This window comes from Litoribaculum gwangyangense (assembly GCF_039543505.1).
GTDB lineage: Bacteria > Bacteroidota > Bacteroidia > Flavobacteriales > Flavobacteriaceae > Litoribaculum > Litoribaculum gwangyangense.
This window is the reverse complement of the sequence record NZ_BAABJW010000002.1, coordinates 864,434-909,105: the sequence shown is the minus strand read 5'-3', so window position 1 is coordinate 909,105 and position 44,672 is coordinate 864,434. Positions and strand designations below refer to the sequence as shown.

Annotated in this window: 41 protein-coding genes (1 of these 41 cut by a window edge); 19 read left to right on the top strand and 22 right to left on the bottom strand. The window is 33.4% G+C overall.

Annotated elements, in window-relative coordinates:
* Window positions 1–196: 196 nt before the first annotated feature.
* Window positions 197–697, top strand: a complete 501-nt coding sequence (locus tag ABD963_RS09530) for a hypothetical protein (protein ID WP_345276719.1) — start codon at window positions 197–199, stop codon at window positions 695–697.
* An 8-nt stretch (window positions 698–705) separates the two neighbouring features.
* Here the strand turns inward: ABD963_RS09530 and ABD963_RS09525 are convergent, their stop codons facing one another.
* Complete coding sequence (locus ABD963_RS09525) at window positions 706–939, bottom strand: DUF6095 family protein (protein WP_345276718.1); 234 nt, start codon at window positions 937–939, stop codon at window positions 706–708.
* Window positions 929–1,747 (bottom strand): N-acetylmuramic acid 6-phosphate etherase, encoded by an 819-nt coding sequence (gene murQ / locus ABD963_RS09520; protein ID WP_345276717.1) that lies wholly within the window; start codon window positions 1,745–1,747, stop codon window positions 929–931. The genes ABD963_RS09525 and murQ overlap by 11 nt, the downstream gene beginning before the upstream one ends.
* A 114-nt stretch (window positions 1,748–1,861) precedes the next feature.
* On the opposite strand from murQ, the gene ABD963_RS09515 reads away from it, so the two are divergent.
* The 4 genes from ABD963_RS09515 to ABD963_RS09500 are packed head-to-tail and all read left to right on the top strand — an operon-like array spanning window position 1,862 to window position 5,901.
* Entirely contained in the window at window positions 1,862–2,578 is a 717-nt protein-coding gene (locus ABD963_RS09515; RefSeq protein ID WP_345276716.1) for a DUF547 domain-containing protein, read from the top strand.
* A 16-nt stretch (window positions 2,579–2,594) separates the two neighbouring features.
* Entirely contained in the window at window positions 2,595–3,524 is a 930-nt protein-coding gene (locus tag ABD963_RS09510; protein ID WP_345276715.1) for a hypothetical protein, read from the top strand.
* Window positions 3,525–3,535: 11 nt separating this feature from the next.
* Window positions 3,536–4,798, top strand: a complete 1,263-nt coding sequence (locus ABD963_RS09505; protein ID WP_345276714.1) for a BamA/TamA family outer membrane protein — start codon at window positions 3,536–3,538, stop codon at window positions 4,796–4,798.
* A 2-nt stretch (window positions 4,799–4,800) separates the two neighbouring features.
* The gene (locus ABD963_RS09500; protein ID WP_345276713.1) at window positions 4,801–5,901 is read left to right on the top strand and encodes a serine hydrolase domain-containing protein; all 1,101 of its coding nucleotides are present in this window, start codon (window positions 4,801–4,803) and stop codon (window positions 5,899–5,901) included.
* Here ABD963_RS09500 and ABD963_RS09495 read toward each other — a convergent pair.
* The 6 genes from ABD963_RS09495 to ABD963_RS09470 all read right to left on the bottom strand — a co-directional run bounded on the left by ABD963_RS09495 (window position 5,894) and on the right by ABD963_RS09470 (window position 15,828).
* A complete protein-coding gene (locus tag ABD963_RS09495) occupies window positions 5,894–6,706 on the bottom strand; it encodes a DUF4249 family protein (RefSeq protein ID WP_345276712.1) in 813 nt (270 codons plus the stop codon). The two genes, ABD963_RS09500 and ABD963_RS09495, sit on opposite strands and share 8 nt — an antisense overlap.
* Before the next feature lie 3 nt (window positions 6,707–6,709).
* The gene (locus ABD963_RS09490; protein ID WP_345276711.1) at window positions 6,710–9,082 is read right to left on the bottom strand and encodes a TonB-dependent receptor; all 2,373 of its coding nucleotides are present in this window, start codon (window positions 9,080–9,082) and stop codon (window positions 6,710–6,712) included.
* Between the two features lie 70 nt (window positions 9,083–9,152).
* Window positions 9,153–11,366, bottom strand: a complete 2,214-nt coding sequence (locus ABD963_RS09485) for an NADP-dependent isocitrate dehydrogenase (RefSeq protein ID WP_345276710.1) — start codon at window positions 11,364–11,366, stop codon at window positions 9,153–9,155.
* A gap of 839 nt (window positions 11,367–12,205) precedes the next feature.
* Window positions 12,206–12,556, bottom strand: a complete 351-nt coding sequence (rplS, locus tag ABD963_RS09480) for a 50S ribosomal protein L19 (protein ID WP_345276709.1) — start codon at window positions 12,554–12,556, stop codon at window positions 12,206–12,208.
* A 133-nt stretch (window positions 12,557–12,689) separates the two neighbouring features.
* The gene (trmD, locus tag ABD963_RS09475) at window positions 12,690–13,367 is read right to left on the bottom strand and encodes a tRNA (guanosine(37)-N1)-methyltransferase TrmD (RefSeq protein ID WP_345276708.1); all 678 of its coding nucleotides are present in this window, start codon (window positions 13,365–13,367) and stop codon (window positions 12,690–12,692) included.
* Between the two features lie 64 nt (window positions 13,368–13,431).
* Entirely contained in the window at window positions 13,432–15,828 is a 2,397-nt protein-coding gene (locus tag ABD963_RS09470) for an amylo-alpha-1,6-glucosidase (RefSeq protein ID WP_345276707.1), read from the bottom strand.
* A 158-nt stretch (window positions 15,829–15,986) separates the two neighbouring features.
* Between ABD963_RS09470 and pyrG the strand changes: the two genes are divergently transcribed.
* From pyrG to ABD963_RS09455, 3 genes are all read left to right on the top strand, one after another.
* Window positions 15,987–17,630 carry a CTP synthase gene (gene pyrG, locus ABD963_RS09465; protein ID WP_345276706.1) on the top strand — a complete coding sequence of 548 codons (1,644 nt, stop codon included), beginning with the start codon at window positions 15,987–15,989 and terminating at the stop codon, window positions 17,628–17,630.
* 75 nt (window positions 17,631–17,705) lie between these two features.
* Window positions 17,706–19,598, top strand: a complete 1,893-nt coding sequence (yidC, locus tag ABD963_RS09460) for a membrane protein insertase YidC (RefSeq protein WP_345276705.1) — start codon at window positions 17,706–17,708, stop codon at window positions 19,596–19,598.
* A gap of 132 nt (window positions 19,599–19,730) precedes the next feature.
* Window positions 19,731–20,438, top strand: a complete 708-nt coding sequence (locus ABD963_RS09455) for a toxin-antitoxin system YwqK family antitoxin (protein WP_345276704.1) — start codon at window positions 19,731–19,733, stop codon at window positions 20,436–20,438.
* Window positions 20,439–20,521: 83 nt separating this feature from the next.
* Here the strand turns inward: ABD963_RS09455 and ABD963_RS09450 are convergent, their stop codons facing one another.
* The gene (locus ABD963_RS09450; RefSeq protein ID WP_345276703.1) at window positions 20,522–21,481 is read right to left on the bottom strand and encodes a fasciclin domain-containing protein; all 960 of its coding nucleotides are present in this window, start codon (window positions 21,479–21,481) and stop codon (window positions 20,522–20,524) included.
* 195 nt (window positions 21,482–21,676) lie between these two features.
* Here ABD963_RS09450 and mnmA point away from each other — a divergent pair, with 195 nt between their 5' ends.
* From mnmA to ABD963_RS09420, 6 genes are all read left to right on the top strand, one after another.
* Window positions 21,677–22,864 carry a tRNA 2-thiouridine(34) synthase MnmA gene (mnmA, locus tag ABD963_RS09445; protein ID WP_345276702.1) on the top strand — a complete coding sequence of 396 codons (1,188 nt, stop codon included), beginning with the start codon at window positions 21,677–21,679 and terminating at the stop codon, window positions 22,862–22,864.
* 26 nt (window positions 22,865–22,890) lie between these two features.
* A complete protein-coding gene (locus ABD963_RS09440; protein ID WP_345276701.1) occupies window positions 22,891–24,510 on the top strand; it encodes a S8 family serine peptidase in 1,620 nt (539 codons plus the stop codon).
* Complete coding sequence (locus ABD963_RS09435; RefSeq protein WP_345276700.1) at window positions 24,510–25,451, top strand: NAD(P)H-dependent flavin oxidoreductase; 942 nt, start codon at window positions 24,510–24,512, stop codon at window positions 25,449–25,451. The genes ABD963_RS09440 and ABD963_RS09435 overlap by 1 nt, the downstream gene beginning before the upstream one ends.
* Window positions 25,452–25,732: 281 nt before the next feature.
* Complete coding sequence (locus ABD963_RS09430; protein ID WP_345276699.1) at window positions 25,733–27,109, top strand: MATE family efflux transporter; 1,377 nt, start codon at window positions 25,733–25,735, stop codon at window positions 27,107–27,109.
* Window positions 27,110–27,119: 10 nt separating this feature from the next.
* Entirely contained in the window at window positions 27,120–27,347 is a 228-nt protein-coding gene (locus tag ABD963_RS09425) for a hypothetical protein (RefSeq protein WP_345276698.1), read from the top strand.
* Window positions 27,348–27,359: 12 nt separating this feature from the next.
* The gene (locus tag ABD963_RS09420; protein ID WP_345276697.1) at window positions 27,360–27,941 is read left to right on the top strand and encodes a phosphatase PAP2 family protein; all 582 of its coding nucleotides are present in this window, start codon (window positions 27,360–27,362) and stop codon (window positions 27,939–27,941) included.
* Here ABD963_RS09420 and meaB read toward each other — a convergent pair.
* Window positions 27,909–28,997 carry a methylmalonyl Co-A mutase-associated GTPase MeaB gene (meaB, locus tag ABD963_RS09415; protein WP_345276696.1) on the bottom strand — a complete coding sequence of 363 codons (1,089 nt, stop codon included), beginning with the start codon at window positions 28,995–28,997 and terminating at the stop codon, window positions 27,909–27,911. The genes ABD963_RS09420 and meaB overlap by 33 nt on opposite strands.
* A gap of 73 nt (window positions 28,998–29,070) precedes the next feature.
* A complete protein-coding gene (locus tag ABD963_RS09410) occupies window positions 29,071–29,625 on the bottom strand; it encodes a DUF2911 domain-containing protein (protein ID WP_345276695.1) in 555 nt (184 codons plus the stop codon).
* Window positions 29,626–29,798: 173 nt separating this feature from the next.
* On the opposite strand from ABD963_RS09410, the gene ABD963_RS09405 reads away from it, so the two are divergent.
* Genes ABD963_RS09405 through ABD963_RS09395 form a run of 3 tightly spaced genes read left to right on the top strand, consistent with a single transcriptional unit; the run spans window position 29,799 to window position 32,526 of the window.
* Window positions 29,799–30,350 (top strand): RNA polymerase sigma factor, encoded by a 552-nt coding sequence (locus ABD963_RS09405; protein ID WP_345276694.1) that lies wholly within the window; start codon window positions 29,799–29,801, stop codon window positions 30,348–30,350.
* Complete coding sequence (locus tag ABD963_RS09400) at window positions 30,334–30,909, top strand: hypothetical protein (RefSeq protein ID WP_345276693.1); 576 nt, start codon at window positions 30,334–30,336, stop codon at window positions 30,907–30,909. Before ABD963_RS09405 ends, ABD963_RS09400 begins: the two co-directional genes overlap by 17 nt.
* A gap of 15 nt (window positions 30,910–30,924) precedes the next feature.
* Window positions 30,925–32,526, top strand: a complete 1,602-nt coding sequence (locus tag ABD963_RS09395; RefSeq protein WP_345276692.1) for a hypothetical protein — start codon at window positions 30,925–30,927, stop codon at window positions 32,524–32,526.
* Window positions 32,527–32,532: 6 nt separating this feature from the next.
* Here ABD963_RS09395 and miaA read toward each other — a convergent pair whose 3' ends face one another.
* The 7 genes from miaA to ABD963_RS09360 all read right to left on the bottom strand — a co-directional run bounded on the left by miaA (window position 32,533) and on the right by ABD963_RS09360 (window position 39,684).
* On the bottom strand, window positions 32,533–33,459 hold the full coding sequence (miaA, locus tag ABD963_RS09390) for a tRNA (adenosine(37)-N6)-dimethylallyltransferase MiaA (RefSeq protein WP_345276739.1): 927 nt from the start codon (window positions 33,457–33,459) through the stop codon (window positions 32,533–32,535).
* 29 nt (window positions 33,460–33,488) lie between these two features.
* Window positions 33,489–34,328 (bottom strand): ion transporter, encoded by an 840-nt coding sequence (locus ABD963_RS09385; protein WP_345276691.1) that lies wholly within the window; start codon window positions 34,326–34,328, stop codon window positions 33,489–33,491.
* Window positions 34,329–34,360: 32 nt separating this feature from the next.
* Window positions 34,361–35,731 carry an exonuclease domain-containing protein gene (locus ABD963_RS09380; protein WP_345276738.1) on the bottom strand — a complete coding sequence of 457 codons (1,371 nt, stop codon included), beginning with the start codon at window positions 35,729–35,731 and terminating at the stop codon, window positions 34,361–34,363.
* 11 nt (window positions 35,732–35,742) lie between these two features.
* The gene (locus tag ABD963_RS09375) at window positions 35,743–36,414 is read right to left on the bottom strand and encodes a YggS family pyridoxal phosphate-dependent enzyme (RefSeq protein WP_345276737.1); all 672 of its coding nucleotides are present in this window, start codon (window positions 36,412–36,414) and stop codon (window positions 35,743–35,745) included.
* A gap of 51 nt (window positions 36,415–36,465) precedes the next feature.
* Entirely contained in the window at window positions 36,466–37,704 is a 1,239-nt protein-coding gene (locus ABD963_RS09370) for a DUF1015 domain-containing protein (protein WP_345276690.1), read from the bottom strand.
* Between the two features lie 8 nt (window positions 37,705–37,712).
* Entirely contained in the window at window positions 37,713–38,603 is an 891-nt protein-coding gene (locus tag ABD963_RS09365; protein WP_345276689.1) for a 3-hydroxyacyl-CoA dehydrogenase family protein, read from the bottom strand.
* Window positions 38,604–38,724: 121 nt separating this feature from the next.
* Window positions 38,725–39,684 (bottom strand): Gfo/Idh/MocA family oxidoreductase, encoded by a 960-nt coding sequence (locus tag ABD963_RS09360; RefSeq protein ID WP_345276688.1) that lies wholly within the window; start codon window positions 39,682–39,684, stop codon window positions 38,725–38,727.
* 156 nt (window positions 39,685–39,840) lie between these two features.
* Between ABD963_RS09360 and ABD963_RS09355 the strand changes: the two genes are divergently transcribed.
* Window positions 39,841–40,482, top strand: coding sequence for a protein-L-isoaspartate(D-aspartate) O-methyltransferase (locus tag ABD963_RS09355; RefSeq protein WP_345276687.1), 642 nt, complete (start codon window positions 39,841–39,843; stop codon window positions 40,480–40,482).
* Window positions 40,483–40,496: 14 nt separating this feature from the next.
* Here ABD963_RS09355 and ABD963_RS09350 read toward each other — a convergent pair whose 3' ends face one another.
* The 4 genes from ABD963_RS09350 to smpB all read right to left on the bottom strand — a co-directional run bounded on the left by ABD963_RS09350 (window position 40,497) and on the right by smpB (window position 43,955).
* Window positions 40,497–41,042, bottom strand: coding sequence for a pyridoxamine 5'-phosphate oxidase family protein (locus ABD963_RS09350; protein ID WP_345276686.1), 546 nt, complete (start codon window positions 41,040–41,042; stop codon window positions 40,497–40,499).
* Window positions 41,043–41,054: 12 nt separating this feature from the next.
* Window positions 41,055–42,875 carry a Xaa-Pro dipeptidyl-peptidase gene (locus ABD963_RS09345; protein ID WP_345276685.1) on the bottom strand — a complete coding sequence of 607 codons (1,821 nt, stop codon included), beginning with the start codon at window positions 42,873–42,875 and terminating at the stop codon, window positions 41,055–41,057.
* 11 nt (window positions 42,876–42,886) lie between these two features.
* The gene (locus tag ABD963_RS09340) at window positions 42,887–43,429 is read right to left on the bottom strand and encodes a hypothetical protein (protein WP_345276684.1); all 543 of its coding nucleotides are present in this window, start codon (window positions 43,427–43,429) and stop codon (window positions 42,887–42,889) included.
* A gap of 67 nt (window positions 43,430–43,496) precedes the next feature.
* Entirely contained in the window at window positions 43,497–43,955 is a 459-nt protein-coding gene (gene smpB, locus ABD963_RS09335; protein ID WP_345276683.1) for an SsrA-binding protein SmpB, read from the bottom strand.
* Window positions 43,956–44,066: 111 nt separating this feature from the next.
* Between smpB and ABD963_RS09330 the strand changes: the two genes are divergently transcribed.
* Window positions 44,067–44,672 carry the start of a S41 family peptidase gene (locus ABD963_RS09330; RefSeq protein WP_345276682.1) on the top strand. The gene runs 978 nt beyond the window's last position, so the window shows 606 of its 1,584 coding nt (coding positions 1–606); its start codon is at window positions 44,067–44,069; the stop codon falls past the right edge of the window.

The following is a 44,672-nucleotide window of genomic DNA, read 5'->3' as shown; positions in this document are numbered from 1 at the left end:
ATTAGTGGGAGAGTAGGTCGTTGCCTTTTTTGGAGGCCCTTCATAGAAATATGAGGGGCCTTTTTGTTTGTGTTAAAATCCTTATTTTTTTTGATAATTGTTAAGTAGATTGTGAAGTTGCTTCTTGTTTTGTAAGGATATTGATGATATAAGACTAAGTATGAAAAATTGAATTTATTTAGTTATTTTAGTATCCATGAACGTTATTATAAAATCTACTTTAAAAACACTCAATCAAACAAAATCATTATTAAGCAGTTTAGAGGATGACGTGTTAAGTAATTCATCTGTATCCCCTTATTATTCTAGTATAGGGAGCCATGTTAGGCATATTTTAGATTTTTATGATTGTATTTTTAGTATCAATACTGAAAACAAGATTGATTTAACTGCTAGATCTAGGAATATAGACGTTGAATCCAAATGTACTAGTGCTGAAGATTATTTGGATTCTATTATTAACAAGTTGAAAAATTTTGATTTTGATGACAATAGATTGGTTAATGTCATTGATGATTTAGGCTCTGGTAAGATTCAAATACCTTATACTTTTGGGGCCTTATTTGCGCAAGCCAATAGCCATACCATTCATCATTACGCCATTATTAATTATATAGCTAATAGTTTGAAAATTACACTCAGTAATACCGACTTTGGATATAATCCCACAACACCCAAGCAAGTTTCAGTGGATTAAACAAGAATTTATTTCTTTTTGAACATACTATTTATAATTGTTTTGATTCCTTTAAACAATAAAAAAACAGCAAAGGCAGAGATTAAGCACCCTACTATAAGTATGGGCACGTAAAGAGGCTTTTCTGGATTATTGAAAGCAATACTCATTAAAATTGGCCCCATAAATAAACTCATTAAAGCAAATATTAATGTTTTGATACCTTTTACTAAAATTGTTTTATCGGTTTTATTATTTTCCATTTTTATAGTTTTGAATTGCTAATCTAACGCTTCCGTATTCATCTAATAATTTTTTTGCTTCTATATCTGAAATATTCAATTCCTTATTTATCATTTTTATTCCTCTATCAACAAGTTTGTTATTACTTAGTTGCATGTCAACCATTTTATTTCCTTTTATATGTCCCAATTGAATCATACAACATGTGGTAATCATATTTAAAACCAATTTTTGTGCAGTACCAGCTTTCATTCTTGAGCTTCCAGTTACAAATTCTGGCCCTACAATAACTTCAATAGGAAATTTTGCTGTTTTAGAAAGCGGACTATTATGGTTACAAGTGATACAACCTGTAATAATATTATTTTCATGGCATTTTTCAAGGGCCGCAATTACATAAGGAGTTGTACCTGATGCAGCTATACCAACTACTACATCTTTTGTACCTACATGGTGTTTTTCTAAATCATTCCAACCTAATATTAAAGAATCCTCAGCAAATTCAACAGCTTTTCTTATAGCTGAGTCACCACCAGCAATTAGACCGATAACCAAATCATGTGTAACACCAAAAGTTGGTGGACATTCAGAGGCATCTAAAATACCCAAACGGCCACTGGTTCCTGCTCCAATGTAAAATAACCGGCCACCACTTTTTAATTTAATGACTATTTGTTCAACCAGTTTTTCAATTTGAGGCAATGCTTTTTCAACAGCTAAAGGAACCGTTTTGTCTTCGTTGTTTATATTTTTGAGTAATTCTGACAGGTTCATCTTCTCCAGATTATCATAATAAGAGTCCTGTTCAGTGGTTTTTGTAAAATGCATTCTACTTTATGAATTTATCAATGTAAAGGTCTAAAAATTATTTGCAAAAAAAAATTTAGAAACCATTTATGTAAGAATTGATTTTATCTGGCGACAAATTTGTAAATCAATTTTATGAAAACCTATTTATTAATATTAGCTCTAACATTTTCTTTACTCGCATCTTCACAAAACATAAGTCATTTTTTCAATGAAGCTGCTGATTTTTTTTCATTATATGTAAGAGATGGATTAGTTGATTATCAAACAATTGCCAAAGATCCTAAAAAATTAGACCACTTGATTGTATTATCAAAAAGAACAAAACTGAATGATTTAGATTCGGAAACAAGAAAAGCATTTTGGATTAACCTATATAATATAAATACAATTAAGCAAGTCATTGATAATTATCCAATTAAATCTCCTTTAGATGTCGCTGACTTTTTTGAAAATAAAATATATGAGATTAATGGGGAAAAATTGTCATTAAATGATATGGAAAACAAAAAGATTAGAAATCATTTTAATGATGCTAGGATTCATTTTGTATTGGTCTGTGCTGGCTTGGGTTGCCCGCCAATTATAGATAATGTTTATTTACCTGAAATATTAGATAACCAATTAGAAAGTCAAACTAGATTGGCATTAAACAATCCAAAATTCATTCAATTGAATGTAAAGAAAAAGAAAGTAGCTATATCTGAAATATTTAAATGGTATTTAAACGATTTTGTTTCGAAAGAAACTGACCTCATTGGGTATATAAATCAATATAGAAATGAGAAAATACCAACCGATTTTAATATAACCTACTATTCTTACAATTGGAATCTCAATAAAATTCAATAATAAATCCAAAAAACACATGAAAGTATCATTTAAAATGGCAATAGTATTCTTGCTATTAAATTCTAATATTGTTTTAACTCAAGAAATTGATAAAGAAGAATCCTATAGAGGTTCTGTAATTCAAACTCTCACACCATCGAAGTTGATTGCTAAAGGGCAATACGATGTCAAATGGTTCAATAATTTGTACACTCAAACCAAAGAAGCAAATAGTAGTGGAGATGTTAGCAAAAATTTGCCAAGGCAAACTTTTTTTACATCAACTCTAGAGGCATACACAGGGGTATCTGAAAATAGACGCGTTAATATGGGTTTGATACTCGAATTTAGAAGCAATGTGATTGGTGATAGAGATGCCTTAGATGTATTTAAATTTGATGGTGAAAGTAATTCTGCTCGTAGTGGATTAACCTCTGTTGCACCTTCCATTAAATTTGTTCCTTTTAGTAAATTAAACAATTTTTCTATCCAAAGTGCATTAGTAATTCCATTAATCGATAATGAATTTAAAAACAATGTGTTTTTTGACCAAAAAGGTTTTACATGGCAAAATAGGTTTTTCTATGATTATACATTTAATGGAAATCAATTTCAAATATTTAGTGAGTTAAACTCTGAATTCAATTTTGGAAAAGGACTTGTTTTCGGAACTAGCGGTAATAGTTTAGAAGGTAGTTTTGCAAACAATAGTTTACGATTAACTCCGGGTGTTTTTTTTAGCTATTTCCCTAGCTCAAAATTTACAATATTAGCTTTGGCGCAACATTCCCAACTCATAGATTTGGGTAATGATTTTGAGCAAAACTTTACTGCCGTAGGAGGTGGAGCCAAATATCAGCTAACAGATACTTTAAATATCGAGACATTATATACAAATTTTGTAAGAGGAAATGATTCTGGTCTTGGTCAAACATTTAATTTAGGAGCTAGATTGGTATTAAATTGATCGTTTCTTAAATGAGAAGAATAATAATTATCCTATTAAGTCAATTAGTTACTATCTTGCTATTTTCACAAGGATCTACTATCGCGACCTTAGATATTCGTGGATTGAAGAAAACCAAGATAAGTTTTATTAAAAATGTAATAAACACCCACTCTGGAGGTGTTTTAGATTCATTACAGTTAGATGAAGATATCATTAGATTGAAGCGATTACCTTTAGTGTCTCATGCTACATACCAGGTAATTGCTCACAAAGGCAATAGCTATAACGTAATTATTGATATTGAAGAAAATTTCACTCTTATTCCAACAGTAAATATTTGGACTGCTACCAATAGGCAATTTGCCTATAAGTTAGGTTTGTATGATTTTAATCTTTTAGGAAAAGGTATCGCTTTTGGGGGCTTTTATCAAAATAATGGTTACGATACCTATAGTATAAATTTACGCGCACCGTATTTATTTAATAATCAATGGGGTATTGCTATTAATCATCAAAATTGGAAAAGTGAGGAACCTCTTTATTTTAATAATGGTAGTGCAAATTATCTTTACAATAACAGGTCTTTTGAAGTTTTAGGTTTATTTGAATTGAATTTTAATCATAAATTCCAATTTGGAGTTAATATTTTTACAGAAAAATATAAATACATAACTGGATTGACGGCCGATGATATCCCAACAAATTTTGAAGTTGATAAAGAATTATTCAAGTTTATTTATGATTTGGATTTTCTGGACTATCACTATCAGTATGTAAATGGCTTTAGAAGTTTGTTATATGTACAATATGTTACAACTGAAAATGTATATCAAGATGATTTTTTTATTGCATGGAATGATTTTTTCTATTACAAGAGAATAGGTGAAAAGGGGAATTGGGCGAACAGGCTCCGATTGGGTTTATCGACTAATAATGAAAGTCCTTTTGCACCTTTTTCTGTAGATAATAATTTGAACATTAGAGGCGTAGGTAATTTAATTGATAGGGGTACAGGCGTTATTGTTCTAAATACTGAATATCGGCATACCCTTATCCAGAAAGGATGGTTTGCTATGCAGACCAATGTTTTTTTAGATGCTGGAACATGGCGCAATCCTGGGGGAGATTTTAGTGATTTTGCCAATGCACAAAATATTCGCATGTACCCAGGATTGGGATTACGGTTTATGCACACAAAAATATTTAATGCAATTTTTAGAATAGATTATGGTTATGGAATAACTGAAAACGCATCAAGAGGCATTGTGTTTGGAATAGGTCAATACTTTTAATTTTGAAAAAAATAAGTCAATCAATAATAATTTTAAATTTAGTGATGTTTTCGTTTTTTAATTCACTGTTTGCTCAGGAAAGTTCAAATGGGTTTGATCAATCCGAACGCATTATTAATAAAATAATTCGCAAGAAGAAAGTACCTGGGTTAGCCATAACAGTCTCTAAGAATAATGAAGTGGTCTGGTCTAAAGGCTTTGGGTTTGCAGATATAACTAATAAAATCCCAGTTGATCCAAATCGCACAATTTTTAGAATTGGAAGCGTGTCTAAACCCATTGCGGCCGCGGGGTTGTTAAAAATAGTGGAGGAAGGTAAGATGACACTTGATAGCTCCATTTATAATTACGTGCCCTATTTCCCAAAAAAGGATTATGATATCACTATTAAACAACTAGGGGGGCATTTATCTGGTATTAGGAATTATCAAGGAAATGAATTTAAAATAAATAAACCTTTGGATATTCGTGAGGGTATCTCACTTTTTGAAAAAGACGCATTATTGTTCCAACCTGGAACCAATTATAATTACACCAGTTATAACTGGAATTTAATTTCGTTGGCCATTCAAGAATGTGTTAAAATACCGTTTGAAGATTTTGTAAAATTTAAGGTATTGATTCCCTTTAATATGGATAAAACTTTTGTGGATAAGAACCAAGATATAGATGGGAAGGCTATTTTCTATGAAAAGTTTCGAAGAAGGCGTTTTAAACCCGTGCAAGAAACAAACAACTATTTTAAGTTGGCTTCGGGCGGTTATCTATCCACATCCAAAGATATTAATACATTTGGTAATGCTTTGTTAAACGATTCTTTGGTTGATTCCAATCAATTACAACCATTTATAACGGCACAAAAAATTAATAATAATGAGTCCACTTCTACATATTATGGTATAGGTTTTCAAGTTAGCTACGACAGTAGTGGAAGACCTTATTTTGGCCATATTGGAAATGGTTTAGGTGGTTATGGAATTTTTTATGTTTACCCAGAGCAAAAAGTAGTTTTATCTATTTTGACAAATATATCAAACCCCAATATAGATAAGGAATTTGACAAATTGATTGACACTATATTTGAGTCAATGAAACTTAATTAATGGTATAAGTCAGTTCATCAACTTCTGAAACTCTGAAATATCCAAAAGGATAGTTTTCAGGATTGGTTTGATTAATACAATTACCTCTTACGGTAGCGGGTTGTGTTTGAAAAGGATCTCCTGATTGATCATCGGTTTGTTGCAAAAGGATATTCATAAACTCGTAATGGCGTCTGGAGATTCCTAAATTTCTTATGATAAGCTCATCACCAGCTTCTAGATTTTCATCTGAATAAAAAGCGAAAATTTGATTACCATCGGTAAATTCATCATCGTAAACCTCAAGCTGTTTAATACTTTTACTATTAACCAAAAACTCAAATAGATAAAAGTTATCCATATCAAGCGGGTCTGTATAATAGGCTTTAATTTCTATTTCATCACCTGTAAAACCTCCTTCATTTTTTTGTTCAACAAACTCTATTGGTACTGTGGGTATTAATGTTTCAGAAGCTGTGTAAATCTCACTGTTATAATTTATGGTTAAATTGTATATGCCGTTAATTTCAGGAATAAACGAATTGTTTTTGTAAATACCTGAGATACCTTCTTCAATGAAATTAAACGTATTGTTATTGGAGTCTGTAACTGTTACGGTGGCACCTGTTGCTGGAGGGATATTTTTATCAAAAAAAGGTGCAGTTAATGTGAGTTTAATTGTTTGATTACTGCCATCAGTTCCTTTTAACCAATTCATAGAGGCATCAATAACCAATCTTGGTTGAGCATTGTTTAAATTTATGTCAATAACATCTTCACACGAAACCATTAAAAGGCCCAAAATTATAACTAATACTTTTTTCATAACCTAAAGTTTAAAATTATAAGATATAGAAGGAACAATTCCAAAAATTGATAATCGAGTAGCTTCATTTAAACCTGTTTCATTATTTTGACCAAAATTTATGCTCGCGGCATTTCTTCGATTATAAATATTGTAAATTCCAAATACCCAGTAACTTTCCAAGCCCTTATTTTTATTAGGTTTTGGTGTGTAATTTAAAGCAATATCCAAACGATTATATGCAGGTAGTCTATCAGAGTTTCTGTTATTAAAACTGGGGATAATAATTCCATTGTATTCATATTGTGCATTTGGAAATGTACCAGGTTGCCCAGTTTGAAATAAAAAATTGGCATTTATTTTCCATTTATCACTCCAGTTATAGCTTCCCGTAAATGAGATGTCATGGGTTTTATCAAAAGGTGTATTGTACCAATTACCGTTGTTTATTCCTATTTCTGATGGTGTTCTACCTTTGGTTTGCTGTTCAGATTTTGAGAGTGTATAAGCTAACCAACCTTTGAATCTGCCTTCGTTTTTGCGTAAAAGTAACTCTAAGCCATAGGCTCTAGCTTTTCCATTTAGAATTACTTGTTCAATAGCATTATTTGCTATTAAATCAGCTCCATCAATATAATCAATTCTATTTTTTATAGTTTTGTAAAAACTTTCCACTTCTAAAGAATAGCTATTACTGTCAAAATTTTTAAAGTAACCAACTGCAAATTGATCTAGTAACTGTGGCTTAATATACTTGCCACTTGGTGCCCATACATCTAAAGGTGTGGGGGAATTTGTATTGGAAAGTAAATGTAAATATTGACTCATTCTATTATAGCTCATTTTAATTGAGCTATTTTCTTTAAGTTGGTAAGCTATGGAGGCTCTAGGTTCTAAGTTGAAAAAACTTTGAATTACATCGCTACGTTTGAAGGTTTGAGTATCTATGGGATCTGCTTTTTCATAAATTTGAAAGTCGTTGTTAAACACAACAGCTTGATCGTTTTCATATATATTAAGTTCATCTTGACCTAAACGTTGAAAAGTACTAAAACGCAAACCATATGAAAGTGCTAGCTTGTCAGATATTTTGTGTTCGGTATCTATATATATGGCGTTTTCAAAAGCATATTTATCAGTCAGTTTGAAAGGATTAATTCCAGAAGTTTCAACGGTTGGTTTTATATCACCAGGATTAAATTTGTAGTAAATACTATTCAAACCATATTGTAATTTTATCGTATTGCTTAAGTAATGTTTTAAATCGTATTTTATATTAAAGTTTTGAATACCAGATATCCAATCGAACTCAACAAAATTCAATTTTAAATCGTAATAATAGTCTGAATAAATCAATGATAAGTTTGAAAATAATTTATCTGAAAACAGATGGTTCCACCTGAAGTTTAATACGGAATTTCCATAGGTGTTTTCAAAGCTATCTTGAATTCTAAATACATCTCTTCCAAAATACCCTGATAAGTAAATATTATTCCGATTATTTAATTTATAACTCAATTTTGTGTTTAAGTCATAGAAATAGGCAATATTATCAATATCAAAAAGGGGTAAAAACAAATGGGCATAACTGGATCTGCCCCCTAAAAGAAATGAACCTTTTTCTCTTTTTATAGGTCCTTCAGCAAGCAACCTACTGGATACAATACCAATACCTCCGTTTACATGAAAATCATTACTGTTACCTTCTTTTTGATAAATATCTAATACCGAGGAAACACGACCACCGTAACGTGCGGGTATACCACCCTTGTATAATCGTAAATCTTTTATGGCATCGGGATTAAAAACTGAAAAGAAACCAAATAAATGTGATGAATTAAAAATAGTTGCTTCGTCCAGAAGAATTAGATTTTGATCCGCAGCGCCACCTCTTACGTTGAATCCGGAAGCACCTTCGCCTGCATTAGTTACCCCAGGTAGTAAAGTAATGGCTTTTATAATATCAGACTCACCAAGAACAACGGGAATATCTTTAATTGTACTTGTGGTGAGTTTGTTAACACTCATTTGCGGTACTTTAATGTCTAGTTTTTCAATATTTTCGGTAATTATAACTTCATCTAAACTTTCTGTTGATTCAGTTAAGCTGAAACTTTTATTGATATTTTCTGTGAGTGTGATAGTTTCGGTAATGGTTTTAAAACCTAAATAACTTATTACCAAGTTATAAGTACCTTGAGGTAAGGTAATGGAGTAAAAACCGTACTCGTTTGTTATAGCACCTGTCTGTAATTGGGGAATGACAATATTAACTCCAATAAGTGTTTCGTTACTTTTTTCTTCTGAAACAACACCACTTATTGTAAATTTTTCTTGGGCATTTAGCGAAATATTACAAACGCCAAATAGCATAAGAAACCACATTAGGTTTTTCATTGAGCAATTTTTTTGTAAAAATACAAAAAAGCCCCTTTTAGGAGCTTTTAAAATATGGGTTTTAATTGAACTAAGACTCTAGAATCGTATTAAAAGTTTTACTTGGCCTCATTACTTGATTGATTAGTGATTCATCCGGTTCGTAATAACCACCTATGGTAACGGGCTTACCTTGTATTTCTTTTAATTCTTTTATAATAGATGTTTCATTGTCTTCCAGTTGTCTAGCTATGGGAGTGAATTCAGCTTTTAGAGCTTGGTCTTTATTTTGTTTTGCCAATTCTTGAGCCCAATACATAGCTAAGTAAAAGTGACTGCCCCTATTATCCAATTCTCCTACATTTCTAGAAGGCCCTTTTTTATTTTCTAAAAGTTGTTCGGTAGCATTATCTAAAGTTTCACTTAAAATTTTTGCTTTATCATTATTATTAACCTCACCAAAATGTTCTAATGATACTGCTAGCGCCAGAAATTCTCCCAAAGAATCCCAACGCAGATGATTTTCCTCTAATAATTGTTCAACATGTTTTGGTGCAGAACCACCAGCTCCTGTTTCAAACAAACCACCACCATTCATAAGTGGTACAATAGACAGCATTTTTGCACTGGTACCAACTTCTAAAATAGGGAATAAATCAGTAAGATAATCTCGCAAAACGTTGCCTGATACTGAAATGGTATCCTTTCCTTCTTTTAATCTTTCACAAGTAAAAATAGTAGCGTCAACTGGGTTTAGTATTCTTAAATCTAAACCTGAGGTGTCATAATTTTTAAGATAGGTGTTTACTTTTTTAATGAGTTCAGCATCATGGGCTCGATTTATATCTAACCAAAAAACGGCGGGTGTTTGAGATGCTTTAGCACGTGTTACAGCTAGTTTTACCCAATCTTGAATGGGGGCATCTTTGGTTTGGCACATGCGCCAAATATCACCAGTTTCAACCTGATGTTCCATCAGTACTTTTCCAGAAGTATCTACTACTTGAACAAACCCATTGGAAGGTATTTCAAAAGTTTTATCGTGAGAACCATATTCTTCAGCTTTTTGAGCCATAAGACCAACATTAGGAACAGTGCCCATGGTAGTTGGATCAAAAGCCCCATGTTTTTGGCAAAAATCTATGGTTGCTGCATATACTCCTGCATAACTACTATCTGGAATTATAGCTTTTGTGTCTTGAAGTTTACCTTCCGCATTCCACATTTTTCCTGAGGTGCGAATCATGGCTGGCATAGAAGCATCGATTATAACATCACTGGGTACGTGTAGATTTGTAATGCCTTTATCGCTATTTACCATAGCAATGGAAGGTCCTTTTTTATATGTAGCGGCTATATCAGCCTCAATATCTTTTCGTTTATTTTCTGGTAATTGCTGAATATTTTCTAGTAAATTACCCAAACCGTTATTTACATCTACTCCAATTTCGTTTAAGAGCGTTCCATATTTATCAAAAACATCTTTAAAATATGCTTTAACTGCATAACCAAAAATAATAGGGTCGCTCACTTTCATCATGGTACCTTTCATGTGTAATGAAAATAACACCCCTTTTTCTCTGGCATCCGCTACTTGTTTGTCAAAAAAGGTTACTAATGCTTTTTTACTCATTACCGTAGCATCAATGATTTCACCTTTAAGTAATGGAAAACTATCTTTTAAAGTGGTTGCTATTCCATTATCGTCAGTATGAATGATTTTTATGCTGGTGGCTTCAGGAATAGTTACGGATTTTTCATTGTGTGCAAAATCACCTTCACTCATAGTTGCCACGTGTGTTTTGGAATCACTAGACCAAGCACCCATGGAATGAGGGTTTTTCTTAGCATAATTTTTTACTGCTTTAGGGGCACGTCTATCGCTATTACCTTCTCTAAGTACAGGGTTTACGGCACTTCCTTTAATTTTATCGTAACGGGATTTTATATCTTTTTCAGAATCATTTTTTGGTTCATCGGGATAATTAGGTATATTAAAACCCTTTGATTGTAATTCTTTTATAGCAGCTTTTAATTGAGGTATGGAAGCACTAATGTTTGGTAATTTAATGATATTAGCTTCTGGTTTTTTTGCAAATTCACCAAGTATCATTAAATCGTCTGAAACACGTTGATCTTCATTTAAGAAATCTGGGAAAACCGCCAAAATTCTTGCTGCCAACGATATATCCTTGGTTTCAATATCGATACCAGAAGATTTTATAAAAGACTTGATAATAGGAAGTAAGGAGCGTGTTGCTAAAGCAGGTGCTTCATCAGTTTTTGTGTAAATTATTTTGGACATTAGTGTTATTTTTTATTAAATCCTTTGCTGTAAACGCATTATAATAAACCGTCTAGTTTTAAGCGTTGCGAATATACAAAAAATGACTTTTAATAATGCCCTCAAAATAGATGAAAATACGTCGTTATATTCGATTTATGTGGGATTTTGAATAGCTCATGAAACGTAAAATCCAGAAAGAAGAAAATTCACATAAAAACAAAAGCCATATCAAGACAGAATTTAATCTGCTATTGACATGGCTTTTTTGAAATAACATAACATAACTTATTTTAGTATTTAAACTAAATTGGTTTAAAATTTTCATTCAAGCCATTTCAGTTATATGCTGTTATTTCAACGAAACACTTCTGTAATTTTCAAAATGTATTGACTTATTACATGATGCTTCTGTTAATTGTTTTTCTTGATGCTACCAACTACCTCTTCGTTTTCACGTCAATTGTGTTCATAGCATTGCTTTATTTTCAACATTCGCTTTCACTCCTGTTGCCTTTCAAGCTTTTTACTACACTAGTTAATACCTGCTTTCACATGCATTACTTTTTGCAGTGTCATGGTTTGCTGCTTGTCACGCCTACACGTGCATCAACATAACCTCAAAAAACAATTTTATAAAGAACGTTACCTTATTTAGAATATAATGTAAATTCGTTGTTGAAACGAAACCAACTTGCATTGTCATTATTTCTGTTGCTAAGATAGCATCACATTTTTAAAAAGCAAATTTTTTAAGGTATTAGATATCAACTTTTTATAAACCATAGTTATTAACAATAGTTAATAAAAAAAGCCTTGATTTTATCAAGGCTTTCAACATGTTTAAACAGTATCTTTTATTAATTTCTACTTTCTTTAATTCTTGCTTTTTTACCAGTAAGACCTCTAAAGTAGTAAATTCTTGCTCTACGAACTTTACCACGCTTGTTGATTTCAATTTTTTGCAATGCTGGCAAGTTAACAGGAAAAATACGCTCTACTCCAACAGTACCCGACATTTTTCTAATGGTAAATGTTTCAGAAGTTCCAGTACCTTTTCTTTGTATAACTACACCTCTAAAAAACTGAGTACGCACTTTATCACCCTCTCTAATTTCATAGTAAACGGTAATAGTATCTCCAGCACTAAAATCTGGAAAATCCTTTTTTGCTACAAATTCGTCTTGTATATACTTTACTAAAGATTCCATATCTTTAAATTTAATTGTTAATTCAGAACAACATTCACGATTCTCGCCAGAGGTTAACCCGAAATTGGATGCAAAGATAATTAAAAAGTTAAAAGTTAAAAGCTAAAAGCTAAAAGTTTTTAAAAATAAAAAATTAATCTTCCAACAAATCTGGTCTGCGTTCTTTAGTTCTCTGGAAAGCTTGTTCTTCGCGCCATTTTTCAATCTTTGGTAAATTTCCACTAAATAATAATTCTGGTACTTTCATGCCCTTATACTCACGGGGTTTAGTGTAAATAGGTGGTGCTAGTAAATTATCTTGAAATGAATCGGTTAGGGCCGAGGTTTCGTTTCCTAAAACGCCAGGTATTAATCTTATAACCGCATCACAAAGTACGGCAGCGCCCAATTCTCCACCCGATAATACATAATCACCAATGGATATTTCCCTAGTTATAAAATGGTCCCTCACACGTTGGTCAACACCTTTATAATGGCCGCATAAAATGATGATATTTTCTTTTAAAGAGAGTTGGTTGGCTATACCTTGTTTTAGGGTTTCGCCATCGGGTGTCATATAAATAACCTCATCATAATCTCTTTTAGCTTTTAAAGCTGAAATACATTTATCAATGGGCTCAATCATCATGACCATTCCTGCGCCTCCACCAAACTGCGTATCATCAACCGATTTGTAATTATCAGAAGTGTAATCCCTTAAATTATGTAAATGTACTTCTACCAAGCCTGCCTCTATAGCACGTTTTAAGATAGAAGCTTCAAATGGACTTTTAAGTAATTCTGGTAAAACGGTAATAATATCAATACGCATGAGCTACAATATGTGATACAAAGATAATTTAATTGTTTTTCTTTTTAGACTTTTATAATTTGCTTCATATATAGAAGATAATTTCTATATCTTTTTGTTGCGTTTTTAAAATAAAAAACTTTTCATCTTCAATTATTTTTACATTTTCTTTATTAACAATTTCGTACGTTATGTAGTCCGCTTTATTAAACTTAATTTCCAAAGTCCAATTATTACTCGTTTGTAGAACTTTTAACTTAAGGTTTTTATTGTTTTTATTAAAAAACACCGATATATTATTATCGGCAATTTCGATATTTTCAAGCGAAGCGTTGTTCCAACTATTTGGCATTTGAGGGTTTATAGTAACTTTTTGCTGAGATGCCATAGGATTGATGCCAAAGAACTGCTGAATTATTGGAATCGCATACCCATATATATTCCATGCTTGTGTTATCATTCCGTAGTCAGGAGACACTTCATACATGCTTCCTGGGAAAGCATAACTAAAACTTTTAGTCATGCGTTTCATGTAATCAAGCGCTTTATCTGGATTTCCGTAATTGTTTTCAGCAATTATTAAAACACTTGTGGGCAGCGTCATAACGGCTCCTGTATATGAAAACTGCTTGCTTCCTTTAAAAGAGCCTTCTTCAATTCCTGCACTTTTATCTCTATCAATGCCTGTGACAAAAACACCAAACGGATTTACAAAATTTTCAGCGGTTTTCAAGGCTTTTTTAGCTTTATCAGCATCTGCAATTCCCATTTCCATGGGTGTGTTCACAACCCAATTATGATGCAAAACAAATGGTTTTAATTCTGGACTTGGATTTGATAATATTTTAGACTTTGTTTTTTTTAATTCTTCAACAGCCCAAGGTTTATTTAAGGTGTCTGCCCTTATAATAGCATCATCAATAAGTTTTAAAGCCTCTTCATCAGTGCCAATAAAATCCGCATAGGAATGGAATTCTTTATTCCAAAATTCAGTATTGATTTTAGTTTTTATTTCATTTGCCAAACTTGCATAATATTTAGAAAGTTTAACATCATTGAGTTCTAAAGCAATTTTGGAGGCATCATCAAAAGCACGTTGTGTATAAACCGCAACATCAATCATTTCAGAATCCATTCCATGAATTTCCATCATTCCGAAACCATCTGGGAACAAATTTTTGTTATCATCATTTTCTTTTAACAACCAATCTAAACCTTTTTTAATGGTAGGATAGTATTCTTTTAAAAACAATTTATCGCCATTCCATTTATATATTTCCCAAATTAAAGAGACAAACTGTGGTGTTTCATTGATATTACCAGTGTTAAAAACAGCACCGTTACTGGACATTTCATGAATGATCTTACCGTTTGCATTGATAGCATGAGATACACTATCTAATAATTTGATGGTACTGTAAACTACTTCTTTTTGTCCAATGGCCATATAACCTTTTAATGCATATTCACTATCCACTCCAAACCACCATGGGTAGTCAGGGATTCCGGCAGTAATACCTGTACCTATCGAGGGCACCGTTCTAATGAGCCAATCACAATTATATTTTAACCATTCAAATGCTTGTTCTATATTTTTATCTGGAATTGTGAGTTTTGATTTTTCAGCCAATGATTCGTAACGCTCTTTTTTGGAATTAAAATCTTGATTGATGCTATTTTTAATATCGTTAAAAGTATTTAGAGCATCACTTTCGGAAATATAAGAGCCAGCAATTACATAATTAATAATATGGGATTCTCCAGAATTAAGAAAAATAATATCTTCAATGCTATTAGAAGTGGTATTATTGATGGTTTTATTTTCTGATGGTATCGATTGATTATCAAATTCTAATTGAGACCCAAATATGTTAAACCAAAGGTTTAAACTGTCTTTAATAGTCCATATGTTTTGGGTTTTGTCAAACTCAGCCATGTCTTTACCATCAAACATATTAGTTCGTTCACCCAACCAGGTTGGTCTTAAATCCGTCAATCCAGTATATTTAACTTTCATGCGTTTTTCTCCTCCAAGATTTTTAAAAATGAGTTGGATTACAATACCTTGTTTATCATCTGGTACAAATTGCCAACGCTCTATTTCTATATCTTTTTCTTTCCATATAAAATTATGCTTGTTGGCGAATGGATAATTGACAAAACTTTCAGCACTATTTAGTTTTAAGGTATCCAAGGCATCAAAAACTTCTATATCAAAACCATCCATAAGTTTTATAGGATGATTCCAAATCCCACCCATTTCTCCTTTAATATGCCAACCTAAATCAGGAAAACTACCATCTTGATGACCCACCATATAGACTCTATTTCCAGCTGTAACGTATGGTGATTCAAGGTATTCCGTTTTTCCATTTATGCTCGGTGAGTTTTCAGATAATTCAACAAAAGTTTGATTTATATCTTTGCCACAATTAAAAAAAGTTATCAATAATAATGTAAAGGAAAAGTTTAAGAGTTTCATCTTTTTTTATTTGACTGAGCAGTTTCTACGAAAATAAGGTATTTGAAGCCCAAATTAAAATCATTTTTAAACTGTTAAAAACTCCTTCTTAAATAACTTAAACAATTCGTTAATAACTATTTTAATTTTGTAAATTTGCCTGCGTTTATAAGCGCAACATGACAACTAAAGCAAAATACATATTTGTAACCGGAGGTGTGACCTCATCCCTAGGTAAAGGAATTATAGCTGCATCTTTAGCAAAATTATTACAAGCCCAAGGTTACAGAGTTACCATTCAAAAATTAGACCCCTATATTAATGTAGATCCAGGAACATTAAATCCTTATGAACACGGAGAATGTTATGTTACTGAAGATGGTGCTGAAACGGATTTGGATTTAGGGCATTACGAGCGTTTTTTGAATGTACCAACCAGTCAAGCTAATAATGTTACTACAGGCCGTATTTACCAAAGCGTCATTGATAAGGAACGACGAGGAGAGTTTCTTGGTAAAACCGTACAAGTTGTGCCACATATTACAGATGAAATTAAAGAACGTGTTCAAATTTTAGGAAAATCTGGTGACTATGACATTGTGATAACCGAAATAGGAGGTACCGTTGGGGATATAGAATCATTACCTTATATTGAAGCAGTGCGACAATTACGTTGGGATTTGGGAGAAAATAATGGTATCGTTATTCACTTAACATTAGTACCTTACCTTTCTGCTGCTGGTGAATTAAAAACTAAGCCTACCCAGCATAGTGTTAAAACGCTTATGGAAAGCGGAGTGCAAGCCGATATTTTGGTTTGTAGAACCGAACATCATTTACCCATAGAACTAAAGAAAAAATTAGCCTTATTTTGTAACGTAAGGGAAGAAGCCGTAATTCAATCTATCGATGCTTCAACTATTTATGATGTTCCAAATTTAATGCTTGAAGAAGGTTTAGATAAAGTCGTACTTAAAAAGTTAAATCTTAAAAGTTCAAAACCTGATATTGAGCGTTGGAACCAGTTTTTAAAGCGTCATAAAAATCCAATTTCTGAAATAAATATTGGTTTGGTCGGTAAATATGTAGAATTGCAAGATTCTTACAAATCTATTTTAGAAGCTTTTATTCATGCTGGGGCTGAAAATGAGGTAAGGGTCAATATAGAATCCATACATTCAGAATATTTAAACAGTGATAACATTAAACTAAAATTATCCCATTTAGATGGGATTTTGGTTGCCCCTGGTTTTGGAGAACGAGGTATAGAGGGTAAAATTGATGCTGTAAAATATGTACGAGAAAATAACATACCTTTTTTTGGTATATGTCTGGGTATGCAAATGGCAGTTATAGAATTTGCTCGAAATGTTTTGGGTATTAAAGATGCAGATTCTACTGAAATGAATCCTCATACCAAAAACCCTGTAATAGATTTGATGGAAGATCAAAAAAATATTACCAAAAAAGGAGGAACCATGAGATTAGGTGCCTGGGCTTGTGACTTAAAAATGGGTAGCTTAGTTAGAAATATATATAAGGCAGAAAGCATTAAAGAAAGACATAGACACCGTTATGAATTTAATGGTAAATATAAGGCTAAGATGGAAGCTGCAGGTATGGTCGCTTCAGGTTTGAACCCTGATACCGGTTTGGTTGAAATTATTGAGTTGCCCAACCATCCATGGTTTATTGGTGTTCAGTATCATCCAGAATATAGTAGTACAGTAGCAAAACCTCATCCTTTGTTTGTGGCCTTTGTAAAAGCGGCCTATAATTTTAAAAAAAAGAATAAAAGTGTCAACATGGCACAAAATAAATAAGTGGATAGTTTTTTGATAAACAATCATAATTCCTGCTTTATGCAGGAATCTTTTTAATTTATACGGAAAGAATACATGGAAGAAAAAAAATTAGACATTAATTCGATAATTGGTTTTGTGCTCATATTCGGAATTTTAATGTACATGCTTTGGCAAAATCAGCCTACACCTGAAGAACTTGAAGCCCAGGAAAAAGCCAAACAAGAACAGGTTGAAGCAGATAAAAAAGCCAAAGAATTAGAGCAGATTAAAGTCACTACTGCCCAAGATTACAATATTGGAAGCGATTTAGATTCTTTAGAACAAATCAAATTACAAAATAAACTTGGCGCTTTTGCATACGCCGCTTTAAATAGTTCTGATGAAGAAACCATTGTTGAAAGCGATTTGTTAGCCCTAAAATTTAGTAATAAAGGAGGGTATCTTTCGGAGGTTAAATTAAAAAAGTTTGTAGATTTTGATTCACTTCCTATCTATTTAATAAAGGATAACAACACCCTTTTCAATATCAATTTTGGAACAACGGATAGTAGAATTCTAAACACCAAAGATTTACCGTTTTCACCAACCGTAACTAAAAACGGGAATGTCACTGTAGTTTCTATGAAACTGAAGGTTTCAGAAAGTAAATTTTTGGAATACCGTTATGAAATTAAGGATAACGACTATATGATGGATTTCTCCATTCGTTCCCAAGGTTTAAATGATGTGATCAATAGTTCTCAAGCCATAAATCTGGACTGGGATTTAAAAGGGTATCGTCATGCAAAAAGTATCTCATATGAAAACAGATATACCGATATCCATTACGAGTATGAAGATGGAAAAGATGATTATACGGGTATGGGGGATACCGAGGAAGACTTGGAAGACGTGACTTGGATTGGTTATAAACAGCATTTCTTTACATCTGTTTTGTTAACGGATAAACCTTTTAAAACAGCTAAAATAAAAGCTGAAAATTTGGTTGATGATGAGGCCATAGATACTGTTTATACAAAACAATTTACATCAAAAATTCCTTTGGAATTACAGGGCGGTGAATTCAATGAAAATTTGGATTGGTATTTTGGCCCTAGTGATTTTAAAGTTTTAAACACCTACAATAGAAATTTAGATGAAATTGTGCCCTTTGGTTGGGGTATTTTCGGTTGGATAAATCGCTATGTTTTCATGCCATTGTTTGGCTTTTTAGGAGGTTTTATGCCTTACGGAATAGCCATTGTGGTTATGACCATTTTGGTGAAAATATTATTGTCTTTTGTGCAGTACAAGCAGTTTTTATCTCAGGCTAAAATGAAAATTTTAAAGCCAGAATTGGATGAAATTCGCGAGAAGTACAAAAACAACAAAATGAAAGCACAACAAGAAACTATGGCGTTACAAACCAAAGCAGGGGCAAGCCCTATGGCAGGTTGTTTGCCAGCGTTAATTCAGCTTCCAGTATTTTATGCGTTGTTTCAGTTTTTCCCTTCAGCTTTCGATTTAAGACAAAAAAGTTTCCTTTGGGCAGACGATTTATCATCCTATGATGTTATTGCTAACTTACCTTTCAATATTCCATTTTATGGAAATCATGTGAGTTTATTCCCGATATTGGCTTCTATAGCTATTTTCTTTTACATGCGTTTAACAACGGGGCAAAACATGCAAACGGCACCACAACAGGAAGGCATGCCAGATATGGCAAAAATGATGAAGTATATGATGTATTTTTCACCCATCATGATGCTGTTTTTCTTTAATAACTATGCCTCTGGCTTGAGTTTATACTATTTCATTTCAAACTTAATCAGTATAGGAATTATCTTGGTCATTAAGAATTATATTCTTGATGAAGACAAGATTCATGCTCAAATTCAAGAGAATAAAAAGAAACCTAAAAAGCAGAATCGTTTCCAACAAAAAATGGCTGAAATGATGGAACAAGCTGAAAAGCAAAAACAAGCGCAACAAAAGCGTAAATAGATAATTATTAGGAAATAAAAAAGCTGTCAGATAATTTTTTGACAGCTTTTTTATTTACACAATTATGAATTATTTTTAACGTTTGGTTGTTGTTACTTCTTTAGAGTAAAAATTTTAATTGTAATATTGGTTATGAAATTTTTAAATATAGGTTTATTAATATTCTTATGGAATATCACTTTTGTTTTAGCTCAAGATATCAATCAGTTTGATACTCAAGGAAAGCGCCATGGAATTTGGCAAAAAAAATTTGATGGTACTAAAGTTATAAGGTATGAAGGCGAGTTTTTACACGGAAAGGAAATAGGTGTTTTTAAATTTTATAAGAATATAAAAAATAAGGCTGTGTTAACGGCAACCAAGGAGTTTAACGAAAACGATAATATAGCCTATGTGAAATTTTTAGCTTCGAATGGCAAGGTTATAAGTGAAGGAAAAATGAATGGTAAAACTTATATTGGCACATGGAAGTACTATCAAAAAAACTCCGATAAACTTCTTACTTTAGAAGAATATAACGGTAATGGCCAGCTTGTTGGTAAGCGATTAGTTTATTACCCAAATGGTCAAATAGCTGAGGAACAGAATTATACTGATGGAAAATTAAATGGGGTTTCTAAGTGGTTTTCTGAAAAAAATATAGTTTTAAAAGAGTACTACTATGTTAATGGAGAGTTACATGGCATGTCAAAATTTTATAACTCTAAAGGAGAATTAATTACAGAAGGAGAATATAAAAGAGGAAAAAAAGATGGTATGTGGAAGTTCTATGAAAACGGTAAATTAATCGAAGAAAAAGACTTTACTTACAAACCTAAATACATAAAAAAAACTCCTTAATTTCTTAAGGAGCCTTCTTTTTCATAGACAACTTGCTTTTTTTCACAATATTTGCCTACAAAATCAACAAACCAAACTAACTTTTATTCGCTTGCAGGTAATATTACTTTATCTATTACATGCACAACGCCATTAGTACCTTGTATATCTACTAAGCTTGTTACTATGTTACTAATTCTACCATTACCATCAGTTAATGTGAAAGCTGGAACGGCCGCAGTTAAATCTCCACCTAAAGTTACTACTGTTCCACTTGATAACTGGCTAGATTGAACATTAGCATTTACTATATGGTTTAATAATACTGCATTTACTGTTGAAGTTGGAATATCTGTAAGTGCACTTACCTGTAATTCTCCCAATAAAGAAACAAAAGCGTCATTTGTTGGAGCAAATACTGTGAAAGGGCCAGCAGTGCCATTAGATACGGTACTTATGTAAGGTACAGTAGGTTCTCCAGTATCTGCATAAGCTAAAGCATCTACTAAAATTGATAATGCAGGATTAGTTGTAGCAAACGTAGCGATGGTTGGTAAATCTATAACTTCATCAATAACGTGTACAATTCCATTAGATGTAATTACGTCTGGAATTTCAACACTAGCACCACCGTTAAAAGATACGCCAGAAGTTCCGTCATAATATATACTTAATTTTGTATTATTAGGACCATCGGCTAAAGTATTAGCATACCCTGTATTTCCGATTAGTGCAGAAGATTCAATATTAGCATCTGCAATAACATGATTTAATAAAATTTGAGTTAATACATTGTTAGGAACTTCAGCCAAAGAATTAAATCCTTTATCTGCTAAAAAGTCTAAGAAAGCCTCATTTGTTGGAGCCAAGACTGTTTTGTCGCCAGCAGCGGTTAGTGCATCCACCAAACCTGCTTGAATTACTGCGTCAACCAAAATACTTAAACTTGGAACAGCTTGTGCAGTTTCAACAATATTCAAAGGTTGTGGAATAGTCGTGTTGTCATCGTCACTACAAGAAGTGATTATCACTAATGCTAATAATGATAGAATTGTTTTTTTCATAAAATTTAGTGTTTTCATTTTGTAAGGTTTTATATTGTTCAGCAAAAGTAAGAATTAATTAAACAAAAAACCTAATTATGTTTAATAAATTTAACAAAAATTTAAACAAAAATGTATTTCATCGATTTTTTACTCTTGATACTAATTATCAAAAGTTTGTATTTATATGTATCTTTGTAATCTAATTGTTTATGAATGAAACGAGTTATAATCGGGCTATCAGGTGGCGTAGATTCTAGTGTTGCAGCCTATTTGTTAAAACAGCAAGGGTATGAGGTTATTGGGTTATTTATGAAGAATTGGCACGACGATTCTGTAACTATTTCCAACGAATGTCCATGGCTTGATGATAGTAACGATGCCATGTTAGTAGCCGAAAAATTAGGAATTCCTTTTCAAACAGTCGATTTAAGTGAACAATATAAGGAAAGGATTGTAGATTATATGTTTCATGAGTACGAAAAAGGAAGAACACCAAATCCAGATATACTTTGTAATAGAGAAATTAAGTTTGATGTTTTTATGAAAATAGCCATTGAACTTGGTGCAGATTTCGTCGCAACCGGTCATTACTGTAGAAAAGCAATAATTGAAAAAAATGGCAAGGAAATTTATCAATTACTGTCAGGGATTGATAGTAACAAAGACCAATCCTATTTTTTATGTCAATTATCTCAGGAGCAATTAGCAAAATCGTTGTTTCCTATTGGAGCCTTAACTAAGCCTGAAGTTCGTAAAATTGCCATGGAATTAGATTTAGTCACTGCAGAGAAGAAAGATTCTCAAGGTTTGTGTTTTATTGGAAAGGTAAAATTGCCAGATTTTCTTCAACAACAGTTAAAGCCCAAAGAGGGTCTTATTATAGAAATTCCAAAAGAGCAAGAGATTTTCAATGATAATAAGGTCAATTTTGATTCTGAAGAAGAAAAACTAAAATATTTATCTAGGAAAATTGATTACAAAATGGACCACGGTAAAATTGTTGGTAAACATCAAGGTGCTCATTATTTTACAAAAGGTCAACGCAAAGGGCTAGCTGTTGGCGGCACTAAAGAACCTTTGTTTGTTATTGAAACCAATGTTGAGGAAAATATAATTTACACGGGGCAAGGTAAAGAGCATCCCGGTTTGTTAAAAAAAGGGTTGTTTGTTTCTAATGATGAGTTGCATTGGGTTCGGGAAGATTTAGCCATAAAAGTAGAGGAATCTTTACCAGTAAAAGCCAGAATTCGTTACAGGCAACCCTTAGAAAAGGCTACATTATATAAAGTTGAAAGTGGTTTGTACGTAGAATTCGAGAATTTTCAATCTGCCATAACCGAAGGGCAATTTGTTGCTTGGTATATAGGTGAGGAACTGGTAGGCTCTGGAGTCATTTCGTAAATAGTTATTTCTTAATATACAGATATATGAAGAATTTAATATTCTTAATATTTATATTTTGTTTTAAATTTAGGGGGTTTTCTCAACAAGATGCTTGGGTTTACCTAACTGGTAAACAGAATGTTTCTGAATCAATTTCAAATCCTATTTCCATACTTACACAAAAAGCTATTGATAGAAAAAACACTCACAATATAGCTATTGACTTTCGTGATGTGCCTGTTAATGAAAATTATATTACTCAATTAAAAAATGCTGCTGGAATTACAGTTATGGCTAAATCCAAATGGTTTAATGCCGTACATGTTAGAGGAAGCCAGATGGATATTCAGGCTCTTTCTTCTTTAGGTTTTGTTGCTTCCATCAATTTTGCTGATAAAAGTTTGAACACCGTAAAAACCAGTTATAAAAACAAAACAAAATCGAAATTGGAAAATGTTTTTACAGCATTCAATTATGGAAATGCCGCCAATCAAATTCAAATGCTTAAAGGCAATACATTACATCTATTCAATTACACTGGAGCAGGAATGACGGTAGCCGTATTAGATGCTGGATTTCCTAATGTGAATACTATGTCTGCATTTCAAAGATTGCGAAATGGAGGCAAAATTCTTGGAGGATATGATTTTGTAAATAGGGATGACAATGTTTATGCAAATGTGTCGAGTAGTCATGGTACCTGGGTACTAAGTACCATGGCGGGTTACATTGAAAATCAATATGTTGGAACGGCTCCAGATGCTTCTTATTATTTGTTTATTACTGAAGATGCTCCCAATGAAAATCCTGTGGAAGAAAGCTATTGGGTAGAAGCAGCAGAACGAGCTGATAGTTTGGGAGTAGATGTTATTAATACGTCATTGGGTTACACCACTTTTGATAATCCTAATTACAACTATTCCATGAATGATATGGATGGTAATACGGCATTCATTACCAAAGGTGCCAATATAGCTTTTGAAAAAGGGATGCTTTTAATTAATTCTGCAGGGAATTCTGGTAATGATAGTTGGCAAATAGTTGGAGCTCCTGCTGACGCTGCCGGTGTTTTAAGTATTGGAGCCGTAGATTCCTATGGTATTTATGCGTCGTTTAGTTCAAGAGGAAGTTCCTTACAGCCCACCCAAAAACCTGATGTGGTCGCCCAAGGACTCTCTAGCTATGTTATTGGTATTAATGATGCCATTGGCACACTAAATGGTACAAGTTTTAGTGCTCCAATTTTAGCTGGTGGCGTTGTATGTTTGTGGCAAGCCTTGCCTCAAAAAACAAACACAGAAATTATGCAAATAGTCAGAGAATCGGCATCACAATATTCAAATCCAGATTATTATTTGGGTTATGGCATTCCCGATTTAGAATTTGCGTTAAACCTTGGATTCTTCAGTGTATCAAAATCAAATGAAAATGAATCTATTTTCCTATATCCTAATCCTTCACGAGATAAAATATTTGTAAAATTACCAGATTCAATTGAAAATAGCATCCTCACTATTTTTGATGTTCTTGGGAAAATGATAGCAACTTATAATTTTTCTAAAGGTGATAATGAAGCTAATATAAGTTCTCTCTCAAAAGGTATGTATTTGGCAAAAATAGAATATAGTGGAGGTTACAAGTCCTTTAAAATTATAAAAGAATAATGCAAAATAGAATTACCCAATTATTCAATATTAAATATCCTATTATTCAAGCAGGTATGGTTTGGAATAGTGGATGGCGATTAGCCTCGGCATCAAGTAATACTGGGATTTTAGGATTGATTGGTGCTGGTTCCATGTACCCAGAAGTACTTCGTGAACATATACAAAAGTGTAAAAAAGCTACTAACAAACCATTTGGTGTTAATGTTCCCATGTTGTATCCAAACATTCAGGATATCATGAATATTATTGTAGAGGAAGACGTTAAAATTGTGTTTACTTCTGCAGGAAATCCAAAAACTTGGACATCTTGGTTAAAAAACCGTGGTATTACCGTTGTACATGTAGTAAGTAGTGTAAAGTTTGCTTTAAAAGCCCAAGAAGCTGGTGTTGATGCCGTTGTAGCTGAAGGTTTTGAAGCAGGAGGTCATAACGGTCGGGATGAAACCACTACTTTAACCTTAATTCCGATGGTTAAGGAACAAATTAAAATCCCATTAATTGCCGCAGGTGGCATAGCCACGGGTAAAGCTATGTTAGCTACTATGATTTTAGGAGCTGACGGCGTACAAATTGGTAGTAGATTTGTAGCTAGTGATGAGAGTTCGGCACATGATGCTTTTAAACAGGTAGTTGTTGATGCTAAAGAAGGAGATACCCAATTAACATTAAAAGAATTAGCACCTGTTAGGTTAATCAAAAATAAGTTTTATGATGATATTCAGGAACTTTACAAAAAGGCACCAACCGTTGAAGAACTCAAAAATCTTTTAGGAAGGGCAAGAGCTAAAAAAGGAATGTTTGAGGGTGATTTAGTAGAAGGGGAACTGGAAATTGGTCAGATTGCGGGTTTAATTCACGATGTAAAACCAGTAGCCAAAATCGTAGAAGATATAATACGAGAATTTGAAGAAGCCAAGGGAATATTACCAAAGCTTTAATTAAAATCAAAACAAGTAAAAAATTAATTTTCTCCTTGTTAAATATTGAAACTTTAGGCTTTTTTTTAATCTCCTGTAAAATTTTGTAGTGCTAAATGTTTCTACTACAGCTTTTAAAAGTTAATAGACAGTGTTACTGTAAGTTTAGTTATTTTATTAAAAATCTCCATATCAGGCGTTGATAATTACACAAAGCTATTATCATTTGTCAATTTTTATAGGGTGCATGATATTTATCTTTATAAATAGTTATTACTAAAGCTAAAGTTTACTTTTGCAAAATGCAATTAAGCGAATATACCAAAGAGTTTAAATATAATTGGCAACTAGCAGCTCCTGTTATGTTGGGAATGTTAGGTCACACTTTTGTTAGTTTCATTGATAACATTATGGTTGGTCAATTAGGCACTGCAGAACTTGCTGCAGTGTCTTTGGGGAACAGTTTTATGTTTATTGCCATGTCTTTAGGTATTGGGTTTTCAACAGCTATTACCCCTTTAATTGCCGAAGCAGACTCAGCTGAAGATTTTATTAAAGGGAAATCAGCTTTCAAACATGGATTGTTTTTATGTACAGTTCTGGGGCTGTTGCTTTTTTTAATGGTTTTTTTTACCAAACCGCTTATGTATTTAATGAAGCAACCTTTAGAGGTTGTAGAATTGGCCATTCCATATCTGGATTTAGTGGCAATTTCTTTGGTCCCATTAATCATTTTTCAAGGGTTTAAGCAGTTTAGTGACGGCTTATCTATGACACGATATCCCATGTATGCCACTGTTTTAGCAAATATTGTTAATGTGATTTTAAATTATCTGTTGATTTTTGGAAAATTTGGTTTTCCAGAAATGGGTATTGTTGGCGCAGCTTATGGAACTTTAGCATCTAGAATTATTATGGTATGGTACTTATGGTTTTTATTAAAGGGTAAAGAAAAATCTAAGGCTTACGTCACTAACATTAAATTTTTTGTTCTCAATAAATTGATGATTAAAAAAATCATGAATCTTGGGGCTCCCAGTGCCATGCAAATGTTTTTTGAAGTGGCCATATTTACTGCAGCTATCTGGTTAAGTGGGTTATTGGGTAAAAACCCACAGGCAGCAAATCAAATAGCATTAAATCTATCATCCATGACTTTTATGGTAGCCATGGGCTTGAGTGTAGCATCCATGATTCGTGTGGGTAACCAAAAAGGACTAAAAGCTTATTTTGAGTTACGCAGGATAGCTTTTTCTTTATTCTTAATGGGGCTTTTATTTGCTATTAGTTTTGCTATTATTTTCTTTCTTTTTAATAATTATTTACCTAAAATTTATGTAGATTTTGACGATCTTGAAAATTTATTAGATAATACTGAGGTAGTTAGTATAGCTTCAAAATTATTAATTGCTGCGGCAGTTTTTCAAATAAGTGATAGCATACAAGTCCTGGTACTAGGGGCACTCCGTGGTTTACAAGATGTTAAAATACCAACTGTAATAACTTTTATTTCGTATTGGTTGGTTGGTTTTCCAGTTAGCTGGTTTTTAGGAAAAGAGAATGTTTATGGTAGTTTTGGAATATGGTTGGGGTTATTAGCTGGTTTAACTACAGCTGCTATTTTATTGTATATTCGGTTTGATTATTTAACTAAAAAATTAATTTTGTCTAACAATTAATAATACAAAAATGAGCCTTCCAAAATTTATATTAGGAGACAATTCGGATTATCCAAATGCTATTTTTGTCATTCATACTGAGTTTCCAAGGTTTATAATCAATCTAGAAAACGATGAGGTTGAATGGTTTGAAGATTTTGATGATGAGGACCAAAAGGAACTTCAAACCGAAACAGAAAATGCAATAAAATTGGCAACAGATTTTTATGATGCCGAAATAACAAAATATGAAGATTAGAATGGATCTTGTATGATTGAAAAGCTTTTACAATACGATAAGGACTTATTTTTATATTTAAATAATTTGGGTTCTGATACTTGGGATGGCTTGTGGTTGATAATAACCAATAAAGTGTACTTCGGAAGTTTTTTAGGACTGCTTCTTTTTTACCTATTCTACAAAAAATTTGGTTGGAAGGCATTGTTGCTATTCATTATCGTTGTTGCTTTAATGATAACATTTACCGACCAAATGACCAATGTTTTTAAACGAGGATTTGCCAGACCGAGACCCTGCGGAGAGGCCAATTTAATAGAACATATACGGTTTATTGCGGTTCGATGTGGCAAATATGGATTCTTTTCTGGGCATGCCTCAAATTCTATGGCGGTAGCTATTTTTGGTGGATTATTGTTGAGACCGTATTTTAAAAAACTTATTTATTTATTAGTTTCAATTAGTTTTGTTGTGGCATACAGCAGGATTTATATTGGGGTTCATTATCCTTTGGATATTGTTTGCGGACTCACGTTTGGAGCCTTATCTGGTTTTTTGTTTTACAAAATGGCCAAATATCTATTAGAGCGATTTTTCAGATTTGATCTTCAATAGAAAATCAGCCGCCGCAAACGGTGTAGTTTGGTTGTTTTCTATAAGTTTAAGTTGCTCCGCCAATTCTTTTTTGATATTCGGCGAATTAAAAAAATCTGACTTCAATTGGTTTTCGATGGTTTGAAGGAGCCAAAATTTATTTTGTTCGTTTCGCTTTTTCTGAAGGAAATTATTTTTTGTGGTTATTTCAATATACTCTAAAATAATATCCCAAATAGCATCGATACCCTCATTATTTAAAGCACTACAAAGCGTTACCTTCGGTGCCCATTGCGATTCTTTTTCAGGATAGAGGTGCAGTGCTCTATTAAATTCTACCTTGGCAAGTTTAGCATTTTTAAGGTTATCCCCATCGGCTTTGTTAATGGCAATGGCATCGGCCATTTCAATAATACCGCGTTTGATGCCTTGTAATTCATCGCCAGCACCCGCTAATTTCAAGAGTAAAAAGAAATCGACCATACTGTGAACCGTAGTTTCGCTTTGCCCAACCCCAACGGTTTCAATAATGATAACATCAAAACCAGCGGCTTCACATAAAATGATGGTTTCGCGAGTTTTTCTGGCAACGCCTCCCAAGGTATCACCTGAAGCTGAAGGACGAATAAAAGCATTTTCATCTTTTACCAAGGCTTCCATTCGGGTTTTATCACCTAAAATACTACCTTTTGTAATGGAACTAGTGGGGTCTATTGCTAGTACCGCAACACGCTTCCCAAGTGAGGTTAAGTATGTTCCAAAAGTTTCAATAAAAGTACTTTTTCCAACACCTGGTACCCCTGTAATACCTATTCTGATAGATTTATTTGCGTGCGGTAAACAGCCTTTTATTATAGTGTTCGCCTGCTCTAGGTGTTTCGGATTTTTACTTTCCACCATGGTAATGGCTCTACTTAAAGCAGTGATATCTTTATTTAAAATAGAATTTCTTAATGCTACTGGATCAATTTCAACTTTCCGTTTATCCTGAATGGCTTTGATGGAAGATAGATTGGTAATTTCAGAAATGGAAACCCCTTTTTTTTCCTTTAAAGACGATTTGTTTTTCTTTGCCACTGGTACATTAATGTGAGCCTAATTTACAATATTATTTTCATTAGACTGAGAATTAAATGCTGCGAAATAATACTTACTTTAATGGCACAGAAATTTTAGTATCATCCCAAGCCATGGTTAAAAATAAGTTATCCGTAGAATTATCGAAGGCTATAGTAAATTGCTCAACAGGTTTATCAAGCTTTTGTACAGGCACTTCAATGTCTAAAACGTCGTAATTAGGATCCCACATGGGTTTCATTTCTGCATTAACACCCCATGGATATTGTTTAGAGTTAAATATAACAGTCCATACCGTATCTCTTGGAACCGTCCAAAGAGTATATTTTCCTGCAGTTAATGGCATACCATTAACTTCTAGGTTTTTATTGGTCTCAAAAGTGGTAGCTTCATTGGCACCCGTTCTCCAAACCTCGTTGTAAGGAACTAAAGCACCAAAGATTTCTCTATTTTTTTTGAAGGGACGGTTATAAAAAACCTTTAGTTTTAAATCATTTAGTTCAAACTTAACCGTGTCTTTAGGGCTCAATCGTTTTGCAAAAATATTTTCAACAAAAACAGAATATAAAAATAAGCCCAAGGCAATAATGGATAAGATAATTAAGGTGCGTTTCAAAAAGGTATTCATATAGAGCAATTTAATAAGCCGCAAAGATACTTTAAAAAGTAATAATTAAAGAAATACAAACGTAGTTTTCTGTAGCTTTGTTATATATGCAAAAAAAATAATTCTTTTTTGCAACACTGCTCTTTTTTTGTCGTCTTTAAAACGAACTAACTTAAACCAAAAGTAGAATAAGCATGTTTCAGGTTGACATTATCGAACAATGTAAACAAAACAATCGGAAAGCACAATTGCAGTTATACAACCAGTACTGCGACGGGATGTATATTGTTGCCAAACGATTTTTGAAAGATGCTGCCGACGCCGAGGATGTGGTACAAGAATCCTTTATTAAGGCGTTTACAAAACTGCATCAATACAAGGCAGAAGTTACTTTTGGGGCATGGTTAAAACGTATTGTTATTAATAAAAGTATCGATTTTTTAAAATCCAAAAAACAAGAACTTGTTGAATTGGAGGAGGTGCACCTAAAAGTAGTTGATACCCCTAAAGATGACAAATGGTTAGTTGAAGATACCATTACATTAAACGATGTAAAAGAGGCTATTAATAAATTACCAGATAAGTATCAATATGTGGTGATGCTCTATTTAATTGAAGGTTACGACCATCAAGAAATTTCTGAGATCTTAAATATTTCAGAAGTAGCGTCGCGCACACAACTTTCACGAGGTAAGGTAAAATTACAAGAACTGTTAACACTTAAAAAAAATGGCACGAGACATTAGAGAGTTATTTAAAGATGCCAAAATAGCGCATGAAAAAATGCCCATTAATCATCAAGATCGATTTCTTGAAAAGTTAGACAAAGCATTACCAGAGCCTAAACAGTCTCGTTTTAACTGGATGAAAATAGCGGCTAGTGTAGTGGTGCTTTTAGGTTTGAGTTATGGTGCTTTTAAATACTTTCAACCCAAACCAATCCATGGCGATTTACCTAATCAAGTAGCGTCAAACAATACGGTAGAAACAAAAACATTGGGGGATATTTCGCCAGGATTAAAAAAGGTTGAGGATTACTATCTGGCCAGTATTAATTTAGAGTTATCAAAAATATCTTATACACCAGAAACCAAGGATTTGTTTGACGGCTATTTGGCTCAATTGGATGAACTGGATAAAGAGTACAAGCGACTATCGGAAGATTTAACCGAATCTGGTCCAAGTGAGTTAACAGTAAATGCCTTAATCGATAATTTAAAACTTCGATTGAATCTGTTGTATCGTTTGAGGTCTCAATTAAAAGACCTGAGGACCTCAGATGAAGACGTAAGACAATCCATCTAAAAAATAAATCAAAAAATGAACACGACAATCATAAAAATGAAACAATTTGCATTATGTTTTCTTGTAACAGGAAGCTTAATAGCGCAACAAAAATTAACCAAAGTATCTCAATCTATTAATGTTGATAAAGACGTGGTTATAGATCTAAATACCAGTCACACAAACATTGTATTTGATACTTGGAACAAAAATACTGTAGAAATTGAAGCTTATATTGAAGGCGAAAAATTGAGTAAAGAAGCTCTACAAGACGCTTTAAAAGCCTGGAAATTGGATATTGATGCTACCAGTAAATCAGTGTCCATTAGCACAAGAGGAGGCTCTCCAGTTGTTTGGGGGTATAGAACCGATGGACAAGTAGATGGTGAAGCGGTTACAGCCATGCTTAAAGAGTTAAAATTTGAACTGGCAGATATCCCAGACATAAATTTTGAATTGCCTCAAATGCCTGAGATTTATTTTGAAGTGCCCGACATGCCTGAAATGCCAGAGTTACCCGAATTGCCTAAAGGGGCTAATAACATTCAATTTGATTACAAAGCATATCAAAAAGATGGTGATAAATACCTAAAGGAATATTCTGAGAAATTTGAAAAACTCTATGGTAAGGATTATGTAAAAAAAATGGAGGCATGGGGTGAAAAGTTTGGTAAAGAATGGGGAGAGAAGTATGGTAAACAAATGGAGGAATGGGCTAAACAATTTGAAGGACAGTTCAACAACGAGGATTTTGCCAAAAAAATGGAGGCATGGGGCGAAAAGTTTGGTAAAGAATGGAGTGAAAAGTATGGAGAACAAATGGAAGCATGGGGAGAGCGTTTTGCAGCTCAAATGGAAAGACAAGCTGAAAGAATGGAAGCGCAGGTAGAGCGCACTCAAGCGCAAAAAGAAAGAATGGCCCGAGAACAAGAAAAACGAGCCGAAATGCAAGAGAGAATAATGCAAGAACGAGAGAAAATTCAACAGGAACGCTCCATTTTGGCGAAGGAACGCCAGAAGAAAGTGGAAAAGTTATTTGAAGATAAATCGAACAGTAATGTTAAAAAAACAATCAAAATAAAAATGCCCAAAGGCGCCAAATTGAAAGTGAATGTAAGACATGGAGAAATTGAATTTGCCGCAAACATTGACAATTTAAAAGCAGATTTATCATATACTAAATTAACTGCAAATAGCATTAATGGAAGTTCAACTTCCATTAATGCTTCTTATTCACCTGTTTATGTTACCAATTGGAATTTAGGGGAATTAAACTTAAACTATGTTAAAAGTGCAGAACTTAAAAATGTGAAACATTTAGTTTTAAATACGATTTCATCCAATATTGATATTGAAAACTTAACGGGTAGTGCTATTGTTGACGCCAATATTGGCGACTTACATATTTTAAATATTGATGATGCTTTTAATAATTTAAATATGATTCTTCAAAATAATGATGTGATTATAAAATTGCCAAACGTAGATTGTAATGTTCAATTTAAAGGTGCACGCTCTAGATTTACCCATCCTAAGAAGGCTTCAAAAGAAAGCGTGTCTAATTTTTCTACCGGTAGTTCAGCAAGTGGTAAAAGTATAGTACTAAATGCCAAATATAGCAATGTTGTAATGCAATAATGCAGGTTACTTTTTTTCTTTATAAATTTCAGTGGCTATTTTGTCAATAATCGTTTCAACATCGGTTAAATAGTCAAACCACAAAATTTCTTCATTTTTTTTGAACCATGTCAATTGGCGTTTTGCAAAACGACGCGTATTTTTCTTTATCTCTGAAATGGCAAAATCTAATTCCCATTCGCCATCTAAGTAATTAAAAAGTTCTTTGTAACCAACAGTATTTAAAGCATTAAAATTTTTGTAAGGTAAAAGTTTCTTAACTTCTTCAAGTAATCCTTCTTGCATCATAATATCCACACGTTTATTTATTCTTTCGTAAATATCTTTTCTATCAGCGGAAAGCCCAATACTTATAGTCTTAAAAGGGCGTTTGTTTTTTTCTTTATTTAAAAAGGATGAATAAGGTTTACCGCTTCCTAAGGTAACTTCCAAGGCTCGAATAACGCGATGTGGATTATCAATGGCTATGGATTTGAAAGCAACATGATCTAAGTTTTTTAATTGATTCTGAAGATGTTCCAATCCTTTAACCTCTAAATCATTATTTAAAGCTTCACGGATGTTTTTATCAATATCTGGAAAATTATCCAAACCCATTGTAACGGCATCTATATAAAGACCAGAGCCACCAACCATAACTGCGACGTCATGGGTCTTAAAAAGTGTGCTAAGAAGTTTTAAAGCGTCTTTTTCAAAAGCACCCACATTATATTGGTCTTCAATAGATTTATGGTGAATAAAATGATGTTTAGCTGCTGCCAATTCCTTCTTTGATGGCGCGGCAGTACCTATTTGCATTTCCTTATAAAACTGACGGGAATCTGCTGAAATGATTTCGGTTTTAAAATGGTTGGCTAGCTTAATGCTTAAACTAGTTTTTCCAATGGCGGTAGGTCCAACAACAGAAATGAGGTATTTTGTATTTGAATTAATGGTTTCTAAGGCTTAAAATGAGTACGAAATTAGTGCAAAGGATGCCCACACTTATGGCAAAATTTAGCGTTATCTGGATGCTTATCAGCTAAACAATTGGCACACGATTGCGAGTTTAAGTGCAACTTGGGTTCTTCAACCTTATTTGGTTTATTCTGGTTGGTGTATTCTGCAGAGACTATACCGGTTGGTACTGCAATAATTCCGTAACCTAATATCATAACCATAGAGGCTATAAATTGTCCTAGAGGGGTTTGTGGTGCAATATCGCCAAAGCCAACGGTGGTAAGTGTTACTATACACCAATACACACTTTTTGGGATGTTACTAAATCCATTTTCCTCACCTTCAACCAAATACATAATAGTGCCCAGTATAATGGCAACAATTATTACGGCAAATAAAAATACTGATATTTTAGCTCTACTGGCTTTTAAAGCCCTAACCAAATTATTTGAGGCTCCTAAGAACCTTGCCAGTTTTAAAATCCTGAAAACCCTAAGCAATCGCAAAGCTCGTAAAGCTGCTAAAGCATGAACACCTCCAAAAATTAGTGAAATGTATTTAGGAATGGTAGACAATAAATCAATGATACCATAAAAGCTAAAAATATATTTAAAGGGTTTTTTTACCGTAATAATTCTCGCTATGTATTCCAAACTGAACATGATGGTAATCACCCATTCTGAAATATCAAGAAACGTATGGTATTTGTTATCAATACTTTTAACACTCTCCAACATGACTAGTAGGATACTGGCGAGAATTACAATTAAAAGCACTACATCAAATAACTTACCTGCAGGCGTATCCGCTTCATAAATAATATCATGAAGTTTAGTTTTCCAATGTTTTTTGGCTGAGTACATTTATTCAAAAATAAGAAAAAGATAAGCTAATTTTACGTTTCCTTTAATTCAATCACTTTCAAACGTTTATTCCTTCTAATATAACTTTGAATAATATGTTGTGTATCACGGTTATTTTGCATGGGCGTTATAATAGATTCTAATACCTCAATATTATTTATTTGATAGTTTAAATTGAAGAATCCAATACCTTTAAAAACACCATTTTCAATAAGGATGGCACTGCGCTCATCTACATCACGACCTTTATCAACAATCACCATATTTTTATTGGAATAACTATTTTTATCAATCAAACTTTTTACCCTTTTATTGTATGTTTCTGGTGATTCCTTTTGGACGCAAGCACCTAAGCAAGCCTTTATCTCGAAATTAAAACAACTGGTTTTCGTTTTATACAATCCTGCCAACTTCTGGCATAAATTATAATCCTCTACCGCATTCATAATAAAACTTTTGCCACTTTGACGATTGCTAAATGTGGTAATTGGTTTTTTTCGGCCATCAGCAATATCAATTTTTAAATTGATATAATCATTTTCATCTGTAAAACTATAAAGGGCATGGGTGAAAATAGAACGTCTGAGCGCCCTGTTGAATATAGGTTTGTTACGTTTTATTTCTTCACTTTCTTTTAAAAGCGCAACTAGTTCGCTACCGGTTGCTTCGTAGGTTACGGCATGAACCTGCGCTTGAATTTTTTTTGATTTATGATTGGTTCCCGTAAAATGTTGGTTAATGCGCTTTTTTATATTGTTACTTTTACCAATATATACAATTTCTCCATCGCTGTTATGAATGTAATATACCCCGGTGATGGAAGGTAAATCCTCTAAAATGTCCAAATGTCTGGGTTCTAATTGAAGTTTTGGATTTAACCTAACGGATTCTTTTATGATCGTTTTATTGGTGTCCTTATCAAGCAACATTTTAAACAGCTTTACTGTTGCTAACGCATCACCCGAAGCACGATGCCTATCAGTTACAGGTATGCCCAAAGAACGCACTAATTTCCCTAAACTGTAGGATGGTTGACCAGGAATTAAATGTTTCGAAAGTTCGACGGTGCATAACGTTTTACGCTCATAATCAAACCCTAAACGCCTAAATTCTGTCGATAAAATTCTGTAATCGAATTGAGCATTGTGGGCAACTAAAATACAATCATCGGTAATTTCAACAATACGTTTTGCGACCTCGTAAAATTTAGGGGCATTCCTTAACATACTGCTATTAATACCTGTTAAGTTTACTACAAATGCTTGAATTTCACGTTCTGGGTTCAACAGACTAATAAATTGATCTACAACTTTATGACCATCATATTTGTAGATGGCAATTTCGGTAATACCCTCTTCATTGTATTTGCCCCCCGTGGTTTCTATGTCTAATATTGCGTAAATACCCTAAGTTTTTAATTTGTGTAATTTCTATCTCCAAAAATACTGCTTCCCACACGAATCATGTTACTGCCGCATGCAATAGCCAATTCATAATCTCCACTCATTCCCATGCTAATAGTTTGTAATTCGAAGTTTTCAGTTATCAGTTTTTTTAATTCATCAAAAGTGTATTTGAGGAAACGGAATTCTTTTTTAATTTGATCTTGATTATCTGTAAAGGTTGCCATACCCATAACACCTACAATTTTCACATGTTTTAATTCTGAAAATTCTTTTGATTGAATGATTTTGGAAGCATCAGCCGCAGACATGCCAAATTTCGAATCTTCTTCAGCTATTTTTATTTGAAGCAAACAATCAATAACCCTATCGTTCTTTTTGGCTTGCTTGTTTATTTCTTTCAATAATTTGAAATTATCAACCCCATGAATTAAACGCACAAAACTTGCCATATATTTTACCTTATTACTTTGAACATGCCCAATCATATGCCAGTCAATATCTTTAGGCATAGCTTCATATTTTTCAACCATTTCCTGGATTTTATTTTCCCCAAAAATACGTTGACCACCATGGTAAGCTTCCATTAAATCGCTTACAGGTTTGGTTTTTGAAACGGCTACTAAAGTAACTTTTTCAGGTAAAGTGGATTTTATTTTGTTCAGGTTTTCTCGTATTGACATCATTTGTTTTTATTGCTGAAATGCTTAAACTCGATAAGGATGATATTAGCCTCAAAATTCATAAATCGTGATACCGCTGCGTAATTTAGGCTCTATAAAAGTACTCTTTGGAGGCATTGTTAGCCCTTCATTAGCAATTGCTTTTAATTCTTGAATTGTTATGGGAATAAGTCCAAAACCAACTGTAAACTCCCCACTATCTACTTTACTCTTGATAGTAACTAAATCATTTTTCCCATGCGAGTAATCTATACGGGTATCATTGCGCAAATCGGTAATTCCTAAAATGGGTTCTAAAATGGTTTTGAACAGAATTTGGGTGTCTAAAGCATCCAAAGAGTTGTTGATTTTATAATTGTTTTTCCTTAAATAAAGCGAGTAAAATTCGCCATCTAAATACATGCTAAAATGATGTTTATTTGTTGGAATATATAATTCTTTACCTCTATTTTCAATACGAAACATGGCATCCAATTCAATTAAAAAAGACTCTTTAGTTAAACCATTCAAATCTTTTACCAATCTGTTAAATTCATGAATTTTTAAATCGGATTCAGGAATCAAGTAGGTCATAAAATAATTATAGGCCTCATTACCCTGATGGTTTTTATTCTCGGAATTTAGTTCTTCGGTTAGCAAATAAGAGGATGCCGAACGGTGATGACCATCAGCAATATAAATGGTTTTCATGGTTTCAAATGCCTTTTGAATATTTGTGACATATTCATTGTCATCAACAATCCATAAATAATGTGTGTCTCTAAAATGGGTGGTAAACTCAAATTCGGCACGTTGTTTTTGAACTTTAGAAATGATACTTGTAATTTCAGTATTATCAGGATAGGTTAGTAATACTGGTTCGGCATTAAAACCAACAATTTTTAAATAGTCTTTGAAGATGTTTTCACGAAACTCAATGGTGTCTTCGTGCTTTTTGATGATATCATTTTTATAATCTTCTGAACTTGCAGCAGCCAAGATCCCCGAAAATGTGTTTCCATCCCTATTGACTATTTTGTAAATATAATAACTAGGGGTTTCATCTTGAATAAATATCCCATCTTCCTTAAACTCTAAGTATCTATTCTTAACCAAGTTATAGCGTTCTTTTCCTATAATTTGCTTGTCGTATTTATAACCAGGATTTACAATATGTAGAAATGAAAATGGGTTGTATTCCAAACGGGCTTCTAGCTCGGCCTGTGTGTAACTTTGGTAGGAGCGCGATGCTACTAAACTGACTTTATCTCTTGTTGGTCGAACTGCTTTGAAGGGAATTACTTTAGCCATTTAAGTTATTACTTCAAAAACTGATTAGAAATTTTTTCTGCTTTTTTGCTTTCGGAATATTCATAAAAACCTTCTCCGGATTTAATGCCCAATTTACCTGCATTGACCATATTTACAAGTAACGGACATGGTGCATATTTAGGATTTTTAAATCCATCATACATCACATTTAAGATGGATAAACACACATCCAAACCTATAAAATCTGCAAGTTGTAAGGGCCCCATTGGGTGGGCCATTCCCAACTTCATCACCGTATCAATTTCGGAAACACCAGCAACACCATTATAAAGTGTTTCAATAGATTCATTAAGCATAGGCATTAAAATGCGGTTGGCTACAAACCCAGGATAATCATTGACTTCGACAGGAACTTTTCCCAAGGTTTTTGAGAGTTCCATAATGGTTTTGGTAACTTCTTCGCTGGTGTTATAACCACGGATGATTTCAACCAATTTCATTAGTGGGACGGGGTTCATAAAATGCATACCAATAACCATGTCTGGTCTGGAAACCACCGATGCAATTTGCGTAATGGAAATGGATGAGGTATTAGTGGCTAAAATGGTATCTTCTGGACAGTGCTCACTTAATTGTTTGAATATGTTTAGCTTTAAGTTTAAATTTTCTGTTGCAGCTTCTAACACTAAACTGGCATATTCAACACCTTCTTTAATAGTTGTGAATGTTGAGATATTGGATAATGTTTCAGTTTTTTCATCTTCTGAAATAGTTCCTTTGGCAACCATTCTGCCCAAATTTATGGTAATGGTTTCCAATCCACGTTTGAGAGATGCTTCACTAATATCAATAAGCTGAACTTTAAATCCGTTTTGGGCAAAGGTATGTGCGATACCGTTTCCCATGGTTCCAGCTCCTATGACTGCAATATTTTTCATTTTTAATTTATTTTTTTGTCATTGCGAATCAAACTTTTTTGTTTGATATGAAAATCTTTAAATTGAATTTAAATGCCAAAAGATAACCATGTCTTTTCTCTCATCGTGATGACGTGATATTTTAAAAACAATTTATTATTTGAGTTGCTACACGTAAAGCTTCGGTGCCATCGTGTAAGGTTACCACAGGTGTAGTGTTGGTATTTATGGCGTGAGCAAAAGTTTCCAATTCATCTAAAATGGAATTGTTATCAGCTACTTTAGGGTTATCAAAATAGATTTGCTTTTTAACACCTTCAGCATTCTGTAAAATCATGTCGAAATCTCCTGGGTTTTCTGGGGCATCTTTCATTTTAACCACCTCACACTTTTTAGTTAAAAAATCAACAGAGATGTAAGCGTCTTTTTGAAAAAAACGTGCTTTACGCATTTTTTTAAGTGAAATCCTACTAGCTGTTAAATTGGCAACACAACCGTTCTCAAATTCCAAACGGGCATTGGCAATATCCGGCGTATCACTTATAACTGCTACACCACTTGCTGAAATACTTTTTACTTTAGATTTTACAATACTCAAAATGATATCAATATCATGTATCATTAAATCCAACACCACCGGAACATCGGTGCCTCGTGGATTAAATTCTGCCAACCGATGTGTTTCAATAAACATAGGGGATTTTATATCATCTTTAACTGCTAAATAAGCTGGATTAAAGCGTTCTACGTGACCAACCTGTCCGCGTAAATTATGTTTTGCTAAAAGTTCCCTGATATGTTCCGCTTCTTCAACCGTATTGGTAATAGGTTTTTCAATAAAAATATGTTTTCCTTTGGTGATAGCTTTTTTAGCACAATCGTAATGCGAAAGTGTGGGCGTTACAATATCTACCACATCAACCGCATCAATGAGCGCATCAATGGAATTGAAATATTTATAACCAAATTCAGCCTCTACCTTTTTTGCGTTTTCCTCATCGGCATCATAAAAACCAACCAGATGATATTTTTCAGATTGATTGAGAAGTCTTAAATGAATTTTTCCAAGGTGGCCAGCACCTAGTACACCTGCTTTAAGCATAATTTTTACGTTTTAAACAAAAATAAGATAATTAGAACGTCAATTTAAGGATTTACTGCTAATTTTTCCTCTAAAAAATGTGATAAATAAATTCTATGTAATAGTTTCAAGCTTTAAAATGTTTGACTAATTTTAGCTTTGTAAAGACCACCAAAATTGAAAGATACTTTTAAGCACAAAGGATTAAGACAGCAACTCGTTAACATTATAAAAAACAAAGGGATAGCCGACGAAAAGGTTTTGAATGCTATTGGTAAGATACCTAGGCATTTGTTTATGGATTCCAGTTTTTTAGACCATGCTTATCAAGATAAAGCGTTTCCTATTGCGGCAGACCAAACGATTTCACAACCCTACACAGTGGCATTCCAAACGGAATTAATGCAAGTAAAACCTGGAGATAAAGTACTAGAAATTGGCACAGGAAGTGGTTATCAAACGGCGGTTTTGTGTGAATTAGGGGCCAAAGTTTATAGTATTGAGCGTCAACAGGAACTGTTTAAAAAAACGAGTAAATTTTTACCTAAGTTAGGTTACAGAGCTAAAAAACTCATTTTTGGTGATGGTTATAAGGGTTTAAAAGAAGAAGCACCTTTTGATAGTATTATCGTGACTGCTGGGGCGCCTTTCGTGCCAAAACCTTTGCTGAGTCAGTTGAAAATAGGAGGTAGACTTGTGATTCCAGTGGGTGATGATGTACAGGTGATGACGCTTTTTATTAGAAAAGGTCCTAAGGAATTTGAGCAACACGAGTATGGTGAGTTTCGTTTTGTACCCTTATTAGAGGATAAAAATTAGAATGATGTTTAAGTTTAATTATCAAAAATACCCGTTTTAAACCCATCAATACTTTTGGTATTTTTTTCTTCCCAATAAGATTGTATTTTTTCTTTGCCTTGTTTTTTAGACCATGCGTTTAGCTGTCCGCGTTCTTCTTTGAAATCCATAAACGGAATGGAATACCCGCAGGAAGTTTGTGCCGAATCAACATGAACTTCTATAATTTGACGCGAACCTGTATTTTCTTCAAATAGGTCTATATATTTTTGATATTGAGCATCTCGTTCGTGGTAGGCTTTGGCATGACCATACAGTCTTAATATGAGCGGTTTACCTTCAAAGGCACACATCATAATGGTGATTCTATCTTTCAATAAAAGGTGAGCTGCGGTTTCATTACCACTACCTGTGAGGTTTAACCAAACCAATTTATTGGGGCTTAAAACACGAAGTGTATCATGACCTTTGGGTGATAAATTGATACGCCCTTCAGCAGCGGCTGTGGCTACAAAAAAGATTTTTTGATTATTTATAAAGTCTTGTAATTCGCTTGTTATTTCTGAGAAAAATTGGCTCATTAAATAAAATAATTAAAATTTTAAAACACCACCAACAACGGGCAAGGTCAAACTGGTTCCATCCAAATCAATAGTTAATTCGGTTCCGGGTTTTGGGTGTAAGGTATATTCTTTATCACTTGAAAAAATCATTAAACCAATTTGTTGGCCAGCTTTAATAACTTGGTCGTCGGGTTGTAAATCAAAAGTGATTTCATAAAATTTACCCGGTTTTAAAGGTTCGCTCTCGGTTAGTGATTTATAGTTTTGCGGATCTGCCCATCCACGTGTGATGATATTATCGGTAATTTTTGAGCGTCTGCCTTCATTCCATGGCAACGACACCAACCAAACCGATAAATTGGCTGCCGGTTTATTACTAGCCACTTTTATCGTAATTTTTGGTACACCTGAAATATGGATGTCTTTAGTCAGTTTTGGGGTTAGATAAAGTAAACGATGATTTGTGATTTCTGCCTTAGCCAAGGCTTCGCCGTCAAAAGAATAATTATCAACCAACGTTTCTTGTCCTTGGTTTGTAGACTTGTTAGTTGTTAAACCACCTGTTTTGGGAGCACCAGAAGTTAGGTAAAGCGATACGTTTTTAGCCTCAGGGTTTGGGTAATCTTTATAAGGTGTAGGTTCCTCCATTTTATCATCTTCACGAACAATCCAGGCTTTATTGGATTCGTTTTCAATACCATTATCCACTCCAAATAAATAATGAGTAAACCATTTGTTCATCATGCTTACAGGTGGTGGCCCACCATGACCAAACTGGTGGTAATAAATGGCTGTTTCTAAGCCCATGTCCTTGGCCTTTTTGTAAATACGGTAACTATGTTCGGGCATCACGTTCCAATCGTTAAAGCCATGAGACATTAAGAGCGCAGCTTTCATGGGCGCCATATCATTTAAATAATCGCGTCCTGCCCAAAATTCATTATAATCACCAGTAATTCTGTCCATACCGTTTTTCAATTCGGAATCTCTTACTTTAGCATTATTAGACGCCCGTTTGGATTCATCACCACTATGGATATAATCGTAAAGCACATCAATATCTTCTCCTAAATAACCACCAGGGGAACGCACCAATCCATTGGAACGGTAATAATGATAATATGAGGTGTTTGGAGCCACAGGAATAATCACCTCCAAATCCTCAACCCCTGTAGTGGCAGCCGCTAGCGGAATGGTGCCATTGTATGAAGTACCTGTCATGCCCACTTTTCCTGTGGTCCAATAGGCTTTTACCTCGTCGTTTCCGTAGGGCTCTGTATAACCTTTAGCTCGACCATTTAACCAATCAATGACTGCTTTCGGTGCTAACGATTCATTATCGCCACCAACTGTGGGAGCACCTTGTGATAATCCTGTTCCTGGAGAAGATGAATGTACCACAATATAACCTCTAGGAACCCAAGTTTTAATTTGCGAATTCGATATGATGGGACGCACGCCTAAACGTGCGACTTTTGGGTGTACACGCTCTTCAGCCATTTCGCCTAATTCGTGGTTCACATTCCAAAAAACCCCATCTACATCTGGAGCTACACCAGCATAATATGGACTTGACTCGTAAATTACTGGTAATTTTAGGCCTTCAGTCTCGGTTTGGTATGGTCGTGTAACAGCCACATGCATGTGGTCTAGTTTGCCATCACCATCACTATCAAAAGTAGTTTCTACAAATAAATCGTGTCGTATCCATTTATCAGGATCGTTAAAAGCTTCCACAATCTGTGCTTCACCATCTTTAAAAATAGGAGTTGCTTTTTCTTGTGCAAAACTCGGAAATGTAATGAGGGCTAATATGAAAAAAATAATATGGTTATTCAATGTTTTTATCATGATAAAAATGATTAGTTTAAATAGGTTTTAGGAATGGGGTTCGCTTCGGTTTCTTGTGCCCAATAAATATTAATAATCCACCAACGTTTGCTGTCATGGAATAGTTGTATGCTATTGATACCGCGCATGAAAGGTTCTAAATCAGCTTCGCTTCGAAAGGATTCATAGGTACTGAATACTTGGGTAATATTGCCAAAACTATCTACTTTTCTGTGGATTTCCTTTTCAAAAAATCCATTATCTACTAACCATTTCCCTGAATTTTTAATGTAATCTTCTGGTTTTAGAAATCTAACCATCATAACGCCTTCTTTTGTTTTTCCTGAAGGGATCAATTTGGCATCGGGATGAAAAAGATACTTGAACTGTTTCCAGTTGCGTTCTACACCTTTTTCACCGGAAATAACATTATAAAGTGATTTTAAGGTGCCATCTAAAGTTAACACACTGGAACTATCTATTTGAAACTTAATTTTAGATTTTTCAGGATTATTTTGGGCTTGTGTTTGAAGAATAATGAGGCAAAATAATATGAGTGGAAGAAATGGCTTCATAAAAACTTTTTTTGAGTTTCGAAAAATATGGGTTTTAAAACTTTTAGAGCGTTAATGAACCCTTAAATTATTTATATATTTTTTTTACTCTATCCAAGTTACGCTTATTGTCTCTGTCTTTTATGGTTTCGCGTTTATCATAAAGTTTTTTACCTTTAGCTAGTGCAATTTCCATTTTGGCAAATCCTTTATCGTTAATGAATAAACGCAGAGGGATTATGGCATTTCCTTTTACATTGACTTCCTTTTCAAGTTTTTTAAGTTCTTTTTTATTTAAGAGTAATTTACGCTCTGCTTTAGGTTTATGGTTGTAATAATTTCCAAAGGCATATTCTTCAATGGTCATATTAATTACAAAAAGCTCGCCACGCTCATTAAACTCACAAAAACTTTCAGCAATGGATGCTTTACTGCTTCTAATAGACTTTATTTCGGTACCGGTTAAAACTATTCCAGCAGTGTATTTATCCAGTATTTCATACTGAAAACGCGCTTTTTTGTTCTGTATGTTGATGTTTTTTTGCATGAAGTACAAAACTACATAAATTTACACGGTTTATTAAACAAGAATATAACCAAAAGTTAAAGATTAATTAAATGCAATCCAGTTCATCATAAACTGTATATTTTAGCACTCATGATGAGACCATTCTGTTTTATTTTTCTTTTGATGTTGTTGGCGTCGTGCAACAGTGTTAAAAAATATAATGAACAACTTACCGCTTCCCATGCTGTTGAGGATTTAAGAAACGATGTTGATAAACTCTACACACAGTTAAAAAAGCATCACCCCAAACTATACCAGTACACACCTAAATCTGATTTGGATTTTAAGTTTGATAGTTTAAAAACTTCTATAAAACTACCTTTATCAACACAAGAATTTTATAAAAAACTAGCACCTGTGGTTGCCTATGTTAGGCAAGGTCATGTGTCAGTTGGTTACACTGTTAAACGTTTTACAAAAAAGGAAAGAAAAACCTTGAACAAACAAAAGTTTGAATTTTATGATTTGGATTTTGAGTATTTGGAAGATAAACTTTGGGTGGTACAAAATTACGGAAAGGACTCTACATTGGTTGGTAGCGAGGTAGTAAGTATTGATGACGAACCTGTTTCTAAGTTAATAAACACCTATAAAACCCGATTTGCTTCAGATGGTTACAACACAACTTTACACGACAGATATGTAAGTAAAGGGTTTGCATCCTTTTATGTTAGAGACAAAGGGTTTTTAGATAGT

Excerpts from the sequence above, each read along its gene's own strand:
- ABD963_RS09530 (WP_345276719.1), top strand. The coding sequence starts at position 197 with ATGAACGTTATTATAAAATCTACTTTAAAAACACTCAATCAAACAAAA.
- ABD963_RS09525 (WP_345276718.1), bottom strand. The coding sequence starts at position 939 with ATGGAAAATAATAAAACCGATAAAACAATTTTAGTAAAAGGTATCAAA.
- murQ (WP_345276717.1), bottom strand. The coding sequence starts at position 1,747 with ATGCATTTTACAAAAACCACTGAACAGGACTCTTATTATGATAATCTG.
- ABD963_RS09515 (WP_345276716.1), top strand. The coding sequence starts at position 1,862 with ATGAAAACCTATTTATTAATATTAGCTCTAACATTTTCTTTACTCGCA.
- ABD963_RS09510 (WP_345276715.1), top strand. The coding sequence starts at position 2,595 with ATGAAAGTATCATTTAAAATGGCAATAGTATTCTTGCTATTAAATTCT.
- ABD963_RS09505 (WP_345276714.1), top strand. The coding sequence starts at position 3,536 with ATGAGAAGAATAATAATTATCCTATTAAGTCAATTAGTTACTATCTTG.
- ABD963_RS09495 (WP_345276712.1), bottom strand. The coding sequence starts at position 6,706 with ATGAAAAAAGTATTAGTTATAATTTTGGGCCTTTTAATGGTTTCGTGT.
- ABD963_RS09490 (WP_345276711.1), bottom strand. The coding sequence starts at position 9,082 with ATGAAAAACCTAATGTGGTTTCTTATGCTATTTGGCGTTTGTAATATT.
- ABD963_RS09485 (WP_345276710.1), bottom strand. The coding sequence starts at position 11,366 with ATGTCCAAAATAATTTACACAAAAACTGATGAAGCACCTGCTTTAGCA.
- rplS (WP_345276709.1), bottom strand. The coding sequence starts at position 12,556 with ATGGAATCTTTAGTAAAGTATATACAAGACGAATTTGTAGCAAAAAAG.
- trmD (WP_345276708.1), bottom strand. The coding sequence starts at position 13,367 with ATGCGTATTGATATTATTACCGTTTTACCAGAATTACTTAAAAGTCCA.
- ABD963_RS09470 (WP_345276707.1), bottom strand. The coding sequence starts at position 15,828 with ATGAAACTCTTAAACTTTTCCTTTACATTATTATTGATAACTTTTTTT.
- pyrG (WP_345276706.1), top strand. The coding sequence starts at position 15,987 with ATGACAACTAAAGCAAAATACATATTTGTAACCGGAGGTGTGACCTCA.
- yidC (WP_345276705.1), top strand. The coding sequence starts at position 17,706 with ATGGAAGAAAAAAAATTAGACATTAATTCGATAATTGGTTTTGTGCTC.
- ABD963_RS09455 (WP_345276704.1), top strand. The coding sequence starts at position 19,731 with ATGAAATTTTTAAATATAGGTTTATTAATATTCTTATGGAATATCACT.
- ABD963_RS09450 (WP_345276703.1), bottom strand. The coding sequence starts at position 21,481 with ATGAAAAAAACAATTCTATCATTATTAGCATTAGTGATAATCACTTCT.
- mnmA (WP_345276702.1), top strand. The coding sequence starts at position 21,677 with ATGAAACGAGTTATAATCGGGCTATCAGGTGGCGTAGATTCTAGTGTT.
- ABD963_RS09440 (WP_345276701.1), top strand. The coding sequence starts at position 22,891 with ATGAAGAATTTAATATTCTTAATATTTATATTTTGTTTTAAATTTAGG.
- ABD963_RS09435 (WP_345276700.1), top strand. The coding sequence starts at position 24,510 with ATGCAAAATAGAATTACCCAATTATTCAATATTAAATATCCTATTATT.
- ABD963_RS09430 (WP_345276699.1), top strand. The coding sequence starts at position 25,733 with ATGCAATTAAGCGAATATACCAAAGAGTTTAAATATAATTGGCAACTA.
- ABD963_RS09425 (WP_345276698.1), top strand. The coding sequence starts at position 27,120 with ATGAGCCTTCCAAAATTTATATTAGGAGACAATTCGGATTATCCAAAT.
- ABD963_RS09420 (WP_345276697.1), top strand. The coding sequence starts at position 27,360 with ATGATTGAAAAGCTTTTACAATACGATAAGGACTTATTTTTATATTTA.
- ABD963_RS09410 (WP_345276695.1), bottom strand. The coding sequence starts at position 29,625 with ATGAATACCTTTTTGAAACGCACCTTAATTATCTTATCCATTATTGCC.
- ABD963_RS09405 (WP_345276694.1), top strand. The coding sequence starts at position 29,799 with ATGTTTCAGGTTGACATTATCGAACAATGTAAACAAAACAATCGGAAA.
- ABD963_RS09400 (WP_345276693.1), top strand. The coding sequence starts at position 30,334 with ATGGCACGAGACATTAGAGAGTTATTTAAAGATGCCAAAATAGCGCAT.
- ABD963_RS09395 (WP_345276692.1), top strand. The coding sequence starts at position 30,925 with ATGAACACGACAATCATAAAAATGAAACAATTTGCATTATGTTTTCTT.
- ABD963_RS09385 (WP_345276691.1), bottom strand. The coding sequence starts at position 34,328 with ATGTACTCAGCCAAAAAACATTGGAAAACTAAACTTCATGATATTATT.
- ABD963_RS09375 (WP_345276737.1), bottom strand. The coding sequence starts at position 36,414 with ATGTCAATACGAGAAAACCTGAACAAAATAAAATCCACTTTACCTGAA.
- ABD963_RS09370 (WP_345276690.1), bottom strand. The coding sequence starts at position 37,704 with ATGGCTAAAGTAATTCCCTTCAAAGCAGTTCGACCAACAAGAGATAAA.
- ABD963_RS09365 (WP_345276689.1), bottom strand. The coding sequence starts at position 38,603 with ATGAAAAATATTGCAGTCATAGGAGCTGGAACCATGGGAAACGGTATC.
- ABD963_RS09360 (WP_345276688.1), bottom strand. The coding sequence starts at position 39,684 with ATGCTTAAAGCAGGTGTACTAGGTGCTGGCCACCTTGGAAAAATTCAT.
- ABD963_RS09350 (WP_345276686.1), bottom strand. The coding sequence starts at position 41,042 with ATGAGCCAATTTTTCTCAGAAATAACAAGCGAATTACAAGACTTTATA.
- ABD963_RS09345 (WP_345276685.1), bottom strand. The coding sequence starts at position 42,875 with ATGATAAAAACATTGAATAACCATATTATTTTTTTCATATTAGCCCTC.
- ABD963_RS09340 (WP_345276684.1), bottom strand. The coding sequence starts at position 43,429 with ATGAAGCCATTTCTTCCACTCATATTATTTTGCCTCATTATTCTTCAA.
- smpB (WP_345276683.1), bottom strand. The coding sequence starts at position 43,955 with ATGCAAAAAAACATCAACATACAGAACAAAAAAGCGCGTTTTCAGTAT.